The sequence below is a fragment of the Micromonospora salmantinae genome (assembly GCF_022230905.1).
In the GTDB taxonomy this organism is placed as follows: Bacteria; Actinomycetota; Actinomycetes; order Mycobacteriales; family Micromonosporaceae; genus Micromonospora; species Micromonospora salmantinae.
In genome coordinates, this window is sequence record NZ_JAKKFG010000010.1 from 57672 (window position 1) to 115342 (window position 57671).

The 57671-nt window shown below is 71.4% G+C and carries 52 protein-coding genes (2 of these 52 cut by a window edge); 23 read left to right on the forward strand and 29 right to left on the reverse strand.

Going from position 1 to position 57671, the window contains the following annotated elements:
- Positions 1-358: the 3' end of an MFS transporter gene (locus PSH03_RS08210; protein WP_238688737.1), read on the forward strand. The gene continues 923 nt to the left of window position 1, outside the view; 358 of the gene's 1281 nt are visible here — the last part of the coding sequence; its start codon lies off the left edge, out of view; its stop codon occupies positions 356-358.
- A 160-nt stretch (positions 359-518) separates the two neighbouring features.
- Here PSH03_RS08210 and PSH03_RS08215 read toward each other — a convergent pair whose 3' ends face one another.
- The 3 genes from PSH03_RS08215 to PSH03_RS08225 all read right to left on the reverse strand — a co-directional run bounded on the left by PSH03_RS08215 (position 519) and on the right by PSH03_RS08225 (position 3201).
- Positions 519-1004: a GNAT family N-acetyltransferase gene (locus tag PSH03_RS08215; protein WP_210782222.1), complete on the reverse strand. Its 486-nt coding sequence runs from the start codon at positions 1002-1004 to the stop codon at positions 519-521.
- Positions 1005-1111: 107 nt separating this feature from the next.
- Entirely contained in the window at positions 1112-2131 is a 1020-nt protein-coding gene (locus PSH03_RS08220; protein ID WP_238688738.1) for a phosphotransferase family protein, read from the reverse strand.
- Positions 2128-3201, reverse strand: a complete 1074-nt coding sequence (locus PSH03_RS08225) for a LacI family DNA-binding transcriptional regulator (RefSeq protein WP_210782226.1) — start codon at positions 3199-3201, stop codon at positions 2128-2130. Before PSH03_RS08225 ends, PSH03_RS08220 begins: the two co-directional genes overlap by 4 nt.
- A gap of 93 nt (positions 3202-3294) precedes the next feature.
- Here PSH03_RS08225 and PSH03_RS08230 point away from each other — a divergent pair, with 93 nt between their 5' ends.
- From PSH03_RS08230 to PSH03_RS08270, 9 genes are all read left to right on the forward strand, one after another.
- Positions 3295-3639, forward strand: coding sequence for a cupin domain-containing protein (locus PSH03_RS08230; RefSeq protein WP_091398731.1), 345 nt, complete (start codon positions 3295-3297; stop codon positions 3637-3639).
- A complete protein-coding gene (locus tag PSH03_RS08235) occupies positions 3632-4348 on the forward strand; it encodes a cupin domain-containing protein (RefSeq protein WP_238688739.1) in 717 nt (238 codons plus the stop codon). Before PSH03_RS08230 ends, PSH03_RS08235 begins: the two co-directional genes overlap by 8 nt.
- A gap of 165 nt (positions 4349-4513) precedes the next feature.
- Entirely contained in the window at positions 4514-5476 is a 963-nt protein-coding gene (locus PSH03_RS08240; protein ID WP_238688740.1) for an ABC transporter permease, read from the forward strand.
- Positions 5477-5499: 23 nt separating this feature from the next.
- Positions 5500-6504, forward strand: a complete 1005-nt coding sequence (locus PSH03_RS08245; RefSeq protein WP_210782234.1) for an ABC transporter substrate-binding protein — start codon at positions 5500-5502, stop codon at positions 6502-6504.
- Positions 6505-6547: 43 nt separating this feature from the next.
- Positions 6548-7303, forward strand: a complete 756-nt coding sequence (locus PSH03_RS08250; RefSeq protein WP_247669117.1) for an ABC transporter ATP-binding protein — start codon at positions 6548-6550, stop codon at positions 7301-7303.
- Positions 7304-7341: 38 nt separating this feature from the next.
- Positions 7342-8493, forward strand: coding sequence for a Gfo/Idh/MocA family protein (locus PSH03_RS08255; RefSeq protein ID WP_238688741.1), 1152 nt, complete (start codon positions 7342-7344; stop codon positions 8491-8493).
- A complete protein-coding gene (locus PSH03_RS08260) occupies positions 8490-9641 on the forward strand; it encodes a dihydrodipicolinate synthase family protein (protein WP_238688742.1) in 1152 nt (383 codons plus the stop codon). The genes PSH03_RS08255 and PSH03_RS08260 overlap by 4 nt, the downstream gene beginning before the upstream one ends.
- On the forward strand, positions 9638-10471 hold the full coding sequence (locus PSH03_RS08265) for a sugar phosphate isomerase/epimerase family protein (protein WP_238688743.1): 834 nt from the start codon (positions 9638-9640) through the stop codon (positions 10469-10471). The genes PSH03_RS08260 and PSH03_RS08265 overlap by 4 nt, the downstream gene beginning before the upstream one ends.
- Positions 10464-11627 (forward strand): purine-cytosine permease family protein, encoded by a 1164-nt coding sequence (locus PSH03_RS08270; RefSeq protein WP_238688744.1) that lies wholly within the window; start codon positions 10464-10466, stop codon positions 11625-11627. The genes PSH03_RS08265 and PSH03_RS08270 overlap by 8 nt, the downstream gene beginning before the upstream one ends.
- Here the strand turns inward: PSH03_RS08270 and PSH03_RS08275 are convergent, their stop codons facing one another.
- Positions 11628-12587, reverse strand: a complete 960-nt coding sequence (locus PSH03_RS08275; RefSeq protein ID WP_210782247.1) for a DUF4034 domain-containing protein — start codon at positions 12585-12587, stop codon at positions 11628-11630.
- 270 nt (positions 12588-12857) lie between these two features.
- Here PSH03_RS08275 and PSH03_RS32650 point away from each other — a divergent pair, with 270 nt between their 5' ends.
- Complete coding sequence (locus PSH03_RS32650; protein ID WP_308194360.1) at positions 12858-15929, forward strand: S8 family serine peptidase; 3072 nt, start codon at positions 12858-12860, stop codon at positions 15927-15929.
- Positions 15930-16768: 839 nt separating this feature from the next.
- Here PSH03_RS32650 and pyrE read toward each other — a convergent pair.
- From pyrE to PSH03_RS08305, 3 genes are all read right to left on the reverse strand, one after another.
- Positions 16769-17293, reverse strand: coding sequence for an orotate phosphoribosyltransferase (pyrE, locus tag PSH03_RS08295; protein ID WP_238688745.1), 525 nt, complete (start codon positions 17291-17293; stop codon positions 16769-16771).
- An 81-nt stretch (positions 17294-17374) separates the two neighbouring features.
- The gene (locus tag PSH03_RS08300) at positions 17375-18019 is read right to left on the reverse strand and encodes an alpha/beta fold hydrolase (RefSeq protein WP_238688746.1); all 645 of its coding nucleotides are present in this window, start codon (positions 18017-18019) and stop codon (positions 17375-17377) included.
- A 134-nt stretch (positions 18020-18153) separates the two neighbouring features.
- Entirely contained in the window at positions 18154-19188 is a 1035-nt protein-coding gene (locus tag PSH03_RS08305) for a protein kinase family protein (RefSeq protein WP_238688747.1), read from the reverse strand.
- Positions 19189-19211: 23 nt separating this feature from the next.
- Between PSH03_RS08305 and PSH03_RS08310 the strand changes: the two genes are divergently transcribed.
- Entirely contained in the window at positions 19212-20402 is a 1191-nt protein-coding gene (locus PSH03_RS08310; RefSeq protein WP_238688748.1) for a hypothetical protein, read from the forward strand.
- 76 nt (positions 20403-20478) lie between these two features.
- Here the strand turns inward: PSH03_RS08310 and PSH03_RS08315 are convergent, their stop codons facing one another.
- Positions 20479-23943, reverse strand: a complete 3465-nt coding sequence (locus tag PSH03_RS08315; protein ID WP_238688749.1) for a ThuA domain-containing protein — start codon at positions 23941-23943, stop codon at positions 20479-20481.
- Between the two features lie 232 nt (positions 23944-24175).
- Between PSH03_RS08315 and PSH03_RS08320 the strand changes: the two genes are divergently transcribed.
- Entirely contained in the window at positions 24176-25021 is an 846-nt protein-coding gene (locus PSH03_RS08320) for an SAM-dependent methyltransferase (protein WP_238688750.1), read from the forward strand.
- A 275-nt stretch (positions 25022-25296) separates the two neighbouring features.
- Here the strand turns inward: PSH03_RS08320 and PSH03_RS08325 are convergent, their stop codons facing one another.
- The 3 genes from PSH03_RS08325 to PSH03_RS32795 all read right to left on the reverse strand — a co-directional run bounded on the left by PSH03_RS08325 (position 25297) and on the right by PSH03_RS32795 (position 27581).
- Positions 25297-25683 carry a peptidase inhibitor family I36 protein gene (locus PSH03_RS08325; protein ID WP_238688751.1) on the reverse strand — a complete coding sequence of 129 codons (387 nt, stop codon included), beginning with the start codon at positions 25681-25683 and terminating at the stop codon, positions 25297-25299.
- 195 nt (positions 25684-25878) lie between these two features.
- The gene (locus tag PSH03_RS08330; protein WP_238688752.1) at positions 25879-26415 is read right to left on the reverse strand and encodes a hypothetical protein; all 537 of its coding nucleotides are present in this window, start codon (positions 26413-26415) and stop codon (positions 25879-25881) included.
- A gap of 38 nt (positions 26416-26453) precedes the next feature.
- On the reverse strand, positions 26454-27581 hold the full coding sequence (locus PSH03_RS32795) for an FAD-dependent oxidoreductase (RefSeq protein WP_238688753.1): 1128 nt from the start codon (positions 27579-27581) through the stop codon (positions 26454-26456).
- 22 nt (positions 27582-27603) lie between these two features.
- Here PSH03_RS32795 and PSH03_RS08340 point away from each other — a divergent pair, with 22 nt between their 5' ends.
- Both PSH03_RS08340 and PSH03_RS08345 read left to right on the forward strand, forming a co-directional pair.
- The gene (locus PSH03_RS08340) at positions 27604-28329 is read left to right on the forward strand and encodes a TetR/AcrR family transcriptional regulator (RefSeq protein ID WP_238688754.1); all 726 of its coding nucleotides are present in this window, start codon (positions 27604-27606) and stop codon (positions 28327-28329) included.
- A gap of 49 nt (positions 28330-28378) precedes the next feature.
- Entirely contained in the window at positions 28379-29197 is an 819-nt protein-coding gene (locus PSH03_RS08345) for a hypothetical protein (RefSeq protein WP_238688755.1), read from the forward strand.
- 30 nt (positions 29198-29227) lie between these two features.
- On the opposite strand, the gene PSH03_RS08350 is transcribed toward PSH03_RS08345, so the two are convergent.
- Entirely contained in the window at positions 29228-30781 is a 1554-nt protein-coding gene (locus PSH03_RS08350) for an NAD(P)/FAD-dependent oxidoreductase (RefSeq protein WP_238688756.1), read from the reverse strand.
- Between the two features lie 176 nt (positions 30782-30957).
- Between PSH03_RS08350 and PSH03_RS08355 the strand changes: the two genes are divergently transcribed.
- The 3 genes from PSH03_RS08355 (at position 30958) to PSH03_RS08365 (ending at position 33349) form a co-directional block, all read left to right on the forward strand.
- Positions 30958-32184 carry a hypothetical protein gene (locus PSH03_RS08355; protein WP_238688757.1) on the forward strand — a complete coding sequence of 409 codons (1227 nt, stop codon included), beginning with the start codon at positions 30958-30960 and terminating at the stop codon, positions 32182-32184.
- 149 nt (positions 32185-32333) lie between these two features.
- Entirely contained in the window at positions 32334-32906 is a 573-nt protein-coding gene (locus tag PSH03_RS08360; RefSeq protein ID WP_210782274.1) for a GNAT family N-acetyltransferase, read from the forward strand.
- Positions 32907-32935: 29 nt separating this feature from the next.
- Complete coding sequence (locus tag PSH03_RS08365; RefSeq protein WP_112590058.1) at positions 32936-33349, forward strand: type II toxin-antitoxin system Phd/YefM family antitoxin; 414 nt, start codon at positions 32936-32938, stop codon at positions 33347-33349.
- Positions 33350-33407: 58 nt separating this feature from the next.
- On the opposite strand, the gene PSH03_RS08370 is transcribed toward PSH03_RS08365, so the two are convergent.
- The 6 genes from PSH03_RS08370 to PSH03_RS08395 form a co-directional block, all read right to left on the reverse strand.
- Positions 33408-34475: an ABC transporter ATP-binding protein gene (locus tag PSH03_RS08370; protein WP_238688758.1), complete on the reverse strand. Its 1068-nt coding sequence runs from the start codon at positions 34473-34475 to the stop codon at positions 33408-33410.
- Positions 34472-35308, reverse strand: coding sequence for a molybdate ABC transporter permease subunit (gene modB / locus PSH03_RS08375; protein ID WP_210782280.1), 837 nt, complete (start codon positions 35306-35308; stop codon positions 34472-34474). Before modB ends, PSH03_RS08370 begins: the two co-directional genes overlap by 4 nt.
- Entirely contained in the window at positions 35305-36111 is an 807-nt protein-coding gene (modA, locus tag PSH03_RS08380) for a molybdate ABC transporter substrate-binding protein (RefSeq protein WP_238688759.1), read from the reverse strand. The genes modB and modA overlap by 4 nt, the downstream gene beginning before the upstream one ends.
- Complete coding sequence (locus PSH03_RS08385) at positions 36108-36530, reverse strand: TOBE domain-containing protein (protein ID WP_238688760.1); 423 nt, start codon at positions 36528-36530, stop codon at positions 36108-36110. Before PSH03_RS08385 ends, modA begins: the two co-directional genes overlap by 4 nt.
- 155 nt (positions 36531-36685) lie before the next feature.
- Positions 36686-37177, reverse strand: coding sequence for an SsrA-binding protein SmpB (smpB, locus tag PSH03_RS08390; protein WP_210782286.1), 492 nt, complete (start codon positions 37175-37177; stop codon positions 36686-36688).
- Positions 37178-37220: 43 nt separating this feature from the next.
- On the reverse strand, positions 37221-39458 hold the full coding sequence (locus PSH03_RS08395) for a hypothetical protein (RefSeq protein ID WP_238688761.1): 2238 nt from the start codon (positions 39456-39458) through the stop codon (positions 37221-37223).
- A 151-nt stretch (positions 39459-39609) separates the two neighbouring features.
- Between PSH03_RS08395 and PSH03_RS08400 the strand changes: the two genes are divergently transcribed.
- On the forward strand, positions 39610-41268 hold the full coding sequence (locus tag PSH03_RS08400; protein WP_238688762.1) for an NAD(P)/FAD-dependent oxidoreductase: 1659 nt from the start codon (positions 39610-39612) through the stop codon (positions 41266-41268).
- 101 nt (positions 41269-41369) lie between these two features.
- Entirely contained in the window at positions 41370-42803 is a 1434-nt protein-coding gene (locus PSH03_RS08405) for an ATP-binding protein (RefSeq protein WP_238688763.1), read from the forward strand.
- Between the two features lie 107 nt (positions 42804-42910).
- Here the strand turns inward: PSH03_RS08405 and PSH03_RS08410 are convergent, their stop codons facing one another.
- The 6 genes from PSH03_RS08410 to PSH03_RS08435 all read right to left on the reverse strand — a co-directional run bounded on the left by PSH03_RS08410 (position 42911) and on the right by PSH03_RS08435 (position 48136).
- The gene (locus PSH03_RS08410; RefSeq protein WP_238688764.1) at positions 42911-43426 is read right to left on the reverse strand and encodes an NUDIX domain-containing protein; all 516 of its coding nucleotides are present in this window, start codon (positions 43424-43426) and stop codon (positions 42911-42913) included.
- 110 nt (positions 43427-43536) lie between these two features.
- Positions 43537-44178 carry an SRPBCC family protein gene (locus PSH03_RS08415; protein WP_210782294.1) on the reverse strand — a complete coding sequence of 214 codons (642 nt, stop codon included), beginning with the start codon at positions 44176-44178 and terminating at the stop codon, positions 43537-43539.
- Positions 44178-44543 carry an ArsR/SmtB family transcription factor gene (locus tag PSH03_RS08420; RefSeq protein ID WP_210782296.1) on the reverse strand — a complete coding sequence of 122 codons (366 nt, stop codon included), beginning with the start codon at positions 44541-44543 and terminating at the stop codon, positions 44178-44180. The genes PSH03_RS08415 and PSH03_RS08420 overlap by 1 nt, the downstream gene beginning before the upstream one ends.
- Positions 44544-44571: 28 nt before the next feature.
- Positions 44572-46662: a xanthine dehydrogenase family protein molybdopterin-binding subunit gene (locus PSH03_RS08425; protein ID WP_238688765.1), complete on the reverse strand. Its 2091-nt coding sequence runs from the start codon at positions 46660-46662 to the stop codon at positions 44572-44574.
- Positions 46659-47642 (reverse strand): FAD binding domain-containing protein, encoded by a 984-nt coding sequence (locus PSH03_RS08430; protein WP_238688766.1) that lies wholly within the window; start codon positions 47640-47642, stop codon positions 46659-46661. Before PSH03_RS08430 ends, PSH03_RS08425 begins: the two co-directional genes overlap by 4 nt.
- A complete protein-coding gene (locus PSH03_RS08435; RefSeq protein WP_210782386.1) occupies positions 47639-48136 on the reverse strand; it encodes a 2Fe-2S iron-sulfur cluster-binding protein in 498 nt (165 codons plus the stop codon). Before PSH03_RS08435 ends, PSH03_RS08430 begins: the two co-directional genes overlap by 4 nt.
- 126 nt (positions 48137-48262) lie before the next feature.
- Between PSH03_RS08435 and PSH03_RS08440 the strand changes: the two genes are divergently transcribed.
- Complete coding sequence (locus PSH03_RS08440) at positions 48263-48871, forward strand: nucleotidyltransferase family protein (RefSeq protein ID WP_238688767.1); 609 nt, start codon at positions 48263-48265, stop codon at positions 48869-48871.
- On the opposite strand, the gene PSH03_RS08445 is transcribed toward PSH03_RS08440, so the two are convergent.
- From PSH03_RS08445 to PSH03_RS08465, 5 genes are all read right to left on the reverse strand, one after another.
- Complete coding sequence (locus PSH03_RS08445; protein ID WP_210782302.1) at positions 48831-49499, reverse strand: TMEM175 family protein; 669 nt, start codon at positions 49497-49499, stop codon at positions 48831-48833. The two genes, PSH03_RS08440 and PSH03_RS08445, sit on opposite strands and share 41 nt — an antisense overlap.
- 109 nt (positions 49500-49608) lie before the next feature.
- Positions 49609-50985 carry a GH1 family beta-glucosidase gene (locus tag PSH03_RS08450; RefSeq protein ID WP_238688768.1) on the reverse strand — a complete coding sequence of 459 codons (1377 nt, stop codon included), beginning with the start codon at positions 50983-50985 and terminating at the stop codon, positions 49609-49611.
- A 29-nt stretch (positions 50986-51014) separates the two neighbouring features.
- Positions 51015-51854, reverse strand: a complete 840-nt coding sequence (locus PSH03_RS08455) for a carbohydrate ABC transporter permease (RefSeq protein ID WP_210782306.1) — start codon at positions 51852-51854, stop codon at positions 51015-51017.
- Complete coding sequence (locus tag PSH03_RS08460; protein WP_210782308.1) at positions 51847-52839, reverse strand: carbohydrate ABC transporter permease; 993 nt, start codon at positions 52837-52839, stop codon at positions 51847-51849. The genes PSH03_RS08455 and PSH03_RS08460 overlap by 8 nt, the downstream gene beginning before the upstream one ends.
- A gap of 70 nt (positions 52840-52909) precedes the next feature.
- The gene (locus PSH03_RS08465; protein ID WP_210782310.1) at positions 52910-54208 is read right to left on the reverse strand and encodes an ABC transporter substrate-binding protein; all 1299 of its coding nucleotides are present in this window, start codon (positions 54206-54208) and stop codon (positions 52910-52912) included.
- Positions 54209-54443: 235 nt separating this feature from the next.
- Here PSH03_RS08465 and PSH03_RS08470 point away from each other — a divergent pair, with 235 nt between their 5' ends.
- A complete protein-coding gene (locus PSH03_RS08470; RefSeq protein ID WP_210782312.1) occupies positions 54444-55643 on the forward strand; it encodes an ROK family transcriptional regulator in 1200 nt (399 codons plus the stop codon).
- Between the two features lie 229 nt (positions 55644-55872).
- Positions 55873-57671 carry the 5' portion of a discoidin domain-containing protein gene (locus tag PSH03_RS08475; RefSeq protein ID WP_238688769.1) on the forward strand. 838 nt of this gene lie beyond the right edge of the window, so only the first 1799 of its 2637 coding nucleotides appear in the window; its start codon is at positions 55873-55875; its stop codon lies beyond the right edge, outside the window.

Consider the following 57671-nt stretch of genomic DNA (forward strand, 5'->3'; position numbering starts at 1 on the left):
CGGCATCGCCACCACGGTGCCCGCCGTCACCACGCTGACCGCCGTGTACCTGTGCTGTCTCAGCGTCGGCGGGATCTGTTCGATGTCCCTGCGCCAGGAGATCACCCCCGATCACCTGCTGGGCCGGGTTACGTCGGCGTTCTGGAGCACGCACTACGCCCTCGGTCCGGCCGGCGCTGTCGTGCTGACCTGGGCCGCCGGCCGCTACGGTGCTCCGGCGGTCACGCTCGCGGCGGGCGCGGGGTGCCTGTTGGTCGCGGTCGGCGCCCTCTTCACCCCGATCCGCCGAGCCGGCGCGGAGCCGGCCGCCGGGCAGCCCGGACTGCGCCCGGCCCCGGCCGGCGGCACCGTTGGTTGAGACGCTATGGAGCTGATGTCGTAAACGATTCAGGCTGCGGGGAGGCTCCAAGCGGTGGGGAAGGTGCGGACGGCCCGGCCAGCGGTCGATTCGTTTGTGACATCAACTCCAAAGGCGCCGACCACCACTGTGGCCTCCTGGGCGAGCGGAGCGGGCGCGGTCAGAACTCCTGGTACATCACGTGCAGGCCGACCCGGCCGAGGGTGGGGTGACGGAACGCGCCCGGCACGGTGCCGATCACCGCGAATCCCTCCCGCAGGTACAGCCGCACCGCAGACGTGTTGCTCTCCGCCACCGCGTTGAACTGCATGCCGGCGTACCCCTGCCGGCGGGCCCAAGTCAGGGCGTCACGGCACAGCGCGGTGCCCACGCCGCGGCCCCGCGCGTCGGCGGCGACCATGAAGCTGGCGGTGGACACGTGCGCGCCCGGCCCGGGCCGGTTGGGGCCCATCTTGGCGGTGCCGAGCACCCGCTCGCCGTCGACCGCCACGACGGTCCGCCCCGGCGCCGCCTCGACCCACGTGCCGTACGACTGCTCGGCCGTCATCGCCGGGTCGTAGGGGAACGTCTCCTGTGCCCGGATCACCTCCTCGATGATCGGCCACACCTGCGACCAGTCCCGGTCGACGAACTCCCGAATCAGCACCCGGGGAGGTTAGGCCCGGGCAGGGGCCCCGGACAATCCGTTATCCGCTGGTGCATCTGTGCGGCCTACGTCCGACCACGCGCCCGGACGTCACCCGCGCCGGGTCGTCAGCCCGAGGCGAGCGCGGCCAGTTCCTCGTCGAGCAGCGCCGCCAGCCGGGCGGACCGCCCGGGATGACTGCGCGCGGTCATCCCGCGGCTGGGCATCTCCACAGTCATCAGCAGGTACAGGTGCAACCGGTAGAGACCGAGCCGGCGGCGTGCCGAGGCGTTCAGCACCAGGGGTTCGGCTGCGTTGGCCTGGTAGCCGCGCAGCAGGGGGTGCTCCGGCTCGTCCTCGACCCGTCGGAAGAGCAGCGGCGAGACCAGGTCCAGCAGCGGGTCGCCGTAGAGGAACCGCTCGCCGTCCACCAGGCCGCGCAGCCGCAACCGGCCGTCCCCGTCGGGCGCCGCCAGCACGTTGCCGTCCCAGCAGTCGAAGTGCAGCAGCGCCGGGCGGCGTACCTCGTCGAGCACGTCGGCGTGCCGCCCCACCAGCGCACGCAGGTGCTCCGGGGTCACCGGCAGTCGGACGTCCCAGTCGGCCGCGTCGGCCAGGAGGTCGTCGAGCATCGCGGTGAACGCTGCCCGCCAGGTCGGCCCGGCGGCCCGGTCGCCGTCGTACCCGAACCGCTCACCGGTCACCCGGTGCAACGCGGCGAGGGTCACCCCGAGGTCGTAGCGCGCCGGGCCGTCGTCGACCGCGACCCCGGCCTCGGCCAGGTCGGACAGCGACCGGCCGGGCAGCATCGCGGTGACCAACCACTCGCCGTACGCCGGGTCGGCGCCGCACCGCAGCACCGGGGGGACGGGCACCTGCGGCGCCCGCTGCGCGACGAGCCGGAAGTACCGCTCCTCTGCGGCGCAGAGCCCGCGCTCGTAGCGCAGCAGCGGCGTTCCGGCCGGCGGTGCCAGCTTCAGCACCACCCGACTGTCGTCGTCGAGCAGCGCCCACCAGACCGTGGCGTACCCGCCGCCGGTTAGCGGACCGGCGTCCCGGACCCGGGTGCCCGGCCCGAACGACGCACCGACCAGGTACGCCACATCGGCTCGCGTGAGGGGCCGCTGGGTCGGGCTGGCACCGGTCACGACGTGCTGTCACCTCGCCGTGCGCGTGGCGCGGAACCCGCTGTGGCGCGGGTGGACAGTGGGACGGGACCGGCGGTGTCGCGGCGGACCAGCTCGGCGGGGAGCACCTCCACCCGGGGCGTCGGGGCCCCGACGCCGAGCACCAGGGACATCGCCCGCACACCCATATCGACAAGGGGCAGCCGCACGGTGGTCAAGGCCGGGGTCACGTCCCGGGCGATCGGCATGTCGTCGAAACCCAGCACCGAGATCTGCTGCGGCACTGCCAACCCCCGCGCGCGCAGGGTGGCGAGCGCGCCGATGGCCATCGAGTCGTTGAGCGCCACGATCGCGGTCAGCTCCGGGTCGGCGTCGAGCAGTCGGGCGGTGGCCTCGGCGCCGCCGTCGCGGTCGAACTCGGCGTACCGGATGCGCCGTTCGGGCAGCTCGCGGCCCTGCTCGGTGAGAGCCTGCCGAAGCCCGGCGAGCCGGTCGGTGGTGGTGGTCAGGATGCGCGGGCCGGCGACCACGCCGATCGCCCGGTGCCCCAGACCGCACAACTCCTGCCCGGCGAGGTAGCCGCCGGTCCGGTTGTCCGGCATCACCGCGTCGCCGGAGTGCTCGTGCCGGCCGATCACCGCCACCCGCCCGCCGGTGGCCTCGTACGCGGCGAGCTTCTCGTTGAGTTGCCGGGTGAACGCCTCGTCGTGGTAGCCCGAGCCGGCCAGGATCAGCGCCGCCACCTGGTGGCCGCGCAGCAGCTCCACGTACTCCAGCTCGCGGTCCGGGTCCCGGTAGCTGTTGCAGATCATCAGCAGCCGGCCCTGGTCGGTGGCGACCCGTTGCAGCCCTCGGGTGATCTCGGCGAAGTACGGGTCGGAGACGTCGTGCACGATCACGCCGACCGCGCTGCGGTGCGAGCGGGCCAGCAGTTGGGCGTGCGCGTTCGGCACGTACTGCAGCTCGGCGACGGCGGCGAGCACCCGTTCGCGCAGCTCGTCGGTGACCGGCTTGCTGCTGCCGTTGATGACGCGGGAGGCGGTGGCGGGTGAGACGCCCGCTCGGCGGGCCACATCGGACAGGGTCGCCATGGTCCGCCCCCTCGATCTGTTGACGGCGTTTCGTCGTGCCGGCTAGCGTCACCGTACCGCAGAGAAAGCCCTTTCCCGCAGGGAGGCCCGGCCGTGTCCGATCGCTTCGCGGTACTTCAACTTGATGACCTTCCCGCCCGGCGCTGTTCGTGTGGGACCACCCGCCGGGGTTTCATCGCCGAGAGCGAGGGCCAGGCCAGCGTGCATCTGCTCCAGGTGCAGGACGCGGTGACGCACCACCACCGGATCGCCACCGAGTACTACGTCGTGCTCGCCGGTGAGGGTGAGATCGAGCTGGACGGGGTCCGTCACCCGGCTCGGCCGATGTCCGCGTTCCTGATCAAGCCGGGCTGCCGGCACCGGGCCATCGGCGACCTGACCGTGCTGCTGGTGTCCCTGCCGGCGGCGGACGACACCGACGAGTACTTCGATGCGTGATCGACCGGCACCGCTGCCCGGCGGGGTCGGGGTGTCCCGGCTGCGCGTCTACGACACAGTGGCCCCGGACGGTCTGGTCGGCGGCACCCCGCACGTGCACCTGTGCTGCACCGAGGGGTACGTGGTGACCGACGGCGAGGGCGCGGTGCAGACCCTGACCACGGCCGGCTACCGGGAGACGTCGCTGCGGCCGGGGGTGGTGGTCTGGTTCGAGCCGGGCACCGTGCACCGCCTGGTCAACACCGGCGGGCTGAGCATCGTGGTGCTGATGCAGAACAGCGGCCTGCCGGAGGCCGGCGACGCGGTGCTGACCTTCCCACCCGAGGTGCTGGCCGCCCCGGCCGCGTACGCCGCGGCGGCGGCGTTGCCCGACGGGGGAGCGCCGGGCGCGGACGTGCACGCCGCGTACCGCCGTCGGGATCTGGCGGTGACCGGCTTCCAGGCGCTGCGGGCCGGCGGTCCGGCGGCATTGGCCGCGTTCCACGCCGCCGCGATCGGCCTGCGCCAGCCGTTGCTGACGCGGTGGCGGCAGCGGTGGGAGGCCGGCGCGGGCCGCGCCGCCGCCGACACCGCCGCTCAGCTCGACGCCCTGGAGCGGGGGGATCCCGGCCACCTGGGCGACGCCGGGGTGTACGCGGTGAACGAGCCGGTCGAGCGGGGCCGGTTGGGCATGTGTGGCCTCCTCGACACCTACCCGGCGGCCGGCTGAGCGTCCCTTCGGGACACCCGTCGGGCTGTGAGGCATCGGTGGAAACAGATCGAGGAAAGGCCTTGCCCGGCGTGAGGGTGCCGCCTACGCTCCAGGAAAGCGTTTGCCTGATCCGCCGACCGGCCCGGTTCCTGGGCGTCGTGCCGGGCCCCGAGGAGGTTCCGCGTGACCGAGAACTCTTTGGACACGGCGGGCCGGCAGGCCGCCGCCGATGAGGCGAGCGGTGCGCAGGCAGCCGCTCCCACCCCCGGTGCCCCCCATGCCGTCGACGGCCGGGACTCGTCCACTGTGGTTAAAACGCCGCCCGGCGGCGCGCGTCCACCACGTCCCACGCTCGGTCGCCGGGCGCTGACCTTCGCCGACTCGCTCTGGCGCCCGGCGCTGGTGCTCGCCGTCTTCTTCGCCGCCTGGTGGTTCGTGGCGGCCCGCGAGTACGTCCCGAACTACCTGGTGCCCACCCCCGGCCAGGTGTGGGAGACGATGACCACCCAGTGGTCCGAGCTGGCCCGGCACACTCTGGTGACCCTCTACGAGACGGTGCTCGGCTTCGTGCTGGCCGCCGCGTTGGGTCTGGTCACGGCGGTCGCCATCGCCTACTCCCGCACGCTGGACAAGGCGCTCTACCCGATCGTCCTTTTCGCACAGGTCATTCCGAAGATCGCCATCGCGCCGCTGCTGGTGGTCTGGTTCGGCCTCGGCCTCACCCCGAAGATCATCCTGGCGGTGCTCATCGCGTTCTTCCCGGTGGTCATCTCCGGCGTGGCCGGGCTGCGCTCCACCGACCCGGAGCTGCTCGACCTCGCCGCCACGATGGGCGCCGGGCCGTGGCGCACCTTCCGCAAGATCCGCTTCCCGAACGCGTTGCCGCACCTGATGGCCGGCCTGAAGGTGGCCGTGACCCTCGCCGTGGTCGGTGCCGTGGTCGGTGAGTTCGTCGGCGCCAGTGAGGGGCTCGGCTACGTCCTGTTGCTGGCCAACGGCAACCTCGACGCCCCACTGCTGTTCGCCGACCTGATCCTGATGTCGGCCATCGGCATCGTCCTGTTCGTCCTGGTCGAGATCGCCGAGGCACTGCTCATTCCGTGGCACGCCAGCCGCCGGGCCGGCGTGTCCCTCACCACCTCCTGACCGACCCCATCACGGAGGCACCGATGAAACGCACCGCCACCACCATCCTGGCCACCGCCGCCCTGCTCCTCGCCGCCACCGGCTGCGGTGGGGACGACCCCGGCGGCAGCACCAACGCCGACGGCAGCAAGCAGGTCACCCTTACCCTCAACTGGGTGCCCTACGGCGAGCACGCGCCCTTCTACTACGGCCTGCAGAAGGGTTACTACTCCGCCGAGGGCATCGACCTGAAGATCCTGCCCGGCAACGGCTCGGGCAACACCGTCAAGCAGGTCGCCCAGAAACAGACCGACTTCGGTTGGGCGGACAGCCCGGTGCTGCTCAAGTCGGTGGCCAGCGGCATGCCGGTACGCAGCCTCGGCGCGTACCTGGAGAAGGGTCCCTCCTCGGTGGAGTTCTTCACCGAGGAGAACATCAAGACCCCGGCCGACCTCAAGGGCAAGACCGTCGGCGGCACCCCCGGCGACGCTCTCTACGCGACCTTCCCGGCCTGGCTGGAGAAGAACGGCCTCAAGAAGGACGACGTCAAGGTGGTCAACGTCGACGCCGCCGGCAAGATCGCCGCCCTGGCCGAGGGCAAGGTCGACGCCATCATGGGCTTCTTCCACGACCAGGCCCCGACCATCGAGAGCAAGACCGGCAAGAAGGTCGACGTGCTGCTCTTCGCCGACTACGGGATGAACCTGCTCGGCACCGGCCTGATCGCCAACACCCAGACCCTGCAGAAGGACCCGGAGTTGGTCCGCAAGTTCGTCCGGGCCACCCAGAAATCCTGGGCCGACGCCGCCCGGGACCCGGCCGGCGCGGTGAGCGCGATGACGGCTCTGGCCGAGAACGAGCCGGCGCCCGAGGTGCTCACCAAGCAGCTCACGCTCAACATGCCGCTGATCGGCGCGGACGGCCCGCCCGGGGTGAACACCGAGGCCCAGTGGACCGAGACCATCGACCTGATGTCCCGCTACGCCGAGCTGAAGGACCCGGGAGCGCCCAGCGCGTACTGGGACTCCTCGTACGCGGCGCAGGGGTGACCCGGTGACCGCCGCGCCGGCAGCCACCGGCACCGCCATCGGGATGTCCGGGCTGACCGTCCGGTTCACCACCCGACGGTCGCAGACCACAGCGTTGGACGACGTGTCGCTCGACATCGAGCCGGGCGAGTTCGTCACGATCGTCGGCCCGTCCGGCTGCGGCAAGTCCACCCTCCTGAAGATCGTCGCGGGATTGGTCAAGCCGACCAGCGGCGACGTGTCGCTGCTGGAGCGCCCGGTGCGCGGCCCGCAGAAGGAGATCGGCTTCGTCTTCCAGAAGGCCGCGTTGCTGGAGTGGCGCGGTGCGCGGGCCAACATCCTGCTCCAGGCCGAGATGCGCGGCATGGACCGGGCGCAGGCGGCCCGCCGCGCCGACGAGCTGATCGAGATGACCGGCCTGACCGGCTTCGAGAAGGCGTTGCCACACGAGCTGTCCGGCGGCATGCAGCAGCGGGTGGCGCTCTGCCGCGCGCTGCTGCACTCCCCGCCGGTGCTGCTCATGGACGAACCGTTCGGCGCCCTGGACGCGCTGACCCGCGAACAGATGAACGCCGAACTGCACCGGATCTGGCGGGAGACCGGGACCACAGTGGTGCTGGTCACCCACTCCATCGCCGAGGCGGTCTTCCTCGGCACCCGGGTCGTGGTGATGAGTCCCCGGCCCGGCCGGATCATCCGCACCTTCCCGGTCGAGCTGCCGGCGCACCGCGACTACGCGCAGGTGATGTCGGATCCCCGCTTCGACCGGCTCGCCACCGACCTGCGTGGGTTGCTCGGCAGCGCGGCCGCCAACCACTGAGCGCGGATCGGCACGACCAGCACGACGGAAGGAACACCATGACCCGCAGGTCGATCGGCATCATCGTCAACGGCGTGACCGGACGGATGGGCTACCGGCAGCACCTCGTCCGGTCGCTGCTGGCCATCCGCGAATCCGGTGGTGTGGCGTTGGCCGACGGCACCACCATCTGGCCGGAACCGGTTCTGGTCGGGCGCAACGAGACGAAGCTCCGGGAACTCGCCGAGCGGCACGGGCTGACCGACTGGACCACCGACCTGACCTCCGCGCTGGCCCGCGACGACGTCGAGATCTACTTCGACGCGCAGATCACCCAGCAACGGGAGAAGGCGATCCGGCAGGCCATCGAGGCCGGCAAGCACATCTACACGGAGAAGCCGCTGGCCGAGGACACCGCGGCGGCCCTGGACCTGGCCCGGGCGGCGGATGCGGCCGGCGTCCGCACCGGTGTCGTGCAGGACAAGCTCTTCCTGCCCGGTCTGCGCAAGCTCAAGCGCCTCATCGACGGCGGCTTCTTCGGCCGGATCCTGTCGGTACGCGGCGAGTTCGGGTACTGGGTCTTCGAGGGCGACTGGCAAGCCGCTCAGCGTCCGTCGTGGAACTACCGGAGCGAGGACGGCGGCGGCATCGTGGTCGACATGTTCCCGCACTGGCACTACGTGCTGGAGGAGCTGTTCGGCCGGGTCACGGCCGTCTCCTGTGTGACCGCCACCCACGTGCCCGAACGGGTCGACGAGGCCGGTCGCCCGTACGCGGCCACCGCCGACGACGCCGCGTACGCCACTTTCGAACTCGACGGCGGGGTGATCGCGCAGATCAACTCGTCCTGGGCGGTGCGGGTCTACCGCGACGAGCTGGTGGAGTTCCAGGTCGACGGCACGGAGGGCAGCGCGATCGCCGGCCTGCGCAACTGCCGGGTGCAGCACCGGGCGGTCACCCCGAAGCCGGTGTGGAACCCGGACCTACCGGCCACCGAGGACTTCCGCGCCCGGTGGGCCGAGGTGCCCGACAACGAGGAGTTCGACAACGGCTTCAAGGTGCAGTGGGAGGCGTACCTGCGGCACGTGGTGGCCGGCGAGCCGTTCCGGTGGGACTTCCTCGCCGGCGCCCGCGGCGTGCAGCTCGCCGAGCTGGGGCTGCGCTCCGCCCGCGAGGGTGGCCGCATCGAGGTGCCGGAGCTGCGCTCATGAGCGCCGAGGTGGTGCTGCCCGGTGGACGGCGGCACCGGCTCGCCGGCGGGAGCGGCTTCACCCGACCGGACGCGCCGGCGAGCAGCCGGATCGCGTACGCCGCCGCGCACGTCGTCGCCGATCCGGGCGCGGAGAACGTGCCGGGCGCCCCGGCGACGGTGGACTGGGACACCACCCTCGCCTTCCGGCGGCATCTCTGGTCGTACGGGCTGGGGGTCGCCGAGGCGATGGACACCGCCCAGCGGGGGATGGGGCTGGACTATCCGGCCACCCGGGAGCTGATCCGGCGCAGCGCCGCCGAGGCCCGCGCGGTCGGCGGGCGGATCGTCGCCGGGGTCGGCACCGACCAGCTGCCGGTCGGCCCGGCCACACTGGCGGCGGTCACCGCCGCGTACGCCGAGCAGCTCGACGACGTCCGCGCCGCCGGCGCCCGGCCGGTGCTGATGTGCAGCCGGCACCTGGCCGCCGCCGCACGCGGCCCGGAGGACTACCTGCGGGTGTACGACGAGCTGCTGAGCGCCGCCGACGAACCGGTGGTGCTGCACTGGCTGGGTCCGATGTTCGACCCGGCGTTGACCGGCTACTGGGGTGCTGTCGACCTCGACCTGGCCGCTGACACGGTGATCGAGCTGATCAAGGCGCACCAGTCCACAGTGGATGGAATCAAGGTGTCGCTGTTGGACGCCGACCGGGAGGTCGCGTTGCGCCGCCGCCTGCCGGCCGGGGTACGCCTCTACACCGGTGACGACTTCCACTACCCGGAGCTGATCCGGGGTGACGAGGTGGGCCACTCCGACGCGCTGCTCGGAGTGTTCGCGGCCATCGCGCCGGCCGCCGCCGCCGCGCTGGCCGCCCTGGACCGGGGCGACCTGACGGCGTACGACGAGATCTTCGCGCCCACCGTGCCGCTGGCCCGGCACCTGTTCGCGGCGCCAACCTGGCACTACAAGACGGGGATCGTGTTCCTGGCCTGGTTGGCCGGGCACCAGGACCATTTCACGATGATCGGTGGCGCCCAGTCCGGTCGGTCCCCGGCGCACCTGGCCACGCTGCTCACCCTGGCCGACGCGGCCGGGCTGCTGCCCGACGCCGACCTGGCCGCCGCCCGCGCCCGAGCGCTGTTCACCGTGGCGGGGGTGGCCCAGTGAGCGGCGAACTCACGGTCGGCAGCGCCGACGGGCTGCGGCGCTTCTCGTTCAACCAGGCCACCGCCCAGCGCTGGCCGCTGCCCGAGGTGGTGGCCGGGTGCGTCGCGGCCGGTGTACCGGGCATCGGCCTGTGGCGGGAGCCGGTGGCCGAGTACGGGTTGGCCCGCTCGGCGAAACTGGTCCGCGACGCCGGTCTCGCCGTCACGTCGCTGTGCCGGGGCGGGTTCTTCTCCGCCGACGACTGGCGCGCGGAGAACCTGCGGGCCATCGAGGAGGCCGCCGCCCTCGGCGCTCCGGAGCTGGTGCTGGTCTCCGGTGGGCTGCCGGCCGGCAGCCGGGACGTCGACGGCGCGCGGCGTCGGGTCGCCGACGCGATCGGCGAGCTGGCCCCGCACGCCGAGGCGGCCGGGGTACGGCTGGCCATCGAGCCGCTGCACCCGATGTTCGCCGCCGACCGGTGCGTGATCGCCACCCTCAACCAGGCGCTGGACATCGCCGAGCGGTTCGACCCGGCGGTGGTCGGCGTGGTCGTCGACGCGTACCACGTCTGGTGGGACGACACGGTGTACGCGCAGATCGCGCGGGCCGCCGCCCGGATCGCCGCGTTCCAGGTCTGCGACTGGGTGACCCCGCTGCCCGAGGGGGTGCTGCTCGGCCGGGCGCTGCCCGGTGACGGCTGCATCGAGCTGCGTCGGCTGCGCGAGGCGGTGGACGCGGCCGGCTACGTCGGCCCGATCGAGGTGGAGGTCTTCTCCGCCGAGGTGTGGGCGCGTCCGGGCGCGGAGGTGCTCGACGCGGCGATCGCCGGCTACCTGCGCCACGTTGCCTGACGTCTCCGAACGGCGGTGGACGGCGGCGGTCGGCGCCTGGCTGGGCATCGGCACCGCACCCGCCACGCTGGTGCTCGGCGCGGCCATGGCCGCCCGACATGGCGGCGCGGTGCCGGTGGCCGGGCTGCTGGTCGGCGGGGCGCTGATGACGGCCCTGCTCTGGGGCCAGGGCCGGATCGGGCTGCGCCGGCCGCTCGGCGACGGCGGGACGTTGACCGCGGTGCTGCCCGCGTACCTGGGGGACACCTCGCGGCTGCTGCTGGCGGCGGTTCTGGCCGTGTCGATGATCGGTTGGAACGGGTTCAACGTCGGGCTCGGCGGGGCCTCGCTGGCCGCGCTGACCCACCTGCCAGGCTGGGCCGGGCCGGTACTGCTGGAGGTGGCGGTCCTCGCCGTCTCCTGGGCGCCGGCCCGGCTCGGCAACCGGGTCGCGGTGGTCACCACGCTCAGCGCGGTGGTGCTGGTCGGCTGGTGCCTGACAGTGCTGCCACCACCCGGTGCACCGGTCCGCCTCGCCGGCGGCGGGCTCGCCGACGCCGCCGCGCTGATCGGGTACGCGGCCGTGTTCGCGCTGCGCGCACCGGACTTCAGCGTGGGCCTGTCCCGAAGGCGGGACCTGGCCTGGTGCGTGGGGCTGCTGATCGGGCCGGCGCTGCTCGGGGTGCTCGCCGGGGCCGGCCTGTGGCTGCGGACCGGCTCGGCCGACGTGGTCGCGCTACTCGCCACCGGCTCGGGGCTGGCCGCGTACGCGAATCTGTTCGTCGCGGTGGCGGTCTTCGCGGCGGCGCTGACCACCACGTACTCCGGTTCCCTGGCGTTGCGTGGTCTGGCTCCCCGCCTGCCGGCGCGGGCGGCGATGCTGCTCGTCGCGGTGCTCGGCGGCATGTTGGCGGTGGCGCGGTTCGACCGCCTGGTGCTGCCCTGGCTGACCCTGCTGGCCGCCGCGTTACCGGTGCTGGTGGTGCCGATGGCAGTGGAGGCGGCGGCCCGTCGGCGCGGTCGTGTCCCGCGTACCGTGCCCGCCTGGTGCTGGATGCCGCCGGCGCTGCTCGCGGTGGCCTGCACGCTCGCCGGGGTGGGTGTCGCCCCGCTGCTCGGGCTGGCCCTGGCCGCGGCGTGCACTGTGCTCTGGCGGCGACGCGCAGACGTGCTCTAGCTAGTCGCTCCGGTTCGTGGCCACCCAGTCGCGGGAGGCGGTGAACTTCTCGACCGGGTCGCCGAGGACCGACCACGGCCACTCGGTGACCATCCCGTCGAGCAACGCGAACACGTGCGCGGCCGCGTCGAACTCCTCGGCCAGTTCGAAGGTCAGCGCGAAGATCGCCAGCCGTGGCGCCCAGCCGGGACCGGCGGGAACGTAATCCGGGTGGAAGATCGAGTTTTCCGCGGCGGTGAGAAGCTCGGCGCGGACCTCGTCCGAGTCGAAGTACGCGTTGCCCTCTTCTACGTCGGTGGCCTCCCACCTCTCGAAGTGGGCGACGGCCACCAGTTCGTGCAGGAGGCTGTTGGGCCCGGCCGCCGCGGCGGCGCTCCGCGCGAAGTCGAACATCTCCTCGTGGCTGCCGGACCACTTCTTACACAGATACTGCAACCGCTGCTCGTGCGCGACGACGTGCCCCGGGTGGAGTCGCGTCACCGCCTCGAAGCGTTGCTGAGCCTCCGCCGCCCCGATGCCCAGGCCCCGGGCGCTGGTGACCAGCCAGGCTCGTGCGGTGACGTTGTCGGGTTCCTGGGCGAGCACCTTCTCCAACATCGCCTCGGCGTAGTGCAACCGCTCGTGGAACGCCTTGAACTGGGCAGCGGCGGTGTACTTGGCCCGCTTGCCGCCACGTGCCTCCCACGCCCAGTGCACCGCGTGACAACCGGCGACCAGCACGGGCAGCGTCGACTCGGGCTCGGCGTCGATCCAGTCGCCGATCCAGTCCTGGATCCCGTCGACCCCGCCGACCGCCTCCATGAGGAAGGCCATCTCGTCCGGATCGGCGGCCATGGTGAGCAGTTCCCGGGCGAACTTCCACCTGCGCTTCTCCAACGCCCGGATCAGGGCCTTCCGGTGCGGGTCACCGTAGGTCGGGTCCAGTGCCGGGGCCTTTGACCGCTTGATGAATGACCACATGCCACCGAACCCCCATGTCGTACGCCAGGTGGCCGCTGATACTAGATGATCACGCGGCCTGCGGCTGACCGGTGCGCGCCTCAGCGGTGGCGGAGCCGACTCGTGGGGCTGGGCGGCATCGCTGAGGCGTTGTGATCTTATACGCACCAGTGATCCGTAACACCGCGCAAATCTTCGATTAACCGTCGTGGACTTGGGTGGGGGAGCGCTCCCAGTGCGGGTCGCGATCAATGAGAAACGCTCCACAAGGGAGCAACCGAGAGGAGCCTCGTGGCTACAGGCACGAGCGGAAACAGGCTGCGAAGACTGGCGATACCTACGCTGGTCGTCGCGCTGATCACCGGTACCACCGGTGTAGCGGGAACGGCGTCGGCGGCACCCGCGGGGTCGTCGGGTAACGGCAGTGGCGCCGGCTACTTCACCGCCGGGTCCGACAAGAAGGTCACCCTGACCGACGGGGCGGACCGCCGACCCGGCGGCGACCGTGCGGCCACGCCGAAGGCAGCCGTCGACGAGACCGGCTCCGGCATGTACGTCGTCGAGTTGGCCGAGGACCCGTTGACCACGTACACCGGTGGGGTGTCCGGTCTGGCCCGGACCCGCCCGGCGGCGGGTAACCGGCTGGACGTGACGTCGACGCCGTCGCAGGCGTACCGCCGGCACCTCGACACGCAGCGAAGCTCCGTCGCCGCCGCGGCCGGGGTCACCGTCAACGCCGTCTACACCACCGCCTTCAACGGGTTCTCGGCGAAGCTGACCACCCAGCAGGTGAGCACGTTGCGGGCGGACAGGCGCGTCCGCGCCGTCACCGTCTCGCGGGCCCTCGGCACTCCCTCGGCGCCGCCCACAGCGACCACGGCGACCGCCGCCAACCCGACGCCCGCCACCTCGAGTGACGCGGACCAGTCGGCGCCGACGGACCGCTCCGGCCGGCCGGCCAAGCCCGGCCCCGGCACGGGCGCGGGCATGGTGATCGGCGTCCTGGACACCGGCATCTGGCCGGAGAGCGCGTCGTTCGCCAAGAAGATGCCCGCTCCCGCGAACTGGCACGGCACCTGCCAGGCCGGTGTGGCCTTCGTGGCCGAGCACTGCAACGGCAAGATCGTCGGTGCCCGGTACTTCGCCGACTCGTGGCTCGCCGGCGGTGGCTCGGTGCCCGAGGGCGAGTTCCTGTCCCCCCGCGACGCGTCCGGGCACGGCACCCACACCGCCTCCACCGCGGCCGGCCTGCCGATCTCGAACGTCACGATCGACGGTCGCCGCTTCGGCCCCGTCACCGGGGTGGCGCCGGATGCCCAGATCGCCGTCTACAAGGTGCTCTGGGGTGGCATGGGCTACGACGCCGACATCATCGCCGGCATCGACGCGGCCGTCGCCGACGGCGTGCAGGTGCTGAACTTCTCGATCGGCTCGCAGCTCGGCGACTGGGAGGCCAACACCCCCATCGGCGTGGCGTTCCTCAACGCCTCGCTGGCCGGAGTCTTCGTCGCGGCGTCGGCCGGCAACACCGGCATCGTGAGTGGAGCCATCAGCAACGCGGCCCCCTGGGTGACCACTGTCGGCGCCGCGGTGACCAAGCTCGACGAGGCCACCGCCAAGCTGGGCGACGGCACGAAGCTGGTCGGCGGCTCGCTGGACGCCCTGCCCGGCGGTGGCGCACGGCCGCTGGTATTCGGTGAACAGGCCGGCTCGCCCGATCTGGGCGCGGTCTACTGCGAGCCCGGCAGCCTGGACCCCGCCAAGATCAAGGGCAAGGTGGTCGCCTGCGCGCTGTCCGACATGTTCGGCTCCGCCGCCGAGATCAAGGCCAAGGGCGGGGCGGCGATGGTGGTGTTCGACCCGGTCGGCAACTACCGGATCAACTCCATCTTCAACTTCCCGGTGGTCTACCTGCCGACCGAGAAGCAGGCCGGCGCGCTGTTCAACTACCTGATGCGCCACCCTACCGACGCGACCGTGTCGTTGCGCACCGGCGGTGACGGCTCCAGCGTCCCGGGCATACCGAGCGTGGCGGACTTCTCCTCCACCGGCCCGGACAAGGTGACCCTGGGCGTCTTCAAGCCGGACCTGGTCGCGCCCGGGTCGAACATCATCGCCGCGGTCTCACCGGCGGGCAACTTCGGGCGACAGTACGACGCGTACTCCGGCACCTCGATGGCCTCGCCGTACGTGGCCGGGGCGGCGGCGATCCTGCGCGCCACCCACCCGGACTGGTCACCTGGCGCGGTCGCCTCCGCGCTGCGCACCACCGCCACCGACACCGTCGGCACCAGCAACCCCCTGGAACAGGGCAGCGGCTTCATCAATCTGCCCCGGGCCACCGACCCGGGACTGGTCATCGAGCCCACGGCGGCGGAGCTGATCGAGTTCAGCGAGACGACCGAGCCCGACGGCAAGGCACTCAACCTGCCGGCCATCTCGTTGCGCGAGTACGACGGGACCCGCCCGGTGACCCTCACCCGCACCCTGACCAACGTGGGCAAGGCGCGGGAGACCTACCGTTCGTCCGTGTCCGGTCTGCCCGGCATGAAGGTCACCGTGTCGCCGGCATCGGTGACCCTGGCGCCCGGCAAGTCCGCGACGGTCACCATCACGCTGCGTCGGGGCAGCGCGCCCTGGGACCGGTACGTGACCGGGTCGATCACCTGGCAGGGTAAGGCGCACAGCGCCCGGATACCGGTCGCCGCCCGTCCGTGGGGCATCGCGGCCCGGCCGTACGCGGACGACGGCGAGGAGTTCGCCCGGATGGCCAACGGCGCCTTCGGCATGGTCCAGCCGGGCTTCACCGGCCCGCTCGTCGGTCGCAGCACCGGTTACACACCGATGCGGCGCACGTCGTACTCGATGCCGGCCGGCGTCTACGGGGGCGTGTTCGACCCGAGCGCCACCGGAGTGAAGAAGGTCGACTTCACGGTGCCGGCGAACACCGCCGGCATTGTCATCGAGGCCAACACCGCCGATCCGAACACGAACCTCGATCTCTACCTGTACAAGGGCGACACCCTCGTCTACAGCAGTGACAGGTTCTGGACCAGCGCCGAGCAGGCGTACAAGTTCCTGCCCGAGTCGGGGCGCTACACCGCGTACGTGTTCGCACAGTACCCAGGTGGTCCCGTCGTCGACTTCGAGCTGGGCCACGCCATCATCGGCCGTAACGCCAAGTATTCGGGTGCCACCCTCACACTGCCCTCCACCTCGGAGCGCGGTCAGGGCTTCAACTTCACGCTGAAGCCGAACAAGCCGCTGGCCGAGGGTGACTTCTGGGCGTACACCGAGTACAGCACCAACGGCACTGTGGTCCCCGGCAACCTCGTCTACACCCAACAGAGTTCCTGGCAGTAACCGTTCAGCCGAGCGTGGGGCGGTGCCGATGTGCACCGCCCCACGCCCGGTCGGGGAGCACCCGCCCCTCATATACTCGGGTGTCTTCGCCCGGACCGAGCGTCACACTGTCGCGGTGGAGGGCTTCCGGTGTGCGAGCTGTGGGCACCCGCTGAGCGTCCCGGTCCGGTTGGTGGAGCTACCGGCGGAGCCGCACTGGTCGCTGCTGGACTGCCATCATGTGAACCCGCCGCTCCTCGACCCCGGCACCTACGCTGTCGATGAGGCCGCGTATGGCCGTGATCAGGTCATCGGCACCTTCGTTCTCTCACCCGGCGACGTCCGCGGGACACGCTTCGTCCATGAGCTTGTTGGCACGGGCTGCTGGTCGTTGGTGGGGTGGACCCCCTGTGGCCTGTGAAGGCTGTGGCGCCTTGGTTGCCTCCCGGACGGATGACTGCGGGGAGGCCCAGGAGACGCGTTTTTGCCCAGCGACGGTGGTCCGGGTGCTGTGTGACGGTGAACCGGACCGCGCCGCGGATCCTTTTGGAACGGATCGCCTACTGGGACAGCCCCGCGCCCGACACCAGGCAACACGGCTGGGTGCCCGAGCCGGTCCGCCCCCGTCCCGAACTCGTCGCGACCCGCTGGGGCGGACGAGGTTTGAAAGAGCATCTTTTTCGCGCTGATCCGCCGGCCTGACCAGCCGGCCAATATCGGCCTCGACGGTCGGCGTCAGGGACTGGTCAGCCTCCTCTTCGGCTGGCCGATATCAACCGCGGATGAGCAACCGCTCGACCGACGGGGCACCTTCCGCCACTGCGCACTGACCTGCCGCTGGTCGAGCTGCACCGGAGCTGTCACGCCATCAGGGACGCTTCCAGGTCGCGGCGGGTGAGGGCGGCGCGGAGTTGTAGCGCCTCGGCAGCCAGATTCTCACGACCGCCCTGCTCGCGGTCGATGGCGCAGACCACTGTCTTCACCTTGGCGCCGATGAACCGTAGCTGCGCGCACGATGCCAGTAGCGCTCCTCCCGTGGTTACGACGTCCTCGATCAACACGACACGCCGCCCGTTCACCGGACCGCCCTCGGCGACCTTGTTGGTGCCGTACTCCTTGGCGTGCTTTCGCACGAAGACTGTAGGCAGCCCCGTCAGCTGTGACATCACCGTGGCGAGAGGGATGCCGCCCATCTCCATCCCCGCCAGCACATCGCACTCCGGCAGCATGGCCACCATCGTTTCGGCGACCTCGCGCAGCAGATCCGGCTGCCCTTCGAACAGGTACTTGTCGAAGTACTCCTCGCTGACCTGCCCGGACCGTAGACGGAATCGTCCGGTTAGGTGGCAGGTGTCGTAGACGCGGCGCGCGAGTGGGTAGGTCATCTGCTCAGCCTCGCATCTCGCCCGGATCAACCAGTCGTGCCCGTAGCCGGAGGCTCGGACGGTGACGCCGTGGTCATGCCTTCAGGGCAGCGGGTACGTGGTGAGGTGGTCGGCGAGTTGCTTCGGGTGGCTGAGTGACACGCAGTGCCCACCGTCGATCTCGTCCGGGACGACGCCGAGCCGGTCGGCGGCAACCCGGCGCTGGAAGTCCGCCGGGAAGAACTGGTCCTCGCGTGCGAGGAGCACCGTCGTCGGCACGTCTGGCCAGGCGTCCAGGGGCCACGGCTCGTCGCCCTCCGCGCTGACCTGGTCCCGGCTGTGTGATGCTGCCTCCGCGATGATCTCGGCCGGGACACCGTTGTAGAACTGCTGCTCCTCAGTGAGCCCCTCGGCGCTGCGGTAACCGGTGTTGGCCCACCAGTCACCGGGCCTTTCACCGGGCTTGGGGACCATTGGTGTGAGCAGGACGAGTAGTCGCACCGGCAGCTTGTCGGCGATGAGCGGCGCGGTGAACGCACCGTAGGAGTGCCCGACGACCACGAGGTCGCCCCGGTCGCCGATCGCGTCGACGACCGTCTGGCAGAACTCGGCGAACCCTGCGGATCTGTCCTCGATCGGCAGTTCCGGTACGACCACGTCGTGGCCGCGGCTGGTCAGCTCGGGGACAAGGAGATGCCAGTCCCAGGCGCTGCCCCCGCCGCCATGGATCAGAACGAAAGTCGCCATGTCCCGAACCCTCACACACTGGTACGACAGCCATCGTCCACGGCTTTGTCGACCGGAGGTGGGCAGCACATGGCAGCCTTGCCGCAGCACCTGAGGCTGCGGCCGACTGATCGCCCTTGGCACCGGCGGTGGGCTCACATATTCATGATCGGGAGCTGCGTGTCGCCCGGCTCCAGCCTGGCGAGCAACTGTTCGGGTTGCCCGGTCACCCTCGACAACGCCTCCAGTGCCGCCGCCCGGTCGCCCTGGTCGCACCACACGACGGCCAGGGCGATCCCTAGTCCGTTGGCGACGTGTGGGCTGCGTTCCTTCGCCAACCGGGCGGCGTCGAGGATGTCCCGCAACGCGTCGTCGTGGCGGCCGGTGCGGCTGCGCGCCATCGCCCGGTTGGCGAGCAGCATGACGCGCACGATCGGGGTGCACTCGCCGGTGAGCTGGCGGCCCATCAGCTCGGCGGCCCGCTCGTAGTCCCGCATCCGGAACGCGGCAGCCCAGCCGGTCAGGTCGGTGAGCTGGATCAGGTCGATCACCCGGCCCTCTTCCGGCCAGGTCTTGCGGTAGCTGAGCCGGAAGCTGATCCAGCCGTTCGAGTCCAGGGCGGGCAGCAGCGGGCGAATGTCGGTAGCGCACTGCTCCGGGCTCGGCGGGCAGTGGAGAAACACCGGCCTCGGGTCGGCCACCAGCGCCCGGCCCTCGTGGTCGAACAGCCAGTTGCCGCGATGCGCGTCGCCGTGCAGGATCTTGAGGGAGTGCAGGCGCGCCAGGGTGTGGCCGATGGCGTAGCCGTCCGTGTCCGGCGTGAACCGGCCCGGCTCGGCCACCCACAGGTCCCGGAACTCGCGGTAGTCGGTCACCACCGGCCGGGCCTCGTACGGAAATGGCGGCGGCGGCACCCGGTCGGCATAGGAGCACAGGTAACGGATGCTCTCGCGTTGCCCGATCACCAGCGGGTAGCGCGGCCCGCCCTCGCCGGTGAGACCAGACAGTGGCACCGCGGCGCACTCGCCGACCGACTCGACGATGTCCCGCGGCCACTGATCCGTTTTGTGGTCGGCGGGCACCTCGTCGCGGAGCAGGACGATCTGGCCGCCCGCCACCAGCTCGCGGACGGCGCAGAGATCTGTTCCGGCGAACTCGATCACCTCGACACCCGTCGATCCCAGCATCATGGGTCGATCCTAGAATGGGCGCCGTGGCCGGGAACGATCAGAATGTGGCGCTGGTGACGCAGACGCTGGTGGCCAACGCCAGTGGCGTCCTGTCCCGGCCGGAGGCACTGACCCTCCCCAGGTTCCTCGATCTCTGCTCGCTCTGCGAGGCCACGGTTCTCCTCGACCGGATGGAGGCACTGGGCGCCTCGGGCGAGTACGTCAGTGGCCTCAGCAGCCGGCTCGCTCGCGAGGGGCTGTACCGGACGTTTGCGCCGACTCTGTCGCGCGACGAACTCCGCCGGGTCGCGCTGCGACTGCCCGACGAACTCGCGAAGCGGGTCACTGACGGCGACGGCGACGACCCGTCGGCTGCCGGCGAGACCGGCGCGGTGGTCGGCCTGGACTACACGACCGGCCTGAACAACCTCCTCGCCCAGGTCGACGGGCTCGGCGGCTTTGCCAGCGCGGGTGACGCCTTGGTCAAGGACCGGATGCACAGGGGCAACGGCTACCTGGTCGTGGCCGCCGCGCACGGCCTCGACTACTTCCCGGACTTCGATCGCGTGCCGTTCGTCGCCGGCACCCTGCAGAAGACCTACCGGTCGCTGCCGCGCCAGCTGTACGACAAGATCGCCGAATCGCTCGAGGAGCCGCTCACCGGAGGCGACGTCGTCGCCGAGTGGACGGCCATGTCGACGATCCCGATCCCGCCGATCGCCGCGCTCGTGCTGTCCCGCGCGTCCCGTCTCAGGGACATTCCCGAGCAGTTGCTCCGGGTCCGAGACGAGTTCAGCGGTTACCGCCGCTACTTCGGTGACTTCAAGGCCGAGTTGCAGGCCGCCGACACGATCCGCGAGCGTCGCAGACTGCTGGCCCGCTACCGAACCCTGCTGGAGGAGGCGAGCGGCCCGCGACGCGAGGCGGTCTCGGTGACCGAGATGCTCAACCTGACGGAGAAGGCGGTCAAGGTGGCCGCCGCCCCGACCTTGCCGACCAGTTACGGCGCCCTGCTGGTGACGCAGCCGGTCGACTGGATCAGCCGTTGGTGGCGCCGCCGCCCGCTGGCCATCCTGTTCCGCCTGGACAGCAAGATGCCCAAGCTCCCGGAGTACCGGCGGTTGGCCGCCCGGCTGTGGGGCCCCGGGCCCGCCGCCCGCCTGCACGACCAGGCCGCCGCGCACGGCGCGAACGTGCGGAAGCTCCTGTCCGAGGCCGAGGTCACCCTCCCCTGAAGGCCCGGCTGCGACGCGGCACGCCCTGCCGAGCGGCGGCGGACGGGGTTGACCCCCGCCCGCCGTCGCCCGACGGTCAGGTGACAGTGATGGTGAGGTTGAGCGAGCGGGTCTCCCCGCTGGTGTAGGTGACCGTCACCCGGGCGGTGTAGGTCCCCTTGCGGGGGTAGCTGTGCGCCGTCGACCGCAGTGTCGCCCCGTGCGTGATGGCGCTGTTGTCACCGAAGTCCCACGCGTAGTCGGTGATGCTCTGCCCGGACGGCGCCGTCGCCGTGGCGGTGAGCGTGGTGGTCAGCGGTGCGGTGCCGCCGGTCGGGTTGGCGGCCAGGGACAACGCCCCGCCCGGCTCCTGTTTGACCCCGGCGCCGTTGAACCGCAGCCAGTCGAGGGCGAGCAGGTCCGGGGTGCCGTTGACCTGGGCGGCGTTGACGAACTTCGCGTACAGGGTGGTCGTGCCGGTGGGCTTGTTGGTCAGCGTGACGGTGGGGGAGACCAGGTTGTCCCACCCGCCGGTGGAGCCGATGGTGGCCGTGCCGATCAGCGTGCCGGTGGGCGAGCCGGTGCGCAGTTCGATGGTGCCGCCGAGCCCGCCGTTGGTCACCCCGAGCGTCACCGAGCCGACGTTGCGCAGGTCCGCCGGCCCGAACGCCACCCAGTCGTTGTGGTCGACCTCGCCGAGCCGCTTGCCGGCGCGGGCGGTGGCCCGGTCGTTGACGGTGACGCCGGACTGGGCGCTGAAGTGCTCGGCCTCCTTGCTCTTGGGCTGCAACTGCACGCGGGTCGAGCCGGTCAGCGCCGGTACGCCGCCGGCCGCGCCACCGTCGGTGTACTGCGCGGTGATCAGGGTGTAGAGGTTCTGCCCCGGCCCGTGGCCGTCACCGGCGTCCGCCTCGGTGGCAAGCAGCCCGGAGCAACCGGTGTAGACGTCGAGCGGGTGGGCGTGCGAGTCGTGGCCGAGCTGCGTCTGCACTGTCACCTTGGCGCAGTCGATGGCGCTCTCCTCCGGGTCGGTGACCGTCACCGTGTACGGGATCTTGTCGCCGAAGTCGAAGAACCCGCCGTCGGGCACTGTGATGGTCACCGTCGGTCGGGTGTTGCCGACCACCACGTCGGTGACCGCTGTGGCGGTCAACCCGTTGCCGCTGTTGCGCACTGTCAGCCGGGCGGTGTGCTTCCCGGCCGTGGAGTAGGTGTGGCTCGGGTTGGCGGCGGTGGAGTCGGTGCTGCCGTCGTTTGTGAAGTCCCAGGCGTAGCTGAGCGCCGACCCGTCACCGGCGGACGACCCGGCGGAGGAGAACGTCACAGCGAGCGGCGTACGTCCGGTGTCCGGGGTGGCGGCGTTCTTCGCGGTCGGTGGCCGCCCGTTGGCGACGTAGTCGATCCGGTAGATGCCCGCGCCGGCGTTGCTGCCGCCGCGACCGCTGCCGGTGCCCTCGCCGAAGTCGATGACGTAGAGCGAACCGTCCGGGCCGAACTCCGCCTCGAAGGGCTGGATCCAGCTCATGTTGCCGAAGATCCCGTTGATCGACTGGAGGTCACCCACGGCGGTCGGGCCGAAGCGCGTGTTGCTGAAGGTCTGCGCCGTCTTGTGGATCGACAGCGTCTTGAACCACCTGCGGGTCAGCTCATAGGTGATCCACTTGCCCTCGAAGTACTCGGGGAACTTCGTGGTGCGGGTGTTGGCCGGGTCGTAGTCGTAGACCGGGCCGCTCATCGGCCCGCCACCGCCGGTGCCCAGCTCGGGGAACTGGGTGGAGGCGGAGTACGCGTACCAGACCAGCGCGGACTTCGCCGCCGGCAGGGTGGTCAGGCCGGTGTTGTTGGGTGAGTTGTTCACCGGTGCGGCGCAGTTGAACTTCGCCCCCGAGGTGTTGGTGGCGAAGTTGTAGTCGTTGAACGGGATGTTGTTGCCCACGCAGTACGGCCATCCGAAGTTGCCGGCGCTGGTGATCCGGTTGAACTCGACAGTCCCCTCCGGACCGCGGTTGGGGTCGGCGGCGCGGGCGTCCGGACCGTAGTCGGCCACCAGCACCGCGTTGGTCTGCGGTTCGACGGTGATCCGGAACGGGTTGCGCATGCCCATCGCGTAGATTTCCGGCCGGGTCCTCGCGGTGCCGGCCGGGAAGAGGTTGCCGCTGGGCACCGTGTACGTACCGTCGGACTGTGGGGTGATCCGCAGGATCTTGCCGCGTAGGTCGTTGGTGTTGCCGGCGGTGCCCTGGGCGTCCCAGGCCGCGCGGCCGGCGCGCTCGTCGACCGGGGTGTAGCCGCTGGAGGCGAACGGGTCGGTGTTGTCACCGATCGCCGCGTAGAGCCGACCGGCGGCGTCCATGGCCAGCGACCCGCCCATGTGCGAGTTGGCCCGGCCCTCACCCCGGTAGGTGGGGACGGTCAGCAGGCGTTTCTCCGAGGAGAGCGCGACGCTGTTGTTGGCGACAGTGAACCGGGACAGGTTGAGCTGTTTGAGGGTCTTGTCCGACCAGAGCAGGTAGATCCAGCCGTTGCTGGCGAAGTTGCGGTCCAGGGTCATCCCGAGCAGCCCGTCGGACTGGTCGGTCATCGCCGAGGTGTACGCGAAGTCCAGCAGCGTGGTGACCTGGAGGGTGTCGGAGTTGACCACCTTCAGCGCGCCGGTGCGTTGGATGTAGTAGACCTTCCGGTCCGGGCCGACGGCCAGCTCGAAGGGGTCGGCCAGGTTCTCGGTGACCAGCCCCACCCGTTCGAAGTTGCTGGTCTTGGTGGCCGAGCAGTCACCGGCGACCGCGCCGGCCGCCCACTCGATGCCGTAGCGCAGGTGCTCCAGGAAGGTCGGGGTGCTGAACTGGGAGCTGGCGTGCCCGCCTGCGGTGAACCAGGACCGGCCGCCGTCGTAGCGCTGACACCAGGAGTACGCGTGGTCGACGCCCTCGTCCAGGCCGTTGATCCCGTCGCGCACCTTGATCTGGGCGAGGGTGTGCACGTTGCCGGTCGGGTTGGTCCGCCAGTTGTACCACTCCTCGCTCTGCTCCCAGAGCTCCGGCAGGTTGCGCGTGGAGGGGTGCGCCCGGTCGAGCACCTTGACCCGGCCGGGGAAGGTGCCGCCGGTGGACGAGAAGTCGGGGTGGTAGTCGAAGATCGTGCCGACCAGGCCCTCGTACCAGGGCCAGTCACGTTCGCTGGCCGACGCGGCGTGCAGGCCGGCCCAACCACCGCCGTTGCGGATGAACGTCTGCAACGCGGCCCGCTGGCTGGCGTTGAGCAGGTCACCCGAGGTCGGGAGACTGTTGGTGTTGTTGAACACGAGAGCGTCGAAGGTGGCGAGGTTGGCGTCGGTGAAGGCCGCCGCGTCGGTGGTGGCGACGACCTCGAAGTTGTGGGCGGCGCCGAGCTGCTGGATCGCTGCGATGCCGGCTGGGATCGAGTCGTGGTAGAAGTTGGTGATCTTGGAAAAGACCAACACCCGGAAGCGCGGGGCGGCCTCGGCGGGCAGGGCGGTGGTGGTGCTCACCACGGTGGCGATGGCGAGCAGGATCAGGCAGAACGCACGGAGGTGTCGGGGCATGGGGGCGCTCCCTGTCGGACGGTGAGGGGTCGGAAAGCGCTTTCTCGCTGCCCGCACCACGGTACTGACAGCCAGTGACGACCGTCAATAGCTTGCTGGTAAGCGGTTTCCCGCCCCGGCGACGTCCGCGCCTCGGTGACCCCACGAACCGATGGGTACGGCCTAAGCTGTCCTCTGGATACGTCCGGTGACGCTGTGGATGCTGCGTGTTCCACCGACCTGGGGAGGTCTCATGACGGTGCCGTCCACGTCGGAATTGCCCGAGGGTCGCGGTGCCGACCGGATCGACACCACGACCGTGCATCCGGCTCGCCGCTACAACTACTGGCTCGGCGGCAAGGACAACTTCGCCGTCGACCGGGAGTCCGGCGACCAGATCGCGGCCGTCTACCCAGGGGTGCGCACGCTCGCCCGGGAAAACCGGGCCTTCCTCGGCCGGGCGGTCCGGTTCCTCGCCGACGAGGTCGGCGTCCGGCAGTTTCTCGACATCGGCACCGGCATCCCGAGCGCCGACAACACCCACGAGGTGGCCCAGTCCGTCGCCCCCGACTCCCGGGTGGTCTACGTCGACAACGACCCGATGGTGCTGGTCCACGCCCGGGCGCTGCTGACCAGCGACCCGGCCGGCGCCACCGCCTACCTGGACGCCGACCTGCGCGACCCGGAGAAGATCCTCGCCGACCCGCAGCTGCACGCCACAGTGGACCTGTCCCGACCGGTGGCGCTGGTGCTCATCGCCGTGACGCACTTCCTCACCGACGACGACCGCCCACACGAGCAGGTTGCCCGCCTGCTCGACGCGCTGCCGTCGGGAAGCTGGCTGGCGCTGACCCACTTCACCACCGACCACATCCCCGCCGAGATCGTCAGGCGGATGGAGGCCGAGTTCGCCGCCGGCCGGATGAAGCAGGACGCCGTCCCCCGCGACCGCGCCGAGTTCGCCCGCTTCTTCACCGGTCTGGAGCTGGCCGAACCGGGCATCGTCCCGGTCACTGAGTGGCGGCCTCAGGTGCCACCTGAGCAGCGCCCGCCCCTAACCGACGCCTCCATCTACGGCGCGGTGGCCCGCAAGCCCTAACCGGCCCGATCAGGACTTCGTCGCTAGGCACGGCCTGACCAGCTGGTGCTCTGACCACGAACGTTCACGATGTTGGACGACACGCCGCTCAGCCTCCGAGGTGGGCGCCGTGTCCGCGTTGAGGCTGTGCCGGTGGCACAGCCCGTGCGTGTGCGGCGGCTGTCCGACTAGGAAGGTCAGCAGCGGCTGCGAATTACGAACGCCAACGACGATGGGGCCAGCCCGCCGTACGAACGGCAGCCTGACCCACACCGTGAACGTTCGTGGTCAGAGCACTAGCAGGGCTTGGCGTACCAGTACGGGTCGAACTCCACCCAGCTTGCGCCGGCTCCGTCGACGAAGCCGTGGGCTTCATTGCCGTTCTGGTCCAGCAGATAGGCCCAGTAGCTCGGAGTCTGGTTGTTGTAGACGGACCCCCAGCCGTTCCAGTTGAACAGCGCGTAGTTGCCACAGGCGTAGATCACGAACATGCGGCCGCGGAAATCGCCCTCGGTGTAGAGGCACAGGGCGGTGTAGGGGCAGGAGCCAGCGGTCTGCGAGGAGATCCCGGAAACGCTTGCGTTGTTGTTGTCGTCGGGGCCGGCCTGGATGGCCTGCGCGGAGATTCCGGCAACGCTCGCGCGGTTGCTGTCGTCGGGGTTGGCGTGGGCGGCCGAGGGCACTGCGTCAATAGGCTCGATATGTGGGGAAAATAACGCATGCGTCCCGTTCTCGTGAAACCCCAGAGGGATGCCGCGGCCGGATCCTCGCCGGCAGTGGCGCCGAGCGTGGGGAGACGGGTGGTCCGCACACCGTCGGCGGTGAGCGACAGCGGGTTTCGCCGCCACCGCTGGGGCGTCGGGCCGGGCCCTTGCCGGTCAGGCAAACGGCTTCGGGTCGAAGCTGATGCCGCCCCGTTCGGCCATCCGGAGCACCCGAGCGCCGTAACGCGGGGGTTGGCGCAGGTAGAGGGTGTAGCCCGTCGCCTGGAACCTCAGGTCCAGGTCGCGCCCTTCCAGGTGCCAGCAGGGCTCCCCTGGCTGTGAGGGAGCCTCCTGGCGCAGGCTCTTCAACTCGAACGGCAGACAGATGGAGTCCAAGCTGCCGACGATGTCCCACACGCTGTGGAAGATCAACGTGGCCGGCGCGACCCAGAAGTGAATCTGCCCAATCGGCCCCGGATCGATCCGGCGCACGATGTAGTCGAGGTCGAGATGCAGTTTCGTGGCCGACGGCGCGGTGGGGTCGAGGTCGTCGTCCTCCCGGTAGTCCAGTGTCGAGTCTTCCGGTGGGCCCTCGTCGTCAGTGACGGCGAGCGCGTGAATTCGGCAGTAGTCCCACGATGTTTCCACAAGGTCCCGATCGGTCAAGGTGGCCTTACGGAGACCAGATTCGGGGTGCACATCCGTCGTCATGAAACGATTATCGCCAGCCGCGTCGACAGCGCCAGATGTCATTCTGCGCGTGCGGGCTCCGCCGGCCGGGCGAAGAAGCGAACGATGTCCTCCGCAGCGGTAGGGGACAGCGTCATCGCCTGGACCCGTGCGGACATGTCGGCGATCGGGTGAATCCTGCTGAACATCGACTCTTCGTACGTCCGAATCGCCGAATTCGGGTCGGCCGGGTTGGCGGCGAGCCGGCTGGCGAGTTCTGCGGCGTCGAGCATGGCCTGGTTCGCGCCCTCGCCGACCGGTGGCATGAGGTGCGCGGCGTCGCCGATGAGGGTGACGCCCGGCCGGCTGGTCCAACGCGTGTCGGTGGGCATCGCCTCGATCAGGCGTGGCGTCGGCGCGCACTCGGCGGCCTCGATGAGTGCGGTGAGGCGGGGGTTCCAGCCAGCGAACAGGTCCAGCAGGGCGCGCTTACTGCGGTACGTATCCAGGGACCGGTCCTTTGCGCGCAGCGAGATCCCGACCCGGAGGTTGCCGTCGCCGAGACGTTGCGCTGCCAGGATCTGGTTCACCCCGACGCACCACAGGTTGCCGGGGCCGACCAGCTCGGCGAGATCGGGATGACGCCGGTCGACGTCGTCGACGCTCAGCTCCACCAGCGTGGCCACATAGGACAGCTTCACGTCGGTCAGCAGCGACCGGACGACCGAGCGCGCGCCGTCCGCGCCGACGAGGATGTCGCAGCTGGCTCGGTGGCCGTCGTGGAACGTCAGCTCCCAGCCCTCGTCGGGTCGTGGGGTCGCCGCGACGAGCCGGTGCCGCCAGGCAACCATGTCGTCGGGGAGGGAGTCGAGCAGGAGATCACGCAGTGCGCTCCGGTCGATCTCGGGACGTCCGGAGAATGAGCCAGGTTGCGGCTCGTGGTGCACCAGGATGCGTCCGGTCGGGTCGAGGATGCGATGTTCCTCGCCCTCGGGTCGTGCCTCCGACCGAAACCGGTCGGCGAGACCCGCCTCGGCTAGGGCCAGTTGCCCGGACTCCGGGTGCAGATCGAGGGCACCGCCCTGGGGCCGCGCGGATCGGCTTGCTTCCCGGTCGTACACCACCGCGTCGATGCCGTGTCGGTGCAGGATCCGAGCCAGCGTCAACCCGCCGAGTCCACCACCGGCGATCGCAATTCGCGTTCTCACGGCGCTACCGTACACTGTATCGGTGGATACACCGTACGGTAGCGAGCCGTTGTCCGTTTGGGAACGGCCCGAACCGCAGCCGCGGGCGGTGCCGGTGCCGTTGAGCCGCGAGAAGATCGCCGCTACGGCGATCCGGCTTGCCGACGCGCACGGCCTCGACGGGCTGTCACTGCGCAAGATCGCCAAAGAGCTCGGTGTCGGCCCGATGCGGCTCTACGACTACGTGATCAACAAGTCGGAGTTGCTCGATCTTATGGTCGACGTCGTCTACGCCCGGATCGCCGAGGTGGGCCAGCGCTCCGGGTGGCGCGACACGGTGCTGGCCATCGCCCACGCGACCCGCGCTGCCGCCCTCGACCACGAGTGGTTCTCCGACGTGCTCGGCGGACGGCCACACCTGGGACCACACGCGCTCGCCGTGGGCGAAGCGACCGCCGCGGCGCTCAGTGCGGCCCCCGGTGTGCGTGACATCGACGATCTCCAGCGAGCGGTGGGCGCCCTCAACGCCTTCATCATCGGATCGGTCCGCAGAGAGGTCACCGAACGACGCACCGCACGTTCCACCGGCACCGACGAAGCCGCCTTCCAGGCCAGCCTCGGCCCTTACCTCACGCGCATGTTGAGAACCGGCAGGTACCCCACAGTGGCCCGGCTCGTCATCGACGGCGCCCACCTCAACGTCGAGGAGACCTTCAACCACAACCTGACCACCATCCTGGACGGCATCACCCGCCGACGCTCGACGTGATCCGTTGCGCTGCGGCCAGCGCCTCCCGAGCCCAGACAGGAGCCCACGAGTGGACGTCAGCCTGGCGACGAGCGCCGGCAGGGCCGATCGGCCGAACGAGGACTTCGTCGGTGCGGTTCCCGGCGCTGTCGTCCTGCTCGACGGCGCCGGCATTCCGGGAGCCGAATCGCTCTGCTCCCACGGCGTCGCCTGGTACACGCACCGCCTCGGCGGCGCGCTGCTCGGCCACCTGTCGCGCGGCGACGGGCGAGAACTCGCCGCGATCCTCGCCACCGCCATCGACGAGATCGCTGCCGAGCACGGCCACACCTGCGACATCGCGGACCCCAGCAGCCCGCAGGCCACCGTCGCGATGGTCCGCGCCCACCAGTTCCGCTTGGACTGGCTCCTGCTCGCGGACTCCTTCCTCGTCATCGACCAGGTCGACGACGGCCCGCTGGTGATCACCGATGAGCGCGAGATGACTGCCCGGCGGGAATGCGCGGCGCCGCTCGCCGGCATTACCCGAGGAACGCCAGAGTACGACCGGGTGCGGGCCTCCTGCGCCAGGGCGCTGCGTGCCCGCCGGAACCAGCCGGGCGGCTACTGGATCGCCAAGGATGACCCGCGCGCGGCGCGGGAAGCGGTGACCGGAAGCCGGTCCCTCGCCGACCTGAACGGTGTCGCGTTGCTCAGCAACGGTGCCAGCCGCATCGTCAGCCCGTACGGTCGGACCGACTGGCCGGGCGTGCTGGACCTGCTTCGCGCCAGCGGGCCGGCCGGCGTCATCGCCCGCGTCCGGCAGGCCGAGGCGCAGATTACCGGTGGCGCGGATGCGTACCGCCCGGACGACGCCACAGTGGCCCGCTGCACGCACCTGCCGCGGTAAGCACCTGCCCGTGCCGCGAGCGTGCTCGGCTCAGGCGTGAGACGGGGGAGCTGCGACAGGGGCTCGGTCGTCGGACCCCTCCGGCAGGGTGATGGGGGCCGCGATGATCCGGCTGGGCACCACCGGCGCGTCCCGGCCGGTGCCCCGCCGGCTGTCGCCGCCGGAGGATTCCTCGTGGTAGTCCTGCTCCACGTTGACCGACCAGACGTCGTGCCTACTCCCGGTGGCGATGTTCTCGGCGGTGAGCATCGCGGTCAGCATCGAGTGGTCCTGGTTGTTGTAGCGGTGCATGCCGTTGCGCCCCACCGGGTGCACGTTCGGCACCGCCTCGGTCAGCCAGGCCCGGATCACGTCCACGTTGTGCTGGTAGCGCTCGTCGTACACCGGGTAGGCCTTGGGCATGCGCACGACGTAACCGGCCTCCACCACGCCCTGTCGAACCAACCCCAACCGCTCCAGCTCCGCGGTGGCGAGCGCCACGAGGTCGGCATCCGGGGTACGCCACATCTCGTCGTCCTCGAACACGAAGTACTCCAGGCCCAGGCAGGTGCGGCCGTCCTTGACGAGGTACGGCGACCAGGAGCCGAAGTTCTGGATCCGGCCCACCCGTACCCCCGGGTCGTGCACGTAGATCCAGTTGTCCGGGAACGAGAACTCCGCCGGCACGACCAGGGCGACCGTCAGGAAGTCGCGGTAGCGCAGGTCGGCCGCGCAGGCCAGCACCTCCGGCGGCGCCGGCGGGTGCAGCGCGGTCACCAGCTCCGAGATCGGCATGGAGGAGATCACGTGGTCGGCAGCTTCGGTACGCTGCCCGCCCGCGCCGTTGATCGTCACGCTGATCGCCCGCCGGCGGGCCGGGTCGCGGTGCACGGCCGTTACCCAACTACCGGTGGACAGTTGCCCGCCCCGCTCGCGAACCTGCTCGGCGCAGCGCTCCCACATCATCCCGGGCCCGTACTTCGGGTACTGGAACTCCTCGATCAGGCTGGTCACGTCCGTGCGTCGACGCCGGGGCAGCAGCGCGTTGCGGATGGCCGTGGCCAGCGACAGGTTCTTGATCCGTTGCGCCGCCCAGTCGGCCTGCAACCGGTCCGCCGGCATACCCCAGACCTTCTCGGTGTACGTCTTGAAGAAGATCGAGTACAGCCGCCAGCCGAACCGGGCCGACACCCAGCCCTCGAAGTGTGACTGGTCCCGTGGCGGCCGCAGCCGGGCGCGGGCGTACGAGCCGAGGCAGCGGACGGCCTCCGGCAGACCCAGGTTGCGCAGCGCGTTCACGGCACTGAGCGGGTAGTTGAACAGGGCGCCCCGGTAGAAGATGCGGCTCATCCGAGGCCGGGTCAGGAAGTCCTCGTCCGGCAGGATCTCGTGCCAGAACGCCTCCACCCGGGGCACCTTTGTGAAGAACCGGTGCCCGCCGATGTCGAACCGCCACCCGTCGCGCTCCACTGTTCGACTGATCCCGCCGACCACCTCGTCGGCCTCGAACACCTGCACCGAGCGGCCGTGCCGGAGCAGCTCGTACGCCGCGGTGAGCCCGGCCGGCCCCGCACCGATGACCACAGTGCCGTTCTGCTCACTCATGCTGACGCGCTCCCTGCTCACCGCCGTGGTTGAGGCGCGGCGTCTACCCGCTATGCGCAGAATGTCACACTTAGTGGTAGCTGGTCCCCGCTTCGGCGGGGCACGCTGGCGGCGTACCACGAGAAGAGCGACTTCCCCGCGCGGCCGGCGACCGGGGGAGCGGGGAAGCGGGGCAGATGGACCGGTGGCGCAGCGGCGCGGCGACGCTGGCCGCCCGGGCCGTCGCGGCCGGCCGCGGCGGAGCGCGCCTGGCCCGTCGGGTGCCGGCGCCCTGGCCGTACGTCATCGGCCTGTTCCTCGGCGCGAAGCTGCTGCTCACCCTGCTCGGGCTCCTGGTCCTGCACGCCTGGGACGGCGTCCCCGGTGCCCCGCCGCCGGATGAGGCGTTGATGTGGGCGCAACAGCGGGAGATCTCCGGGCACCGGTGGATCTCCTTCTGGTTCGCCTGGGACTCGCTGCTCTACCTACGGCTGAGCGAGCTGCCCCTGAGCGGGCCGTGGCGAGACTTCGGCTTCCCCCTGCTGTACCCGTTCCTGGCCCGGCCGGTCGGCGTGCTGCTCGGCGGCGACACCGCACTGGCCCTGTTGCTGATCAGCAACGTCGGGTTCCTGCTGGCGCTCTGGTACGGCTACCGGCTGGCGGAGCTGCTGCTCGGCGACGCGTACGCGGCCCGCCGGTTCACCCGGTACCTGGTGCTGCTGCCGACCGCGTTCCTGTTCCAGGCCGCGCTGACCGAGTCGCTCTTCGTCTGCCTCGCGTTGGCCACCTTCTACTACGCCGAGCGACACCGGTGGCTACTGGTCGGCGTGATCGGCTACTTCCTGGCGATGAGCCGCTCCGTCGGCCTGCTCGTGGCGCTGCCGCTGGCCCTGGTGCTGCTGCGGCAGCACGACTGGCGGCTCGGGCCGCGCGCCCTGCTCGGCTACCTCCGGATCGGCTGGCCGTTGCTGCTGCTCCCCGCCGGGTGGTTCACCTTCATGGTGTACTGCCGGTGGCGGGGCGGGGACTGGTTCGCCTACCAGCACGCCCAGGAGACCGGATGGGGCATCGAGGTGCAGAACCCCGTTCCGGTGCTGCTGAACGGGTTGACCGGGGAGCTGCGCGACGCCGCTCGGGCGTGGTTCGCCGTGGCCGTCCTCGCCGTGCTGGTCGCCGGGTTCCGCCGCCGGGACCTGGCCTACCTGGTGTACGGCGTCCTCATGGTGCTGGTGCCGCTGTCGATGGGCCCGCCGGTGTACAAGAGCCTGCTGCGCTATCTGCTCGCCGCTTTCCCGGTCGCGCTGGTGCTGGCCCGCTGGGCCCGCCACGCCAGCGTCGACGTGTGGCTGACAGCGACGCTCGCCGTGGTGCAGGGCGTGCTGTTCGTCCTCTGGCTCACCTACTGGACCCACATGATCATCTGATCGGCGCCGCCAACCCCTCCTACCTGACCGTGGCCCAGTTCGCCGCGCTGCGGACCCACCTGCCGCAGTGAGCGGAGGGCGGCCGTGCCTCGACGAGGTGCCTGTGCGAGCCTCCTACGGACCTGAGAATCGCACTGAGTGGAGGCCCGGTGTTCGCCCTGCCGCTGACCGAGGACGTCGAGCTGCGCCCGTTGAACCCGTGGCTGGCCGAGGAGTTCCTCACCCACCTCGACCGGGCCCGCGAGCACATCCAACCCTGGGTGTCGCCGTCGTTCGTCGCCACCGACCTGCCGTCGGCCCGTGCGGTGTTGCAGCGGTACGCCGACCTCTGGGCCAGCGACAGCGGTGGCATCTGGGGGCTGTGGTGGCGGGGCACGCTCGTCGGCGGGGTCATGTTCGTGTCGTTCGACGTGACCCGTGGCGTCTGCGAGGTCGGTTGCTGGGTGGAGCCGGCGGCGCAGGGCAGGGGCCTGGTCGCCCCGGCGGTGCGCCGGATCGTCGACTGGGCGGTGCGCGAGCGCGGCATCCAGCGGGTGGAGTGGCGGACCAACGCCGACAACACCCGCAGCAAGGCCCTCGCCGACCGGCTCGGGCTGCGCCTCGACGGCACGCTGCGCCAGGTCAGCCCGGGTCCGCACGGTCGGATCGACCTTGAGGTCTGGTCGGTGCTGGCCGACGAGTGGTCCGCCCGCCACGCACCGTCCACTGACGACAGCGAATAGTTGTCATACCCGCGCGGCACCATGCATCCATGGCCGTCCCCGCGCTCACCCCTCATTCCGACCCGCCGCGTTCCGTGCCGCTGCGTGAGGCGCGCACCCGGTTCAGCCAGCTCGTCGCGCTGGCCGAGCTGACCGACGCGGTCACCGTCGTCACCCGCGACGGCGATCCCCGCCCGGTCGCCGCGATCGTCCCCGCCGCAGCCGCCCGCAGCGGCGCCCAGGCCCGCGCCGACGCCGACCGGCTCGCGACGGTCACCGCCGGCTGGGCCCGTCGCCTCGAGGAGCAGCACCGACGCAGCACACAGCGGCACGCCGCCGAGCTTGGCGCGGTCCGCGCGGCGCTGGCCGAGGCGTGGGCCGAGCTGGACAGCCGGGTCGTCCCGGGCAGCGACCCGACGCTGGCCCGGCTGCGCGCCGCACACGCCGACCTGCTCGCCGGCTGACCCGCGTCCGCGCGGCGTTGGCTGCACCCGCGCGGGTGACGATGTGGCCGGCGTCGGGTCAGCCCGTGGCCGGGTACGCGTGGGTCTCGGTCGCCTTGACCGCCACCCAGACCCGCTGGCCGGGGATCAGCCGTAGCTGTGCGGCGGCGGCCGGCGTGACGTCGGCGGCCACCCCGATCGGTCCGTCCAGTTGCACCCGCACGTTGTCACCGTGGCGCTGGACGCCGGCCACTGTGCCCGCCCAGGTGTTCCGTGGGCTGCCCTCCGGCCGGGCCGGGTGCAGAGCCACCGCGGCCGGACGGAACGCCACGAACGCTTCGCCGTCCAACCGGTCGGCGACAGTGAGGGTCAGCTCCGGCGACACCCGCACCCCGTGCCCGTCGGCGCGACCCCGGTACAGGTTCAGCCCGACCAGCCGGGCGACGTAGTCGGTGCGGGGGCGGGCGGTGACGCTCGGCCCGTCGCCCTCCTGCACCACCCGGCCACCCTCGACGATGACCAGCCGGTCGGCCAACGCCAGCGCGTCCAGCGGGTCGTGGGTGACCAGCACCGTCGCGCCCGCGTGCGCCGACAGGTGCCGGTGCAGCTCCGCGCGGGTGTCCAGCCGGGTGCGGGCGTCCAGCGCGGCGAGCGGCTCGTCCAACAGCAGCAGCGACGGCGCCACGGCCAGCGCGCGGGCCAGCGCCACCCGCTGCGCCTGACCGCCGGAGAGCTGCCGCGGCTTGCGCTGCGCCTGCGCGTCAAGCCCCACCCGGCCCAGCCACTCCCGGGCCGTGGCGCGGGCGGCCCGCCGCTCGACGCCGTGCCGGCGCGGCCCGAAGGCCACGTTGTCCAATGCGCTGAGGTGCGGAAACAGCAGGTAGTCCTGGAAGACGACGCCGATCGACCGGCGTTCGGTGGGCACCCAGCCACCGGTCGCCGGGCGGTCCAGGTCGACGTCGTCGAGGGTGACGTGCCCGTCGGTGAGGGGATGCAGGCCGGCCAGCGCCCGCAGCGCTGTGGTCTTGCCGGCACCGTTCGGGCCGAGCAGCGCCACCACCTCGCCCGGCGCGACCCGCAGCGGCACGTCGAGCCGAAAGACGCCCCGGTCGACGACGAGCCGCGCGTCGAGAAGCCGGTCGCTCATGCGGTGGTCATCCAGCGGTCCCGCAGCGCCACCAGGATGCCCACCGACACGACGAGCAGCACCAGGCTGAGCACGATCGCGGACTCCAGGTCTGTCTCCAACGCCAGGTAGACGGCGAGCGGCATGGTCTGCGTCCGACCGGGGTAGTTGCCGGCGAAGGTGATGGTGGCACCGAACTCGCCGAGCGCCCGCGCCCAGCAGAGCACCGCCCCGGCGGCCAGACCGGGCGCCACCAGCGGCAGCGTGACGTGGGTGAAGGTGGTCCACCGGCTGGCGCCCAACGTCGCAGCGGCCTCCTCGAAGCGGTGGTCGGCGGCACGTAGCGCACCCTCCACGGCGATCACCAGGAACGGCATGGCGACGAACGCCTCGGCCAGCACGACACCCGTGGTCGTGAAGGGCAGGGTGATGCCGAACGTGCTGTCGAGCCAGCCGCCGAGCAGGCCCCGCCGACCGAAGACCAGCAACAGCGCCACCCCACCGACCACCGGCGGCAGCACGAGCGGCACGGTGACCAGCGCGCGTACCAGCCGACGGCCGGGAAACTCGATCCGGGCCAGGACCCAGGCGAGCGGCACCCCGAGCAGCAGACAGAGCGCGGTGGCCAGGGTGGCGGTCTGCACCGACAGCCGCAGGGCGGTCAACGCGCCCGGCTCGGTGAGCCGCTCGGGCAGGGTCGTCCACGGTGTCCGGATCAGCAGCCCCGCCAACGGCAGGACGAGGAACAGCAACCCCAGCCCGGCGGGGATCACCAACGCCGCCGGCACCCGCCCCCGCCGTCGAGACGTGGCCGGGCGACCGCGGCGTGCGTCGTGGGTGTGGACCTGCCTCACGGAGCCTGGAACCCCGCCTCGGCGAGGACCGCCTGCGCCGGCGCCGAACGGACGTACGCGACGAAGGCCCGTGCGCCGTTCGGATTCGGCGCGTCCTTCAACGCGACGATCGGATAGTCGTTGACCGCCCGCGCCGACTCGGGAAACTCCACGCCGGTCACGTCGGCGCTCGCCTCCCGCGTGTCCGTGCGGTAGACCAGTGCCGCGTCGACCTCGCCGAGCTTGACCTTGGCGAGCGCACCCTTGACGTCCCGTTCCAGGGTGACCGGCGTCAGCGCGACGCCGGCCGCGTCCAGGGCGGTGCGGGCCGCCGCGCCGCAGGGAACCTGACTGGCGCAGAGCGCCACCTTCACACCCGGGCCGGTCAGGTCGGCCAGGCCGGCCACTGCCGTCGGGTTGCCCCGGGGCACCGCGATCACCAGCTGGTTGCGGGCGAAGACGCTCGGCGCGCCGTCGGCGTCGCCGGCCTCGACGACAGTGGTCATGTTCGCCGGGGCGGCCGAGGCGAACACGTCCGCCGGCGCCCCCTGGGTGATCTGGTTGGCCAGGGCGGAACTGCCGGCGACGTTGAGGGTCAGGCGACTGCCCGGGTTGGCGGCCTCGAAGTCCTTCCCGATGCGGGTGAACGACTCGGTCAGCGAGGCCGCCGCGAACACGGTCACCGGGCCGGTCACCCGCCCGTCCCCACCGCTGCCGGTTGCCCGGCCGTCGCCGCCCGCGCCGCAGCCGGCCACCGCCAGGCCCGCCGCCACCAGGACAGCCACCGCCGTACGCCTGCTCCGCGCGACCGTCACCGCGTTCATCTGGCCGACCGTCCGCGAGTCGGGGCGGGTGCGGCCCGCTCCACCACGACCGTTGTCGACTTGATCACCGCAACGGCCACCGACCCGACCCGCAGGTCTAGCTCGTCGACGGCCTCCCGGCTCATCAGCGACACGACCCGGAACGGGCCCGCCTGGATGTCGACCTGGGCCATCACCGTGTCCTTACGGACGTCGACGACGATGCCGCGCAACCGGTTGCGGGCCGAGGAGAACTCGGCGCCCGCATCCGGGTCGGTGGCCTGAGCGCGAGCGAACGCCGCCAGGTCGACGCCGTCGACGACCCGGTGGCCGTGCTCGTCGCGCCCGGCCGTCAGGCGCCCGGCGTCCACCCAGCGGCGAATGGTGTCGGCGCTGACGCCGAGCAGGTCGGCCGCCTCCCCGATCCGGTACGTCGTCACCCGCTCACCCTAACGGCCGCATTTGCCATGACAAAAGTCCGGCATGGGCAGCAACCGCGTGGACGAGGGGGTGCAGGGCCAGCAGTTGCGTCTGACTTCTCGGTCTCACGACGCCTGCGGCTCCCTGGGGCGCGTGCGGACGACCCGTTGCGGCGTCAGGGCCGGCGGGGGTGGCCCTTGAGGTGCCGGCCCAGCTCGCGGGCGATCTCCCGGTTGGCGTCGCGCTCGGCCAGCGTCTGCCGCTTGTCGTAGGAGCGCTTGCCCTTGGCGAGGGCCAATTCGACCTTGGCGTAGCCGTTCTCGAAGTACATCGACAGCGGAACGAGGGTCACCCCGCCCTCGCGGACCTTGTCGAGGATCCGGTCGATCTCGGCGCGGTGCAGCAGCAGCTTGCGGTTGCGACGCGGGGCGTGGTTGGTCCACGTGCCGTAGGTGTACTCGGCGATGTGCAGGCCGTACAGCACGATCTCGCCGTCGCGCTCGTGCGCGAACGCGTCCACCAGCGAGGCCCGCCCCTCGCGCAGTGACTTGACCTCGGTGCCGACCAGCACGATGCCCGCCTCGTACGTGCGCAGCACCGTGTACTCGTGCCGGGCCTTCTTGTTCGAGGCGATCAACCGGCGGGCGGATGGCTTGGACGGGGTCACCAGGCGACGATATCCGGCCGCCGGAGTAGTCGTACCGGCCGGCTCAGTCGCGTGCCGGGCGCGCGCGGCGTAGTCGCGCGGTGAGGTCCCGTACCGCGTCCCCGAACGCCTCCTGCGACTCACACGGCCAGTGCCCGAGGATCGGTGGGGGAACGCTGTCGCTGGGTGCCGGCACCACGTCCTGCGGGTCGGTCAACCGCCGGTCCACAGTCGCCGGCGGACCGGTCAGCGTCTCGGCCTCCCCGGGACGGTGGGAGGCGAAGATCCAGCCGCCGATCGGGTCGGTGTCGCGCCACAGGTTGATCCAGCGCCAGCCGATCCGTTCGCCGATCTCCCGCAGCGCCGGCTCGTCGGCGTAGGCGGGGAACAGGCGGGAGTACAGGCGGCCCAGCGGTGACCCGTAGGTCAGCAGGGCTACCCGCTCGGTGATCCGGGTGGGTAGTTGCAGGACCGTGGCGGCGAGCAGCACCGAGCCGTGGCTGTGTCCGGCAAGCAGCACACCTTGGCCCTGTTCCACCAGGTAGGTGATCCGCTTGGCCAACTCCGGCACGGCCCGCTCGGCGTAGCAGGGCGGCGCGAACGGGTGCGCCGCGCGGGGCCAGAAGGTGCCCAGATCCCAGAGGACCCCCACGTACCGACGGAACTGCGCCGTCCGGTACGCGAAGATGCCGCCCACCACCAGGCCGAGCAGGATCGCGGCGATCACGTAGCTACCCGACCCGATCAGGAAGTTGACCATGTTTTCCGGCACTCCGACGTAGCGCTGCGCCACGTCGCCGGGTAGGAGCTGGAGCAGGCCGAGCACGCTGGTGGCCAGGCCGAGCGCCGCCAGGCCGGCGTACACCACGGAGAGCGGCTCCAACCGTTCGGTGAAGCGGGCCCGCGCCACCGCCTGCTCCACCCGCCGCAGCCGGTCCGCCGCCTGCGGCGGCGCGTCCGGGAAGTCGGCGGCCACGATCGCGCGCGCGGCCCGCCGCCGCCCGCGCCGGGTCAGCCTGGTGACCAGGCCGGCCACCAGCAGCGCGGTCACCACTGCCAGGAAAAACCCGAAGATCGCCCATTTGTACGCCAGGGGAGGGCTGGTCTCCAGGCCGTCCGCGGTCGTCCCCTCGCGGTCGAGCAGGTCCGCCACCCGGTAGACCAGCTCGGCCGAGAACGCCACGGCGAGCCCGGCCGAGATCGTGATGAAGACCGGCGCTCCCAACGCGCGGATGGGTGACCGGCTCTGCCCGCCGCCCCGTCGCCAGATCACCAGCGCGGCGAGCGCGATCACCAGCACCGTCTGGCTGACGAACAGCCAGGCCACGATCGCGCCGTAACCGGGCAGCGCACCGCCTTGCGGCCACGGTGCCGGGCTGATGACGACGTGCACGATCACCAGCATCGTCAGGCCGCAGGCGATGATGCGCAGCCCGCGGAAGACGCCGTCCACCCGGGGCGACGGGTCGGTGCGGTCCATGCTCGGCACCACGGTGACCAGGATCAGACAGGCCAGCAGCGCCGCCCCGGTGGCCGTCAGCAGGGTCACCATCACCCACGAGCGGTGCTGGCTGGCCCGCGCGGCCAGCAGGCTGGCGCTCAGCGTGGTGAACGCCGCCGCGACGTGGACCGAGCGCAGCCGACCCACCAGCGGCTCGCCGTCCCATTGGCCGACGGCGCTCAACTGGTGTTTCGACGTCGGCGTCGACGGCGTCCGGAACGCGTCGAACGAATGGCCCGGGCGGGCGCCCAGCCACCAGACCAGCCCGATGGCGGCGACCGGCACGAGCGCCAGCACCCCCAGGCGCAGCCCGGGCGGGCGCCCACCGAGCCAGGACAGCCAGCTCCGGCCGGCCAGGCACGACGGGCTGTCCATGCAGCGCCACGCGACCAGGTCCAGCGCCACCCCGACGATGGAGAGCACGTAGAGCACGGTGAGGGTGAGGGCGAGCACCCGGCACAGCGCCATGAAGCCGCGCTTCGAGACGGTGTTCGCCGGGCGCATCCAGAGCGCCACGTTGCAGAGCATGAACGGCAGCAGGAAGACCAGCGACAGCGTCCGCACGGCCGTGCCGGACGGCAGGTCACTCCAGCGGTACGCCTCCAGCGTCACCCCGTCCGTCCCGGTGGAGTCCGGATAGCCGGGGCGCGGTCGGTAGAAACCTCCGCTGCGGTCCCCGGCGACCTGGTGCACGTACGGCCGGTCCAACACCTGGTCCGCGCCCGCGCCGGAGACACCGTGCACCCGCAGCTCCACGATCCCGCCCGACGTCGTCGGTCCGGTCGGTGTCGCGTCCGCCATGGGCCCCCCGAGGTGTGCGCGGCAACCGGGAGGGTCGTCGATGTCCGGCCACCCGCGCGGCTTCCCGGCTTACCCGTCTGCCGGGCGGTCAACCGTGGGCCGGGCCTCGGCGATGGTGCGGTCGACCCTCGACAGGTGATTTCATGGCGCCATGGCGAACCCGGTGATCCTGACCGTCGACGACGACCCCGTGGTGTCCCGGGCGGTGGCCCGGGACATCCGGCGCCGCTACGGCGACCGCTACCGGGTGTTGCGGGCGTCCTCCGGGCCGGAGGCGCTGGACGCGCTACGCGAGGTCAAATTGCGCGGCGAACAGGTGGCGCTGCTGCTGGCCGACCACCGGATGCCGGAGATGACCGGTGTCGAGTTCCTGGAAGCGGCCATGGACATCTTCCCGGCGGCCCGCCGGGTGCTGCTCACCGCGTACGCGGACACCGACGCCGCGATCGAGGCCATCAACGTGGTCGACCTGGACCACTACCTGCTCAAGCCCTGGCACCCGCCGGAGGAGAAGCTGTACCCGGTGGTCGACGGGCTGCTGGAGGCGTGGGCGCTCACCCCGGACGCGGCCAGCGCGGAGATCCGGGTCGTCGGGCACCGCTGGTCGGCGCCGTCGTTCAAGGTCCGCGACTTCCTGGCCCGCAACCTGGTGCCGTACCGGTGGCTGCTGTCCGACGACCCGGAGGGCGTCCGGCTGCTCGACGCGGCCGGGGCGACCGAGGCGGACGTGCCGCTGGTGGTGACGCCGGAGGGCAAGGCGTTGGTCGCCCCGAGCGAGGCCGAGCTGGCCGCGCTGGCCGGGTTGACGGTGGTGCCGGCGTGTGACTTCTACGACCTGGTGGTGATCGGTGGCGGCCCCGCCGGTCTCGGTTCGGCCGTGTACGGCGCGTCGGAGGGGCTGCGCACCGTGCTCGTGGAGCGACGGGCGACCGGCGGTCAGGCCGGGCAGAGCAGCCGCATCGAGAACTACCTGGGCTTCCCGGACGGTGTCTCCGGCGCGCAGTTGACCGATCGGGCCCGGCGGCAGGCGGTCAAGTTCGGCGCCGAGCTGCTCAGCGCCCGGGAGGTGGTCGGTCTCAGCGAGGCCGGCGGTGCCCGACTGCTGCGCTTCGGCGACGGCACCGAGATCGCCGCGCACACGGTGGTGCTGGCCACCGGCGTGTCGTACCGGGTGCTCGACGCTCCTGGTTTGGCCGACTTCACCGGGCGGGGGGTGTTCTACGGCGCCGCCGCCACCGAGGCGCCGAGCTGCGTCGAACAGGACGTCTACATCGTCGGCGGGGCCAACTCCGCCGGCCAGGCGGCGGTCCACTTCTCCCGGTACGCGTCGAGGGTGCACCTGCTCATCCGTGGTGCGGACCTGACCGCCTCCATGTCGCGTTACCTGATCGACCAGCTGGAACGGATCGACCGGATCACCGTGCACCCGCACACCGCAGTGGTCGGCGGGGCGGGGGAGGACCACCTGCAACGGCTCACCCTGTGCGACACCCGTACCGGGGAGGCCCGTTCGGTCGACACCTCCTGGCTGTTCATCTTCATCGGCGCGGAGCCCCGCACCGACTGGCTGGACGGGGTGCTGGTCCGCGACGACCGTGGTTTCATCGTGACCGGTCCGGATCTGCTCGCCGGGGGGCGGCGGCCGGCCGGCTGGTCGTTGTCGCGCGACCCGTACCACCTGGAGACCAGCGTGCCGGGCGTGTTCGCTGCCGGGGACGTGCGGGCCGAGTCGGTCAAGCGGGTCGCCTCGGCCGTCGGCGAGGGTGCGATGGCGGTGTCGCTGGTGCACCGCTACCTGGAGGCCCAGTGAGCCGGGTTTGCGAGCCCCGCAGTCGCGAGCGAAGGAGGCCCAGTGAGCGCGAGGAGTGAGCCGGGTTTGCGAGCCCCGCAGTCGCGAGCGAAGGAGGCCCAGTGACCACCGAGTCTGATCGGCTGACATCTGCGCAGTTGCGCACTCTGTTCCTGTTCGAGGCGCTCGACGACGGGCAGCTCGACTGGCTGGCCGAGCACGGCCGGGTCGAGCAGCGCGCCGGCGGCACCCTCGTGTACGGCGAGGGTGAGCCCGCTACCTGCTTCTTCGTGCTGGTGCGCGGGGCGGTGGCGTTGAGTCGCCTGGTGCGCGGCGACGACGTCGAGGTCAGCCGAACCGACCAGCGCGGGGTGTACGGCGGGGCCACTCAGGCGTACCTGGGTGACCAGGTCGAGCAGAGCTACCGCAACAGCCTGCGGGCGGTGACCGACGCGGAGTTCTTCGTGCTGCCGGCGGAGGACTTCGCGTACGCCCTGCGGTCCTGGTTCCCGATGCCCATGCACCTGTTGGAGGGGCTGTTCTTCGGGATGCGGGACAGTCAGGCCATCGTCGGTGAGCGGGAGCGGTTGCTGGCCCTCGGTTCGCTCTCGGCGGGGTTGACCCACGAGCTGAACAATCCGGCCGCGGCGGCGGTGCGGGCCACGTCGGTTCTGCGGGACCGGGTCGCCGGGATGCGGCACAAGCTCGCCATGATCGCCGACGGGCGGCTCGACGGCAGCGCCCTGCACGGCCTGGTCGCCCTGCAGGAGGAGGCGGTCGCCCGGGTGGCCAGCGCGCCGAAGTTGACCCCGATGGCCACCGCCGACGCCGAGGACACCCTGACCGACTGGCTGCAGGACCATGGCGTCGGCGGGGCCTGGGACCTGGCGCCGATCCTGGTCGGCGGTGGGCTCGACGCGGCCTGGCTGGCGCAGGTCAAGGCCGCGGTCGGCGCCGCGGACCTGGAGGCGGCGGTGCGTTGGCTCACCTACACCGTCGACACCGAGCTGCTGATGCGCGAGATCGGCGACGCGGTCACCCGGATCTCCGGGCTCGTGGGCGCCGCCAAGCAGTACTCGCAGCTGGACCGCGCCCCGCACCGGGTGGTGGATGTGCACGACCTGCTCGACGCCACGCTGGTGATGTTCAAGGGCAAGATCCCCGCCGAGGTCAAGCTGGTCCGGGAGTACGACCGGGATCTCCCACCGGTCCCGGCGTACGCGGCCGAGCTGAACCAGGTGTGGACCAACCTGATCGACAACGCGTTGGGCGCGATGGGGGAGAAGGGTGTGCTGACCGTCCGCACGGGACGGGTCGGCGACCAACTGACGGTGGAGATCACCGACACCGGGCCGGGTATCCCGCCGGAGGTGCGTCCGCGGATCTTCGAGCCGTTCTTCACCACCAAGCCGGTCGGCGCGGGCACCGGTCTGGGGCTGGACATCTCGTACCGGATCGTGGTGCACAAACACCACGGCGACATCCGGGTCGAGACCGAGCCGGGACGAACCACCTTCCGGGTCCTCCTACCGATCACCGAGGGCGCACCGGACTGAAGTTCCGCGCGTCCGCCGCGCCGATCTTGCAGTTTCGGTCGTCGATATGCGTGATAAGCCGCTTGTGTCGGGACAGTAAGTGCAAGATCGCGAGGGTGGGGCGCGGGTCAGACCTGGTGGGTGGGGGTGAGGAAATCGGCCAGTACCTGGGTGTGGGTGGAGAACGCCAGCTCGACCGGGTCGGTGAGCACCAGCCACTCGGTCGCCTCCTCGGTCGGCGCCGAGGGTGGCAGGTCCTCGGCCGCCCGCTCGGGCAGCACTCCGAAGACCATCATCGTGCCGCCCGCTGGCGCCCCGTGCACCGCGAACAGGCGGGCGTCCTCGGCCGCCGCGATCAGGCCGGTCTCCTCCCGCAGCTCCCGTACGAGTGCGTCGGACCACTCCTCGCCGTACTCGATGAAGCCGCCGGGCAGCGCGAGCAGGCCGCGGGCCGGTTCGATGTCCCGGCGGACCACCACCACTCCCAGCCCCTCGGCGGTGCGGACCGGCAGCACCGCGACCGCCACCGGCAGCGGGTTGCGCCAGATGGTCTCGCCGCAGACCGCGCAGACTCGCGGCCATCCGGCGGCCGGCGGGTAGGCGGCGCCGCAGTAGGAGCAGTGCGTGTACGGCGTGCCGGTCATGCCGCAGCACGTTACTCCGATCCGCGCTCAGCCCGCCGCGCCGCCGCCTCGTCCCGTGCCCAGCCCGTCGCGCCGCCGCAAGCCTCCCGCGCCGCCGCCTCGTCCCGCGCTCAGGCGGCCGGGTCGCCGGTGTAGAAGGCGGTGGTGCGTTCGGCGGCGGCCTTCGCCTCGTCGGCGTCGGTGCCGGCGGCGATGCTCGCTTCGCACCACAGCTGGCTGCTCAACTCGATGGCCCGTCGTCCCTCGGCGGAGGCGGTCCACTCGGCGCCCTGTTCCGGGGTGATCCCGCTGCCGTCGCCGGCCAGGTGCGAGGCGAGGCCGAGCAGCCCGAGGTCCCAGCCGACACCGACCGCGCCCGGCCCGAACTGGGCCCACCGGTCCTGGTCGACGTGCGCGATGTGGTCCAGGTCGAGGCGGGCCCGCTCGTCGCCGACCGGGGTGACCCGCACCTCGATCCAGCTCACCTCGCCGCCCATTTCCCAGGTGGCGGTGAAGCGGTGCGGCGGTTCGCAGCTCTCGACGGTGCCGTGGGCGTTGCCCTGGAGTTGGTACGTGCCGCCCAGCCGCAGGTCGCCGGAGATCGGCAGGAACCAGCGCGGGATGCGCTCGGCGCTGGTGCAGGCGTCCCACAGATCCTCGGCCGTCGCCTGGTAGGTCTGGCTGATCGTGGTGACCCGCGCCTCACCGGCTTCCAGGGTGCGGCTGCCGACCTTCCGCTGGACGGCGTTGATCTGCTCGGTGGCGTCGAACATCAGGTGTTCCTCTCATCGGGTGGGTCGGCGGGCCCGCGCAGCCGACGCTCGCGTCGGCCCCGGGCCAGCTCGGTGGCGAGTGCCGCCAGGGGTGGGGCCCAGAATCGGCGGAAGTGCTCCAGCCAGCCGTCGACCTCGCGCAGTGGGCGTGGGTCGACGGCGTAGAGCCGCCGGGTGCCCTCCGGCCGCACGGTGGCGAAGCCGTTGTCGCGCAGCACCTTGAGGTGCTGGGACACGGCGGGCTGGGAGATGCCGAACTCCTCGCGGATGACCGCGCTGACCGCGCCGGCGGTCTGCTCGCCACCGGCGAGCAGTTCCAGGATGCGGCGCCGGACCGGATCGCCCAGCACGTCGAAGGCGTGCACGACGACAGTTGTATCACTGACGGCTTATTTAAGCCAAGTCTGATATTCCGATGAGCTTGTCCAGCCGGATCGGTAGCTCCCGGATCCGTACGCCCGTCGCGTGGTGCACAGCGTTGGCGACCGCCGCGGCGGCGCCGACGATGCCGATCTCGCCGATGCCCTTCACCCCGGCCGGGTTCAACTCGTCGTCGCGCTCGTCCAGCCAGTACGCCTCGATGGACTCCACATCCGCGCAGCCGGTGATGTGGTAGGTGGCCAGGTCGTGGTTGACCCAGTCGCCGTACCGCTCGTCGAGCAGCCCCTCCTCGTGCAGCGCCATCGACAGCCCCATCGTCATGCCGCCGATGAGCTGGCTGCGCGCCGTCGTCGGGTTCACCACCCGCCCCGCCGCGAACACCCCGAGCATCCGGTTCAGCCGCACCTCGCCGGTGTCCGCGTCGACCCGCACCTCGACGAACTGCGCCCCGTACGCGTACCGGGGCAGCGCGGGCTGCCCTCCCACCTCCTCGGTGGTGTCCGCCTCGGCGGTGACCTCGCCGGTCGGCGGCCCGCCGTCGCGCAGCTTCTCGCGCAGCGCCTGCGCGGCCCGTATCACCGCCCAGCTCCAGCTGGCGGTCCCCATCGAGCCGCCGGCCAGCGCCGCCGTCGGCAGCGCGCTGTCCCCGATGCGGATCTCCACCCGCTCCGGCGGCACCCCGAGGGCATCGGCGGCCACCTGCCAGATCGCCGTCCGGGCGCCGGTGCCGATGTCGGTGGCGTTGATCTGGACCAGGAAGCTCCCGTCGGGCCGGGCGGTGGCCGTCGCCGTGGACGGCCGGGCCCGGGCCGGGTAGCTCGAACCGGCCACTCCGGTCCCGATCAGCCAGCGCCCGTCGCGTCGGGACCGGGGCGACGGGTCACGGCCGGCCCAGCCGAACCGCTGGGCGCCCTCGCGCAGGCAGGCCACCAGGTTGCGGCTGGTGAACGGGCGTCCCTGGTCGGGGTCGACAGCGGTGTCGTTGCGGATGCGCAGCTCGACCGGGTCCAGGCCGACGGCGATGGCCAGCTCGTCCACCGCGGACTCCAGGGCGTACGCGCCGGGGCACTCGCCGGGGGCACGCATCCAGAACGGCGTGGGCACGTCGAGGCGGACCAGCCGGTGCGTGGTGCGGCGGTGCGGTGCGGCGTACATGCTGCGGGTGTAGACGGCGGTCTGCTCGGCGAACTCCCGGATGGTGGAGGTCTGGCTGATCGCGTCGTGGCAGATGGCGGTGAGCCGGCCGTCGGTGTCGGCGGCGAGGCGGACCCGCTGGATGGTGGGGGTGCGGTAGCCGACCGGCCCGAACAGTTGCTGGCGGGTCAGCGCCAGTTTGACCGGGCGGTCCATGTGCCGGGCGGCGAGGGCGGCCAGCACCACCGACGCCTTGGCGTACCCCTTGCTGCCGAAGCCGCCGCCGACGTGCTCGGCGACGACGCGGATCGACTCCGGCGGCAGCTCGAACAGCTCGGCGAGGGTGGCGCGCACCGGCGTGGCGCCCTGGGTGGAGTCGTGCACCAGGAGCCGCCCGTCGTGCCACTGCGCCGTGGTGGCGTGCGGTTCCATCGGGTTGTTGTGGTACGCCGGCGTGCGGTAGGTGACGTCCACCCGCACCGGGGCGGCCGCGTACCCGGCGTCGAAGTCGCCCTCGGCGGTGTCCGTCGGATAGCTGGGGTTGACCTGGTCCGGCTTGTAGAGGCCGGGATGGTCGTCGGTGAGCACTGTGCTGTGCGGGCCGGTGTCGTAGTCGATGCGGACCAGTCGGGCGCCCTCGCGGGCCGCCTCCAGGCTGGTTGCCACCACCACGGCGACGTACTGCCCCCGGTAGTGCACAGTCGGCTCCTGCAACAGCCGCAGCTCCGGCTGCGGGCCGGGTGCCATCCGGGGCGCGTTGCCGTGGTGCACCACGGCCAGCACACCGGGCGACGCCAACGCCTCCGCCGTGTCGATCCGGGTGATCCGGCCCCGCACCACCGCCGACGGCACCGCCCAGCCATAGGTGACCCCGTCCACCGGGTACTCCACCGCGTACCGGGCCGTGCCGGTGACCTTCGCCGCGCCCTCCAGCCGGGGGTACGCCCGTCCGACGGCCCCGGTGCTCACGACGACGCCAGTTCGGTGAGCGCCCGCACGGTGATGGCCCGGGTCAGTGGCACCTTGAAGCCGTTGTGCCGCAACGGGCGCGCCTCGGCCAGCTCCGCGTCGGCGGCCCGTGCCGCCAGCTCCGGGCTGAACGGACGACCGCGCAGCTCCTCCTCGGCCCGGTACGCCCGCCACGGCCGGTGCGCCACCGCCCCGTACGCCAGCCGCACGTCGCGGACCACGTCCCCGTCGAGGTCCAGCACCGCGGCCACCGAGCCGGCGGCGAAGGCGAACGAGGCCCGGTCGCGCACCTTGAGGTACGTCGAGCGGCGCGCGGCCGGTAGGGGCGGTAGCCGCACGGCGGTGATCAGCGCGCCCCGGGCCAGGGTGGTCTCCCGTTCCGGGTGGGTGCCGGGGGAGCGGTAGAGGTCGGCGATCCGGACGTCACGGGGGCCGTCGGCGTCATGCACCTCCACCACTGTGTCGAGGGCGGCCAGCGCGACGGCCAGGTCGGACGGGTGGGTGGCCACGCACTGCTCGGACCAGTCCAGCACCGCCAGGTCGCGGTTCTGGCCGTGCAGAGCGGCGCAACCGCTGCCCGGCTCTCGTTTGTTGCACGCCTTGCCGGTGTCCTGGAAGTAGACGCAGCGGGTGCGCTGCAACAGGTTGCCGCCGGTGGTGGCCATGTTGCGCAGTTGTCCGGAGGCGGCGGCGAGCAGGGCGCGGGCCAGCACCGGGTAGTCGCGGCGTACCACCGGGTGGGCCGCCAGGTCGCTGTTGCGGACTGTCGCGCCGATCCGCAGCCCACCGTCGGGCAGCTCCTCGACGGTGTCGAGTGGAAGCCGGGTCACGTCCACCAGCACGTCGGGGCGTTGCACCCCGAGCTTCATGAGGTCCACCAGGTTGGTTCCGCCGCCGAGGTAGGCGGCCTGCGGTTCGGCCGCGAGCACCGCGACCGCCTCGGCCACGTCGGCGGGCCGGTGGTAGCGGAACGCCTTCACGAGGACGCCGCCGTCTGGCGCACGGCCGCGACGATGTGCGGGTACGCGGCGCAGCGGCACAGGTTGCCGGCCATCCGCTCGCGGATCTCCGCGTCGGTCAGCTTCGCGGGCGTGTTCAGGTCGCCGGTGACCGCGCTGGGCCAACCTCGGGAGACCTCGTCGAGCATGCCGCGGGCGGAGCAGAGCTGCCCGGGGGTGCAGTAGCCGCACTGGAAAGCGTCGTGCGCGATGAAGGCGGCCTGCAACGGGGACAGCTCGTCCGGGCCGGCCAGCCCTTCGACGGTCACCACCGACCGGCCGTCCACGGTGACCGCGAAGACCAGGCAGCTCTTCACCCGCCGGCCGTCGAGCAGCACCGTGCAGGAGCCGCACTGGCCGTGGTCGCAGCCCTTCTTCGCCCCGGTCAGGTCGAGGTGCTCGCGCAGGGCGTCGAGCAGGGTGGTGCGGTTGTCCAGGGTCACCTCGCGGGACGCGCCGTTGACCTCGACCGTCACCCGGGACGAGTGGCGCTCGTCGATCGTCGTCGCGTTCTCCGGTCCGCCCTGCACCGGCCCAGACTAGCTTTGTCGGTATATCTCAGGGCGAATAACGCAAAGCCCCTCGTAGGGGAGGTGACGACGGTGACCGCCGGACTGCTGCTCGCCGCCGGCGCCGGGCGGCGCTACGGCCGGCCGAAGGCGCTGGTCGAGCTGGACGGCGAGCCGTTTGTGCGGCGCGCGATCCGGCTGCTCGGCGACGGCGGCTGCGCACCCGTGCACGTGGTGCTCGGCGCGGGCGCCGACGAGATGCCCGACCTGCCCGGCGCGGTGCCGGTCCGGCACGATCGCTGGTCCGACGGGCTGGGCTCGTCGCTGCTGCGGGGCCTGGCCTCGCTGCCGGCCGACGTACCGGCCGCCGTCGTGGTCCTCGTCGACCAGCCGCTGCTCAGCCCGATCGCGGTGCGCCGGGTGCGCACGGCGTACGCCGACGGCGCGGTCGTCGCTGTCGCCACCTACGCCGGCAGGCGCGGGCACCCGATCCTGCTGGCTCGACGCACCTGGCCGCTGCTGAGCGGGTACGCCGTCGGCGACCGGGGCGCCCGCGACCTGATGCGCGACCGGCCGGACCTGGTGGTCGAGGTGCCCTGTGACGACGTCGGGTCCCCGGCCGACGTGGACACCCCGGCCGACCTGCTCCGGCTCCGTTCGCTCAGCGGCGGCTCAGCCAGCGGGGGAGCCCTTCGCTGGTGACCGCGTGATAGGTGATCATGACGATGACACCGATCAGTCCCAGCAGCGGGCTGACGAACCAGCCGAGCAGCCCGCTGAGCCCGTACAGGATCAGGCCGGTGACCGGTCGCAGCCGCTGCGTACGCACGTACTCGGGGTCGACCCGACGCTCCAGCAGCGCCGGGTGGCGGTGCAGGTAGCCGAAGAACACCAGCCAGGGGGCCGACATCAGGGCCGCGGCCAGCGCGTACAGGGCGACGGCCGCGCGTTGGTCGTCGGTGTCGCCGTGGGTGAACGCGGACGCCAGCACCGCTGTGGGAAAGGGGATGATCACCGCGCCGAAGAGCACACCGAGGTTGATCCAGCTCAGCGTGAGCGTGGTGCCACGGATCAGCCGCAGCAGCGCGTGGTGGTTGAGCCAGAGCACCCCGATGTAGACGAAGGACACCACGAAGGCCAGATAGGAGGCGCCCTCGCCGAGCAGGCCGGTGAGCAGTTCGCCCTCGTGGTATTCGGGCACCCGCAGCTCGATGACCAGCAGCGTGATGACGATGGCGAAGACGCCGTCGCTGAAGGCCGTCATCCGGTCGGTGGCGGACACTCGCCCCTTGGGATCGGCCTGCTCGACCTCGTCGGGTGCTGCGGACATTGCCGCAGGCTAGCCACTCGGCAGCGCGGTTGGTGGCGGTTTCATCCGATCCGGACGGGAACGGCCGCCCGAGGTTGACACCCCGGGCGGCCGCTCGCACCGCCCCCGTTCAGGCCACCGGCGTCGCGGTGCCGGTGGTGCGGGCGAGCCGCTGGTGGGCACGGATCAGCTCGGCGTAGCGCAGACCGCTCGCCTTCACCGTCCGGCGCTGGGTGGTGTAGTCCACGTGCACCAGCCCGAAACGCTTGTCGTAGCCGTACGCCCACTCGAAGTTGTCCAGCAGTGACCAGACGAAGTAGCCGTCCAGGGGAACCCCTCGGGCCACCGCCGACGCGCACGCGGCCAGGTGCTGCTCCAGGTGGTCGGTGCGTTCCTTGTCCTCCACCGTGCCGTCCGGGGTGACCTCGTCCGGCCACGCCGAGCCACTCTCGGTGACGATGATCCGTCCCGGCCGGTACTCCTCGTGCACGTCGACGAGCAGCCGCTCCAGGCCCGCCGGGTACATCTCCCAGCCCATCGCGGTCTCCACCGAGCCGGGCACCGGCACCTGCCGGGTGTACGGGGCCGCGCCGGTCGGGTCGTCGACCACCAGCTGACGGAAGTAGTAGTTCACCCCGAGGAAGTCCGTCGGCGTGGCGATCACCGCCAGGTCGTCGCCGCGTACCGGCGGCTCGACCCCGTAGGTGGCGATCATGTCGGCCGGGTAGCCGCGCCCGTGGATCGGGTCCAGCCACCACCTGTTGACGTGCCCGTCGGCCCGGCGGGCCGCCGCGACGTCCTCGGGTCGGTCGGTCGCCGCCTCGATCGGGCTGAGGTTGACCACCAGGCCCACCGAGGCCGGCCGGGCGGCGTTGGCGCGGATCGCCTGGGTGGCCAGGCCGTGCCCGAGCAGCACGTGGTGCGAGGCGTGCACCGCCCGGGTGAGGTCCCGCTCGCCGGGGGCCATGGTGCCCTCCAGGTGCCCGATCCAGCACACGCAGAGCGGCTCGTTGACAGTGCACCAGTCGGCGACCCGGTCACCGAGGCGGGCGGCCACCACCGCCGCGTAGTCGGCGAACGCCTCGGCGGTGCTGCGCTCCGGCCAACCACCCCGGTCCTGAAGGACCTGCGGCAGGTCCCAGTGGTAGAGCGTGACGAACGGTCGGATCCCGTCGGTGAGCAACGTGTCGACGAGCCGATCGTAGAAGTCCAGCCCGGCGGCGTTGACCCGCCCGACGCCGTCGGGCATGACGCGGGGCCAGGCCACCGAGAAACGGTACGCGTCCACGCCGAGTCGGCGCGCCAGCGCCAGGTCCTCCGGCCACCGGTGGTAGTGGTCGCACGCCACCGCGCCGGTGTCGCCGTTGTCGACAGCGCCGGGGGTCGCCGAGAAGGTGTCCCAGATGGACGGCGCCCGGCCGTCGACGTCGACGGCCCCCTCGATCTGGTACGCCGCCGTGGCGACACCCCAGAGGAAGTCGGGTGGCAGCTTGGACAGGTCGGGCACGGGTCGGTTCTCCTCTGGGGTTGGATGACTCACTTGACCGCGCCGGCGGTGAGGCCGGCGACGAAGTAGCGCTGCAGGGCCAGGAACCCGACGACGACCGGGATGCTGACCACCAGCGAGGCGGCCATGATCTGGTTCCAGTAGACGTTGAACTGGGTGGAGTAGCCCTGCAGGCCGACGGCCAGGGTGCGGCTGCCCTCGTCGGTCATCACCGAGGCGAAGAGCACCTCACCCCACGCGGTCATGAACGCGTACACGGTGACCGCTACGACGCCGGGCACGGCGGCCGGCAGGATGACCTGGAACAGGGTGCGCAGCGGCCCTGCGCCGTCGACCTGCGCCGCCTCGTCCAGACCCCGGGGGATCGAGTCGAAGTAGCCGACCAGCATCCAGATCGAGAACGGCAGCGAGAAGGTCAGGTACGTGATGACCAGGCCGGTGCGGCTGGCGTACAGCTCGATGCCGGTGGCGTTGCCCAGGTTGACGTAGATGAGGAACAGCGGCAGCAGGAACAGGATGCCGGGGAACATCTGCGTGGACAGCACCGTCACCGAGAAGACGCCCCGACCGCGGAACCGGTACCGGCTGACCGCGAACGCGGCGAAGATCGCCACCGCCACCGAGCAGATCGCCGCGATGCTGGACACCACCAGGCTGTTCACCAGGTACCGGGCCAGCGGCACCGTGCTCCACATGTCGATGAACGGTTGCAGGGTGGGCCGGCTGGGCCACCAGGTGAAGCCGTTCTGGACGTCCTGCAACGGCTTCGCCGCCGAGGTGACCATGACGTAGAGCGGGATGACGACGAAGAGGGTGAGCAGGGTCAGCACGATGCGCCGGCCCCAGCGTTCACCGGCGGTCTCACGCATGATCGTCCCTCCGACGGTTGGTGATCAGCAGGTACGCGGCCGAGACGACCAGCAGGAACAGCAGCAGCGCCACCGACATCGCCGACCCGGAGCCGAAGTCCCAGGTCTTGAAGGAGCTGCGGTAGATGTGGATGGAGATCAGGTCGGCCTGCTCCGGCGCGGAACCGCCGAACAGCACGAACGGGGTGTTGAAGTCGTTGAACGTCCACAGGAACAGCACCAGCAGCAGCACCAGGTTGACCGGCCGCAACATCGGCAGGGTGACCGAGCGCAGCCGGCGCCAGAACCCGGCGCCGTCGATGGCGGCGGCCTCGTACAGCTCACCGGGCACGTTCTGCAGCCCGGCCATCAGGCACAGGAACGCGAACGGCCAGTTGCGCCAGACCGACACCACCAGCAGCGACCAGAAGCTGTTGTCGCCGATCAGCCAGAACGGCCGTTCGTTCATCAGCCCGAGCTGGTCCACGAGCACGTGGTTGACCAGGCCGGTGTCGCGTTGCAGCAGGAAGCTCCAGGTGATCACGGCGGCGTATACCGGCAGCGCGTACGGGGTGAGGAACAGCGCCCGCAGGATCGCCCGTCCACGGAACGGCCGTTGCAGGACGACCGCCGCCGAGATGCCGAGCAGCCAGGCGAACCCGACCGAGAGCAGGCTGTAGGCCAGGGTGATCCAGAACGAGTGCAGCAGTTCCTTGCCGGCGGCGCTGTTCAGGTCGAGCGTCGCCCGGTAGTTCTCCAGCCCGATGAAGGGCGCGGTGGACCAGTCGCGGATGTGGAACTGGGTCAGCTCCAGCAGGCTCATCCAAACCCCGACAACCATCGGGATCACGTGGATGGCGAGTTCCAGCACGACGGCCGGTGCGAGCAGCAGGTACGGCAGGAGCGAGCGGCGGGGGCCGCGGGGCCGGCGGGCCGGCTCCCGGGCCGGCGACCCGGCCCGGGGTTCGCGCTGGTCGGCGTCCGGCGCGGTGGTGCTGGTTGCCATCGGGGTCCTCTCGGAGGCGGTGGCCGTGGCCGGGCTCAGCGCCCGACCACGGCCACCGGTGACGCCTGGGTCAGCGCATCTTCTGCTGCGCGTCGGTCAGCTTGGCCTTCACCGACTCCTCGGTGACCGGCTTGCCGCTGGCCGCGTCGGCGAACAGCTCCTTCATCGCGGTGCCGACCAGGGTCTCGAAGGTGCTCTCGTCGGGCACCTGCGGCAGCGGGGCGGCGGTGGTGACCAGGGTCTCCTGGATGGTCTTCTGCTCGGGGGCGCTGAACGCCGGGTCGGAGGCCGCGGTCTTCACCGCCGGCAGCGAGCCGTACGTCTTGTTGAGGAGCGTCTGCTCCTCGTCACTGGTCATGAACTTGACGAAGCTCAGCGCGCCGTCCTTGTTCTTGGTGTGCTTGAAGACCGCCATGTTGATCCCGGCGACCATGCTGTTGACCTTCTTGCCGCCGGCCGGCGGGCTGGCCAGGAACGGCACCGGGGCCACCCCGTACGCGTCGGCGGGCATGTTCTGCGTCTTCAGGTTCGACCCGGCGGACTGCCACAGCAGCATGGCCGCCTTGCCGTTGGCGAAGTCGGAGACCGACTGGTTCTGCGCGTACTCGGCGTTGCTCGGGTTGGTGATCTTGTCGGCGGCCATGAAGTCGATGTACCGCTTGATCGCCGAGACGTTCTGCGGGGTGTCGAAGGTCGGCTTGCCGGCCGAGTCGAACCACTCGCCGCCGTACTGCTGGCTGAAGGTGAACGCGTGGTGGGCGTTCTCCGACGGGTTGGCGCCCTCGATCGCCAGGCCCCACTTGCCGCCGGTGCTCAGCTTCTTGCCGTACTCGGCGAGTTGCTCCCAGGTGGTCGGCGGCGCGGTGATGCCGGCGTCGGCGAACGACTTCTTGTTGTAGTACAGGCTGTACGCCATGCTGTAGAGCGGCACGGCGGCCGGCGGCTTGCCGGGGGCGCCGGCGGCGGCGAGAGCGGCGGGCACGATCCGGTCCTTGCCGCCGACGGCCTGCAGGGCGGCGTCGTCGAACTCGACCAGCGCGCCGGTGGCCTGCAACGACGCCGACCAGGTGTTGCCGATGTTGACCACGTCCGGGCCCTTGCCGGAGGCGGCGGCGGCCAGCAGGCGGTTGAGCAGATCCGACCAGGGGACCACCTCGACGGTGACCTTGATCCCGGTCTGCTTCTCGAACTTGTCCAACTCCGGCTGGAGGATGGTCTTGTCGGCCTCCAGGCTGGCGCCCTGGTTGCTGGCCCAGTAGGTGAGCGTCTTGGGCGATGCGGCGGAGTCGTCGCCGGAGCCTCCGCAGGCGGTCAGCGAGGCGGCCGCCAGTACGGCGGCGGTGAATATCCCGAGGTGTCGTCTCGACACGGGTCAGCCCTTCCGGTGCGTGGTGGGGGTCCGCCGACCTTCGTCACCGATAGGGGTCGGGCGACGGGGGCCGGCTGCGGACAGGGTTCGGGGGTGCGCCGTTGGGGTCCGTCGGCGTTTCCCGGGAGTTACATCACGGCTTAATTTATGTCGTCATTAAAGTTGCTGGCTGGTGGGTCGTCAAGCACGAGGCGGTTACAGTCGCCTCGAACGGCCGACGGGAACGAGGTGACGAGTGGAGCTGGCGCGTGCCACCAACCGCAGCGTGCGGTTGCGCAACCGGTCCGCCCTGCTGACCAAGCTCTTCCTGGACGGCCCGCTCACCCGGCAGGACCTGGTGCGCAGCACCGGGCTGAGCCAACCCGCGGTCAGCAACGTGGTGGCCGACATGATCGACGAAGGACTGGTGGCCGAGGTCGGCGCCGCCGAGTCCGACGGCGGCCGGCCCAGCATGCTGCTGCGGATCGCGCCGCGCTTCGCCTTCCTGATCGGTGTCGACGTCGGCGAGACCCGGGTCCGGGTGGAGCTGTTCGACTTCGCGATGGCCCTGCTGGCCAGCGTCGAGTACCCGCTCGACCCGGCCCGCACCGAGCCCGACCTGGTGGCCGGGCACGTGCTGGCCGGCATCGAAGCGGTCACCAGCCAGGCCGGGGTGGCCCCGCGCGACGTGCTCGGCGTCGGCGTCGGCGTCTCCGGCGTGGTCGAGCAGGGCGCCGAGGCGGTCGTGCACGCCCAGGCCCTCGGCTGGGACCGGGTGCCGCTGGAGCGTCTGATCGGCGCCGGCACCGACCTGCCGCTGCACATCGACAACGGCGCGAAGACCCTCGGCCAGGCCGAGATGTGGTTCGGCGCCGGCCGGGGCGCCCGGCACGCCGTCTTCGCGCTTGTCGGCTCGGGCGTGGGCGCGTCGGTGGTGACCAACGGCGCCACCTACCGGGGCGCGTCCAGCAGCGCGGGGGAGTGGGGGCACACCACCCTGGTGTACGGCGGTCGGGTCTGCCGGTGCGGCGCGCGCGGTTGCCTGGAGGCGTACGTGGGGGCGGAGGCGATCATCGACCGCTACCGGGAGGCGCGCCGGGGCCGACCGGTGCCGGGCGAGGACGAGGAGTCCCAGATCGCCGCGCTGGTCGCCGCCGCCGAGACCTCGGCCACCGCCCGACGCGTGCTGGAGGACACCGCCGGCTACCTCGGCGCCGGGGTGGCCAACCTGATCAACCTGTTCAACCCGGAGCGCGTGGTACTCGGCGGCTGGGCGGCGATGGCCCTCGGCGACCTGCTACCGGCTGTGCGGGAGGCCGCCGGCCGACAGGCGCTGCGCCAGCCGTACGAGCAGGCGTCGATCGAGCTGTGCCGGCTCGGGGTGGACGCGGTGGCGCTGGGCGCGGCAACCCTCCCCATCGCCCGCTTCCTCACCGAGGGTGGCGTCCGCCGCTGAGCGGTGACGACTGCTGCGCCGTCGGCAAATTACCCAAAAAGAATCCTCGGGATAAATAACGAAGTTATAGATCGATGTCTTGACGCCGTCGCAATCTCGCCGCAACACTCCTACGAGAGCGCTCTCCGACCCGCGACGCCGCATCGGCGGCACCACCCACGGCGCCACGGGGCGAGCCGATCCCATCCACGCGGCACCCCCTCGTAGCCCCCTATCGACAGGCGATGTCATGACATCTCGTGCAACATCCGTACGCCCGCGTCCTCGACGCGTCGTCCGGCACCTGCTGGTCGGGCTCACCGTGGCCCTGGTCGCGGCGCTCACCCCGACCGGCGCCACAACGCCCGCGCAGGCCGCGCCCACCCTGCTGTCCCAGGGCCGCCCCGCCACCGCCTCGTCCAGCGAGAACGCCGGCACCCCGGCCTCCGCGGCCGTCGACGGCAACACTGGCACCCGCTGGGCCAGCGCGTTCAGCGACCCGCAGTGGCTCCAGGTCGACCTGGGCGCCCGGGCCACCATCAGCCAGGTCAACCTGCTCTGGGAGGGTGCCTACGGCCGGGCCTTCCAGCTCCAGACTTCCGACGACGGTGCCACCTGGACGACGATCTACTCGACCACCACCGGCACCGGCGGCACCCAGAACCTCACCGTCACCGGCGCCGGCCGCTACGTACGGATGAACGGCACCGCCCGGGGCACCGGCTACGGCTACTCGCTCTGGGAGTTCCGGGTGTACGGCGAGACCGGCGGCACCACGCCGACCTGCGGCAGCACCAACGTCGCGCAGGGCAGCCCGGCGACCGCCTCGTCCAGCCAGGACGCCGGCCTCGCGGCATCCGCGGCGGTCGACGGCAACCCGGGCACCCGCTGGGCCAGCGCCGCCAGCGACCCCCAGTGGCTGCGCGTCGACCTCGGCAGCACCCGCACCATCTGCCGGGTGGTGCTCACCTGGGAGGCCGCGTACGCCCGGGCCTTCCAGCTCCAGACCTCGGCCGACGGGACCACCTGGACCACCATCTACTCCACCACCACGGCAACCGGCGGCACGCAGTCGCTCACCGTCACCGGCAGCGGGCGCTACCTGCGGATGTACGGCACCGCCCGAGGCACCGCCTACGGCTACTCGCTGTGGGAGTTGGCGGTGAACACCACCGGCGGCGGAACCGGCGAGCCCCCGGTCGACACGACCGACCCGCGCAACCCGAACCTCGGGCCGAACACGTTCGTCTTCGACCCGAGCACGCCGACGTCGACCATCCAGAGTCGACTGAACACGCTCTTCACCCAGCAGGAGACCAACCAGTTCGGCCCGCAGCGCTACGCGGTGCTGTTCAAGCCCGGCAACTACACCGCCGACGTCAACCTCGGCTTCTTCACCCAGGTCGCCGGCCTCGGCATGAGCCCCGACGACGTCAACCTCAACGGCCACGTGCGTGCCGAGGCGTTCTGGTTCGGCGGCAACGCCACCCAGAACTTCTGGCGGGCCGCCGAGAACCTGTCGGTCACCCTGCCCGCCGGGCAGACAGTGGAGCGCTGGGCGGTGTCCCAGGCGGCGCCGTACCGGCGGATGCACCTGCGCGGCGCGCAGAACCAGATCCAGCTCTGGAATGGCGGCGACGGCTGGTCCAGCGGTGGCCTGATGGCCGACACCCGCATCGACGGCCTGGTCGTCTCCGGCTCGCAGCAGCAGTGGTACTCCCGCAACAGCGAGTTCGGCAACGGCTGGACCGGCTCGGTGTGGAACATGGTCTTCCAGGGCGTCAACGGCGCTCCCGCGCCAAGCTTCCCCAACCCGTCGCACACCGTCATCCCGCAGACCCCGCAGGTACGGGAGAAGCCGTTCCTCTACGTCGACGGCACCGGTGAGTACCGGGTCTTCGTGCCGGCGCTGCGCACCAACTCCACCGGAACCAGCTGGTACAACAAGACCCCGGCCGGCTCGTCCATCTCGCTGTCGCAGTTCTACGTGGTCCAGCCCGGCACCAGCGCCGCCACCATCAACGCGGCCCTCGCCCAGGGGCGGCACCT

Coding starts and splice junctions, on each gene's coding strand:
- PSH03_RS08225 (WP_210782226.1), bottom strand. CDS start 3,201: ATGGCGACCCTGTCCGATGTGGCCCGCCGAGCGGGCGTCTCACCCGCC.
- PSH03_RS08235 (WP_238688739.1), top strand. CDS start 3,632: ATGCGTGATCGACCGGCACCGCTGCCCGGCGGGGTCGGGGTGTCCCGG.
- PSH03_RS08245 (WP_210782234.1), top strand. CDS start 5,500: ATGAAACGCACCGCCACCACCATCCTGGCCACCGCCGCCCTGCTCCTC.
- PSH03_RS08250 (WP_247669117.1), top strand. CDS start 6,548: ATGTCCGGGCTGACCGTCCGGTTCACCACCCGACGGTCGCAGACCACA.
- PSH03_RS08255 (WP_238688741.1), top strand. CDS start 7,342: ATGACCCGCAGGTCGATCGGCATCATCGTCAACGGCGTGACCGGACGG.
- PSH03_RS08260 (WP_238688742.1), top strand. CDS start 8,490: ATGAGCGCCGAGGTGGTGCTGCCCGGTGGACGGCGGCACCGGCTCGCC.
- PSH03_RS08275 (WP_210782247.1), bottom strand. CDS start 12,587: ATGTGGTCATTCATCAAGCGGTCAAAGGCCCCGGCACTGGACCCGACC.
- pyrE (WP_238688745.1), bottom strand. CDS start 17,293: ATGACCTACCCACTCGCGCGCCGCGTCTACGACACCTGCCACCTAACC.
- PSH03_RS08300 (WP_238688746.1), bottom strand. CDS start 18,019: ATGGCGACTTTCGTTCTGATCCATGGCGGCGGGGGCAGCGCCTGGGAC.
- PSH03_RS08305 (WP_238688747.1), bottom strand. CDS start 19,188: ATGATGCTGGGATCGACGGGTGTCGAGGTGATCGAGTTCGCCGGAACA.
- PSH03_RS08315 (WP_238688749.1), bottom strand. CDS start 23,943: ATGCCCCGACACCTCCGTGCGTTCTGCCTGATCCTGCTCGCCATCGCC.
- PSH03_RS08320 (WP_238688750.1), top strand. CDS start 24,176: ATGACGGTGCCGTCCACGTCGGAATTGCCCGAGGGTCGCGGTGCCGAC.
- PSH03_RS08330 (WP_238688752.1), bottom strand. CDS start 26,415: ATGACGACGGATGTGCACCCCGAATCTGGTCTCCGTAAGGCCACCTTG.
- PSH03_RS08350 (WP_238688756.1), bottom strand. CDS start 30,781: ATGAGTGAGCAGAACGGCACTGTGGTCATCGGTGCGGGGCCGGCCGGG.
- PSH03_RS08355 (WP_238688757.1), top strand. CDS start 30,958: ATGGACCGGTGGCGCAGCGGCGCGGCGACGCTGGCCGCCCGGGCCGTC.
- PSH03_RS08365 (WP_112590058.1), top strand. CDS start 32,936: ATGGCCGTCCCCGCGCTCACCCCTCATTCCGACCCGCCGCGTTCCGTG.
- PSH03_RS08370 (WP_238688758.1), bottom strand. CDS start 34,475: ATGAGCGACCGGCTTCTCGACGCGCGGCTCGTCGTCGACCGGGGCGTC.
- modA (WP_238688759.1), bottom strand. CDS start 36,111: ATGAACGCGGTGACGGTCGCGCGGAGCAGGCGTACGGCGGTGGCTGTC.
- PSH03_RS08395 (WP_238688761.1), bottom strand. CDS start 39,458: ATGGCGGACGCGACACCGACCGGACCGACGACGTCGGGCGGGATCGTG.
- PSH03_RS08400 (WP_238688762.1), top strand. CDS start 39,610: ATGGCGAACCCGGTGATCCTGACCGTCGACGACGACCCCGTGGTGTCC.
- PSH03_RS08410 (WP_238688764.1), bottom strand. CDS start 43,426: ATGACCGGCACGCCGTACACGCACTGCTCCTACTGCGGCGCCGCCTAC.
- PSH03_RS08415 (WP_210782294.1), bottom strand. CDS start 44,178: ATGTTCGACGCCACCGAGCAGATCAACGCCGTCCAGCGGAAGGTCGGC.
- PSH03_RS08445 (WP_210782302.1), bottom strand. CDS start 49,499: ATGTCCGCAGCACCCGACGAGGTCGAGCAGGCCGATCCCAAGGGGCGA.
- PSH03_RS08455 (WP_210782306.1), bottom strand. CDS start 51,854: ATGCGTGAGACCGCCGGTGAACGCTGGGGCCGGCGCATCGTGCTGACC.
- PSH03_RS08460 (WP_210782308.1), bottom strand. CDS start 52,839: ATGGCAACCAGCACCACCGCGCCGGACGCCGACCAGCGCGAACCCCGG.